At 74.2% G+C, this 56,216-nt stretch carries 51 protein-coding genes (2 of these 51 running past the window's edge); 36 read left to right on the top strand and 15 right to left on the bottom strand.

Features of this window, described 5'->3' with window-relative positions; all coding sequences use genetic code 11:
* The 4 genes from rpsK to truA form a co-directional block, all read left to right on the top strand.
* Positions 1-42, top strand: the final stretch of a protein-coding gene (rpsK, locus tag NPS70_RS18760; RefSeq protein WP_017949643.1) for a 30S ribosomal protein S11. The gene continues 363 nt to the left of window position 1, outside the view; the window shows 42 of its 405 coding nt (coding positions 364-405); the start codon falls outside the window, past its left edge; the stop codon is at positions 40-42.
* 139 nt (positions 43-181) lie between these two features.
* Complete coding sequence (locus NPS70_RS18765; protein WP_003956430.1) at positions 182-1,204, top strand: DNA-directed RNA polymerase subunit alpha; 1,023 nt, start codon at positions 182-184, stop codon at positions 1,202-1,204.
* A gap of 113 nt (positions 1,205-1,317) precedes the next feature.
* Complete coding sequence (rplQ, locus tag NPS70_RS18770; RefSeq protein WP_256525455.1) at positions 1,318-1,812, top strand: 50S ribosomal protein L17; 495 nt, start codon at positions 1,318-1,320, stop codon at positions 1,810-1,812.
* Between the two features lie 82 nt (positions 1,813-1,894).
* Positions 1,895-2,752 carry a tRNA pseudouridine(38-40) synthase TruA gene (gene truA, locus NPS70_RS18775; RefSeq protein ID WP_256525456.1) on the top strand — a complete coding sequence of 286 codons (858 nt, stop codon included), beginning with the start codon at positions 1,895-1,897 and terminating at the stop codon, positions 2,750-2,752.
* Positions 2,753-2,807: 55 nt separating this feature from the next.
* Here the strand turns inward: truA and NPS70_RS18780 are convergent, their stop codons facing one another.
* Positions 2,808-3,782, bottom strand: a complete 975-nt coding sequence (locus NPS70_RS18780; protein WP_256525457.1) for a hypothetical protein — start codon at positions 3,780-3,782, stop codon at positions 2,808-2,810.
* A gap of 56 nt (positions 3,783-3,838) precedes the next feature.
* On the opposite strand from NPS70_RS18780, the gene NPS70_RS18785 reads away from it, so the two are divergent.
* The 4 genes from NPS70_RS18785 to glmM all read left to right on the top strand — a co-directional run bounded on the left by NPS70_RS18785 (position 3,839) and on the right by glmM (position 8,249).
* The gene (locus tag NPS70_RS18785) at positions 3,839-5,458 is read left to right on the top strand and encodes an ABC-F family ATP-binding cassette domain-containing protein (RefSeq protein WP_256525458.1); all 1,620 of its coding nucleotides are present in this window, start codon (positions 3,839-3,841) and stop codon (positions 5,456-5,458) included.
* Between the two features lie 312 nt (positions 5,459-5,770).
* Complete coding sequence (gene rplM / locus NPS70_RS18790) at positions 5,771-6,214, top strand: 50S ribosomal protein L13 (RefSeq protein ID WP_256525459.1); 444 nt, start codon at positions 5,771-5,773, stop codon at positions 6,212-6,214.
* A 41-nt stretch (positions 6,215-6,255) separates the two neighbouring features.
* Positions 6,256-6,768: a 30S ribosomal protein S9 gene (rpsI, locus tag NPS70_RS18795; protein ID WP_256525460.1), complete on the top strand. Its 513-nt coding sequence runs from the start codon at positions 6,256-6,258 to the stop codon at positions 6,766-6,768.
* A 122-nt stretch (positions 6,769-6,890) separates the two neighbouring features.
* Positions 6,891-8,249, top strand: a complete 1,359-nt coding sequence (gene glmM, locus NPS70_RS18800) for a phosphoglucosamine mutase (protein WP_256525461.1) — start codon at positions 6,891-6,893, stop codon at positions 8,247-8,249.
* Positions 8,250-8,357: 108 nt separating this feature from the next.
* On the opposite strand, the gene NPS70_RS18805 is transcribed toward glmM, so the two are convergent.
* From NPS70_RS18805 to NPS70_RS18815, 3 genes are all read right to left on the bottom strand, one after another.
* On the bottom strand, positions 8,358-9,290 hold the full coding sequence (locus tag NPS70_RS18805) for a DUF389 domain-containing protein (protein WP_256525462.1): 933 nt from the start codon (positions 9,288-9,290) through the stop codon (positions 8,358-8,360).
* Between the two features lie 94 nt (positions 9,291-9,384).
* Entirely contained in the window at positions 9,385-10,380 is a 996-nt protein-coding gene (gene coaA / locus NPS70_RS18810) for a type I pantothenate kinase (protein ID WP_256525463.1), read from the bottom strand.
* Positions 10,381-10,470: 90 nt separating this feature from the next.
* Entirely contained in the window at positions 10,471-11,874 is a 1,404-nt protein-coding gene (locus NPS70_RS18815; protein ID WP_256525565.1) for a DUF2252 domain-containing protein, read from the bottom strand.
* 399 nt (positions 11,875-12,273) lie between these two features.
* Here NPS70_RS18815 and glmS point away from each other — a divergent pair, with 399 nt between their 5' ends.
* The 7 genes from glmS to NPS70_RS18850 all read left to right on the top strand — a co-directional run bounded on the left by glmS (position 12,274) and on the right by NPS70_RS18850 (position 19,716).
* The gene (glmS, locus tag NPS70_RS18820; RefSeq protein ID WP_256525464.1) at positions 12,274-14,121 is read left to right on the top strand and encodes a glutamine--fructose-6-phosphate transaminase (isomerizing); all 1,848 of its coding nucleotides are present in this window, start codon (positions 12,274-12,276) and stop codon (positions 14,119-14,121) included.
* A gap of 37 nt (positions 14,122-14,158) precedes the next feature.
* Positions 14,159-14,527, top strand: coding sequence for a holo-ACP synthase (locus NPS70_RS18825; RefSeq protein WP_256525465.1), 369 nt, complete (start codon positions 14,159-14,161; stop codon positions 14,525-14,527).
* Positions 14,528-14,654: 127 nt separating this feature from the next.
* Positions 14,655-16,130: an NAD(P)H-hydrate dehydratase gene (locus tag NPS70_RS18830; protein WP_256525466.1), complete on the top strand. Its 1,476-nt coding sequence runs from the start codon at positions 14,655-14,657 to the stop codon at positions 16,128-16,130.
* A 130-nt stretch (positions 16,131-16,260) separates the two neighbouring features.
* Positions 16,261-17,532, top strand: a complete 1,272-nt coding sequence (alr, locus tag NPS70_RS18835; RefSeq protein ID WP_256525467.1) for an alanine racemase — start codon at positions 16,261-16,263, stop codon at positions 17,530-17,532.
* Positions 17,533-17,542: 10 nt separating this feature from the next.
* Positions 17,543-18,757 (top strand): alpha/beta hydrolase, encoded by a 1,215-nt coding sequence (locus tag NPS70_RS18840; RefSeq protein WP_256525468.1) that lies wholly within the window; start codon positions 17,543-17,545, stop codon positions 18,755-18,757.
* The gene (gene tsaE / locus NPS70_RS18845; protein WP_256525469.1) at positions 18,729-19,292 is read left to right on the top strand and encodes a tRNA (adenosine(37)-N6)-threonylcarbamoyltransferase complex ATPase subunit type 1 TsaE; all 564 of its coding nucleotides are present in this window, start codon (positions 18,729-18,731) and stop codon (positions 19,290-19,292) included. Before NPS70_RS18840 ends, tsaE begins: the two co-directional genes overlap by 29 nt.
* Before the next feature lie 205 nt (positions 19,293-19,497).
* A complete protein-coding gene (locus tag NPS70_RS18850; protein ID WP_256525470.1) occupies positions 19,498-19,716 on the top strand; it encodes a hypothetical protein in 219 nt (72 codons plus the stop codon).
* A gap of 55 nt (positions 19,717-19,771) precedes the next feature.
* On the opposite strand, the gene NPS70_RS18855 is transcribed toward NPS70_RS18850, so the two are convergent.
* Positions 19,772-20,329 carry a hypothetical protein gene (locus tag NPS70_RS18855; RefSeq protein ID WP_256525471.1) on the bottom strand — a complete coding sequence of 186 codons (558 nt, stop codon included), beginning with the start codon at positions 20,327-20,329 and terminating at the stop codon, positions 19,772-19,774.
* A gap of 106 nt (positions 20,330-20,435) precedes the next feature.
* Here NPS70_RS18855 and tsaB point away from each other — a divergent pair, with 106 nt between their 5' ends.
* The 6 genes from tsaB (at position 20,436) to NPS70_RS18885 (ending at position 24,786) form a co-directional block, all read left to right on the top strand.
* On the top strand, positions 20,436-21,089 hold the full coding sequence (gene tsaB / locus NPS70_RS18860) for a tRNA (adenosine(37)-N6)-threonylcarbamoyltransferase complex dimerization subunit type 1 TsaB (protein WP_256525472.1): 654 nt from the start codon (positions 20,436-20,438) through the stop codon (positions 21,087-21,089).
* Positions 21,086-21,574 carry a ribosomal protein S18-alanine N-acetyltransferase gene (gene rimI / locus NPS70_RS18865; protein ID WP_256525473.1) on the top strand — a complete coding sequence of 163 codons (489 nt, stop codon included), beginning with the start codon at positions 21,086-21,088 and terminating at the stop codon, positions 21,572-21,574. The genes tsaB and rimI overlap by 4 nt, the downstream gene beginning before the upstream one ends.
* On the top strand, positions 21,567-22,661 hold the full coding sequence (gene tsaD / locus NPS70_RS18870) for a tRNA (adenosine(37)-N6)-threonylcarbamoyltransferase complex transferase subunit TsaD (protein ID WP_256525474.1): 1,095 nt from the start codon (positions 21,567-21,569) through the stop codon (positions 22,659-22,661). Before rimI ends, tsaD begins: the two co-directional genes overlap by 8 nt.
* Positions 22,658-22,927 (top strand): hypothetical protein, encoded by a 270-nt coding sequence (locus NPS70_RS18875; protein ID WP_256525475.1) that lies wholly within the window; start codon positions 22,658-22,660, stop codon positions 22,925-22,927. The genes tsaD and NPS70_RS18875 overlap by 4 nt, the downstream gene beginning before the upstream one ends.
* Positions 22,928-23,079: 152 nt before the next feature.
* Positions 23,080-23,436: a YciI family protein gene (locus NPS70_RS18880; protein ID WP_256525476.1), complete on the top strand. Its 357-nt coding sequence runs from the start codon at positions 23,080-23,082 to the stop codon at positions 23,434-23,436.
* A gap of 54 nt (positions 23,437-23,490) precedes the next feature.
* Positions 23,491-24,786, top strand: coding sequence for a sigma-70 family RNA polymerase sigma factor (locus NPS70_RS18885; RefSeq protein WP_256525477.1), 1,296 nt, complete (start codon positions 23,491-23,493; stop codon positions 24,784-24,786).
* Positions 24,787-24,805: 19 nt separating this feature from the next.
* Here the strand turns inward: NPS70_RS18885 and NPS70_RS18890 are convergent, their stop codons facing one another.
* Entirely contained in the window at positions 24,806-26,077 is a 1,272-nt protein-coding gene (locus NPS70_RS18890; RefSeq protein WP_374212024.1) for an SAM-dependent methyltransferase, read from the bottom strand.
* 25 nt (positions 26,078-26,102) lie between these two features.
* On the opposite strand from NPS70_RS18890, the gene NPS70_RS18895 reads away from it, so the two are divergent.
* The 3 genes from NPS70_RS18895 (at position 26,103) to groL (ending at position 29,350) form a co-directional block, all read left to right on the top strand.
* Positions 26,103-27,017, top strand: coding sequence for a polysaccharide deacetylase family protein (locus tag NPS70_RS18895; protein ID WP_256525478.1), 915 nt, complete (start codon positions 26,103-26,105; stop codon positions 27,015-27,017).
* A gap of 307 nt (positions 27,018-27,324) precedes the next feature.
* Positions 27,325-27,633 carry a co-chaperone GroES gene (gene groES / locus NPS70_RS18900; RefSeq protein ID WP_256525479.1) on the top strand — a complete coding sequence of 103 codons (309 nt, stop codon included), beginning with the start codon at positions 27,325-27,327 and terminating at the stop codon, positions 27,631-27,633.
* A 94-nt stretch (positions 27,634-27,727) separates the two neighbouring features.
* Positions 27,728-29,350, top strand: coding sequence for a chaperonin GroEL (gene groL, locus NPS70_RS18905; protein WP_256525480.1), 1,623 nt, complete (start codon positions 27,728-27,730; stop codon positions 29,348-29,350).
* A 130-nt stretch (positions 29,351-29,480) separates the two neighbouring features.
* On the opposite strand, the gene NPS70_RS18910 is transcribed toward groL, so the two are convergent.
* From NPS70_RS18910 to NPS70_RS18920, 3 genes are all read right to left on the bottom strand, one after another.
* The gene (locus tag NPS70_RS18910; RefSeq protein WP_256525481.1) at positions 29,481-30,173 is read right to left on the bottom strand and encodes an ester cyclase; all 693 of its coding nucleotides are present in this window, start codon (positions 30,171-30,173) and stop codon (positions 29,481-29,483) included.
* An 80-nt stretch (positions 30,174-30,253) separates the two neighbouring features.
* Positions 30,254-31,027, bottom strand: a complete 774-nt coding sequence (locus NPS70_RS18915) for an SDR family oxidoreductase (RefSeq protein ID WP_256525482.1) — start codon at positions 31,025-31,027, stop codon at positions 30,254-30,256.
* Positions 31,028-31,096: 69 nt separating this feature from the next.
* Entirely contained in the window at positions 31,097-31,822 is a 726-nt protein-coding gene (locus tag NPS70_RS18920; protein ID WP_256525483.1) for an MOSC domain-containing protein, read from the bottom strand.
* 79 nt (positions 31,823-31,901) lie between these two features.
* Here NPS70_RS18920 and NPS70_RS18925 point away from each other — a divergent pair, with 79 nt between their 5' ends.
* Positions 31,902-32,792 (top strand): LysR family transcriptional regulator, encoded by an 891-nt coding sequence (locus NPS70_RS18925; protein WP_256525484.1) that lies wholly within the window; start codon positions 31,902-31,904, stop codon positions 32,790-32,792.
* A 109-nt stretch (positions 32,793-32,901) separates the two neighbouring features.
* Here NPS70_RS18925 and NPS70_RS18930 read toward each other — a convergent pair whose 3' ends face one another.
* The gene (locus NPS70_RS18930; RefSeq protein WP_256525485.1) at positions 32,902-33,225 is read right to left on the bottom strand and encodes a WhiB family transcriptional regulator; all 324 of its coding nucleotides are present in this window, start codon (positions 33,223-33,225) and stop codon (positions 32,902-32,904) included.
* A 463-nt stretch (positions 33,226-33,688) separates the two neighbouring features.
* Here NPS70_RS18930 and NPS70_RS18935 point away from each other — a divergent pair, with 463 nt between their 5' ends.
* The 4 genes from NPS70_RS18935 to NPS70_RS18950 all read left to right on the top strand — a co-directional run bounded on the left by NPS70_RS18935 (position 33,689) and on the right by NPS70_RS18950 (position 38,001).
* A complete protein-coding gene (locus NPS70_RS18935) occupies positions 33,689-34,300 on the top strand; it encodes a response regulator transcription factor (RefSeq protein WP_003948568.1) in 612 nt (203 codons plus the stop codon).
* A 210-nt stretch (positions 34,301-34,510) separates the two neighbouring features.
* Complete coding sequence (locus NPS70_RS18940) at positions 34,511-35,098, top strand: sigma-70 family RNA polymerase sigma factor (RefSeq protein WP_305886060.1); 588 nt, start codon at positions 34,511-34,513, stop codon at positions 35,096-35,098.
* Between the two features lie 126 nt (positions 35,099-35,224).
* The gene (gene guaB / locus NPS70_RS18945) at positions 35,225-36,724 is read left to right on the top strand and encodes an IMP dehydrogenase (RefSeq protein WP_256525487.1); all 1,500 of its coding nucleotides are present in this window, start codon (positions 35,225-35,227) and stop codon (positions 36,722-36,724) included.
* 152 nt (positions 36,725-36,876) lie between these two features.
* The gene (locus NPS70_RS18950) at positions 36,877-38,001 is read left to right on the top strand and encodes a GuaB3 family IMP dehydrogenase-related protein (protein WP_256525488.1); all 1,125 of its coding nucleotides are present in this window, start codon (positions 36,877-36,879) and stop codon (positions 37,999-38,001) included.
* A gap of 93 nt (positions 38,002-38,094) precedes the next feature.
* On the opposite strand, the gene NPS70_RS18955 is transcribed toward NPS70_RS18950, so the two are convergent.
* Both NPS70_RS18955 and NPS70_RS18960 read right to left on the bottom strand, forming a co-directional pair.
* The gene (locus NPS70_RS18955) at positions 38,095-38,604 is read right to left on the bottom strand and encodes a hypothetical protein (protein ID WP_256525489.1); all 510 of its coding nucleotides are present in this window, start codon (positions 38,602-38,604) and stop codon (positions 38,095-38,097) included.
* Positions 38,605-38,729: 125 nt separating this feature from the next.
* Positions 38,730-39,965, bottom strand: coding sequence for a nucleotide sugar dehydrogenase (locus NPS70_RS18960; RefSeq protein WP_256525490.1), 1,236 nt, complete (start codon positions 39,963-39,965; stop codon positions 38,730-38,732).
* A gap of 228 nt (positions 39,966-40,193) precedes the next feature.
* Here NPS70_RS18960 and NPS70_RS18965 point away from each other — a divergent pair, with 228 nt between their 5' ends.
* The 5 genes from NPS70_RS18965 to NPS70_RS18985 all read left to right on the top strand — a co-directional run bounded on the left by NPS70_RS18965 (position 40,194) and on the right by NPS70_RS18985 (position 51,727).
* A complete protein-coding gene (locus NPS70_RS18965) occupies positions 40,194-41,900 on the top strand; it encodes a glycerol-3-phosphate dehydrogenase/oxidase (RefSeq protein ID WP_256525491.1) in 1,707 nt (568 codons plus the stop codon).
* 331 nt (positions 41,901-42,231) lie between these two features.
* Complete coding sequence (locus NPS70_RS18970) at positions 42,232-45,054, top strand: serine/threonine protein kinase (protein WP_256525492.1); 2,823 nt, start codon at positions 42,232-42,234, stop codon at positions 45,052-45,054.
* A gap of 128 nt (positions 45,055-45,182) precedes the next feature.
* Positions 45,183-47,963 (top strand): protein kinase, encoded by a 2,781-nt coding sequence (locus NPS70_RS18975; protein ID WP_256525567.1) that lies wholly within the window; start codon positions 45,183-45,185, stop codon positions 47,961-47,963.
* Positions 47,964-48,161: 198 nt separating this feature from the next.
* Positions 48,162-49,799, top strand: a complete 1,638-nt coding sequence (locus tag NPS70_RS18980) for a succinic semialdehyde dehydrogenase (RefSeq protein ID WP_256525493.1) — start codon at positions 48,162-48,164, stop codon at positions 49,797-49,799.
* A gap of 86 nt (positions 49,800-49,885) precedes the next feature.
* Positions 49,886-51,727: a GMC oxidoreductase gene (locus NPS70_RS18985; protein ID WP_256525494.1), complete on the top strand. Its 1,842-nt coding sequence runs from the start codon at positions 49,886-49,888 to the stop codon at positions 51,725-51,727.
* 726 nt (positions 51,728-52,453) lie between these two features.
* Here NPS70_RS18985 and NPS70_RS18990 read toward each other — a convergent pair.
* On the bottom strand, positions 52,454-52,738 hold the full coding sequence (locus NPS70_RS18990) for a chorismate mutase (protein WP_256525495.1): 285 nt from the start codon (positions 52,736-52,738) through the stop codon (positions 52,454-52,456).
* 305 nt (positions 52,739-53,043) lie between these two features.
* Between NPS70_RS18990 and guaA the strand changes: the two genes are divergently transcribed.
* Together guaA and NPS70_RS19000 are read left to right on the top strand one after the other, a co-directional pair.
* Positions 53,044-54,642, top strand: a complete 1,599-nt coding sequence (gene guaA, locus NPS70_RS18995; protein WP_256525496.1) for a glutamine-hydrolyzing GMP synthase — start codon at positions 53,044-53,046, stop codon at positions 54,640-54,642.
* Positions 54,643-54,872: 230 nt separating this feature from the next.
* On the top strand, positions 54,873-55,385 hold the full coding sequence (locus NPS70_RS19000; protein WP_374212025.1) for a DoxX family protein: 513 nt from the start codon (positions 54,873-54,875) through the stop codon (positions 55,383-55,385).
* On the opposite strand, the gene NPS70_RS19005 is transcribed toward NPS70_RS19000, so the two are convergent.
* A complete protein-coding gene (locus NPS70_RS19005; RefSeq protein ID WP_256525498.1) occupies positions 55,334-55,567 on the bottom strand; it encodes a hypothetical protein in 234 nt (77 codons plus the stop codon). The two genes, NPS70_RS19000 and NPS70_RS19005, sit on opposite strands and share 52 nt — an antisense overlap.
* A protein-coding gene (locus NPS70_RS19010) for a PspC domain-containing protein (RefSeq protein WP_256525499.1) crosses the window boundary here: on the bottom strand, positions 55,554-56,216 show its 3' portion. It continues 630 nt past the right edge of the window; 663 of the gene's 1,293 nt are visible here — the last part of the coding sequence; the start codon falls outside the window, past its right edge; it ends in the stop codon at positions 55,554-55,556. Before NPS70_RS19010 ends, NPS70_RS19005 begins: the two co-directional genes overlap by 14 nt.

The raw sequence follows: 56,216 nt of genomic DNA on the forward strand, positions 1-56,216 counted from the left end.
CCGCACAACGGCTGCCGTCCGCCCAAGCGCCGCCGCGTCTGACGCACGGCACCGGCGGGCAGCCCCCGCGGCTGCTCCACCAGGGTGTTGCGGGCGGTACGCCCCCTTCGGGGCGTACCGCCCGTACCCTGTATCAGAGGACGTCAAATAGCGGGCGTCCACGACTGAAGGAATCCACACCATGCTGATCGCTCAGCGCCCCTCGCTGACCGAAGAGGTCGTCGACGAGTACCGCTCGCGGTTCGTCATCGAGCCCCTTGAGCCGGGCTTCGGCTACACGCTCGGCAACAGCCTCCGCCGCACCCTGCTCTCCTCGATCCCGGGTGCCGCCGTCACCTCCATCCGGATCGACGGCGTCCTGCACGAGTTCACCACCGTGCCGGGGGTCAAGGAGGACGTCACCGACCTCATCCTCAACATCAAGCAGCTGGTCGTCTCCTCGGAGCACGACGAGCCGGTCGTGATGTACCTGCGCAAGCAGGGCCCGGGCCTGGTCACCGCCGCGGACATCGCCCCGCCGGCCGGTGTCGAGGTCCACAACCCCGACCTGGTCCTCGCCACGCTCAACGGCAAGGGCAAGCTGGAGATGGAGCTGACCGTCGAGCGCGGTCGCGGCTACGTCTCCGCGGTGCAGAACAAGCAGGTGGGCCAGGAGATCGGCCGCATCCCGGTCGACTCCATCTACAGCCCCGTGCTCAAGGTCACCTACAAGGTCGAGGCGACCCGTGTCGAGCAGCGCACCGACTTCGACAAGCTGATCGTCGACGTCGAGACCAAGCAGGCCATGCGCCCGCGCGACGCCATGGCGTCCGCAGGCAAGACCCTGGTCGAGCTCTTCGGCCTGGCCCGCGAGCTCAACATCGACGCCGAGGGCATCGACATGGGCCCGTCCCCGACGGACGCCGCCCTCGCCGCCGACCTGGCGCTGCCGATCGAGGAGCTGGAGCTCACGGTCCGCTCCTACAACTGCCTCAAGCGCGAGGGCATCCACTCCGTGGGTGAGCTCGTGGCGCGTTCCGAGGCCGACCTGCTCGACATCCGCAACTTCGGTGCGAAGTCGATCGACGAGGTCAAGGCGAAGCTGGCCGGCATGGGCCTGGCCCTCAAGGACAGCCCGCCCGGATTCGACCCGACCGCCGCCGCCGACGCCTTCGGCGCCGACGACGACGCGGACGCGGGCTTCGTCGAGACCGAGCAGTACTGAGACTGCGCCGGGCCGCCGCCGAGCGGCCCGGCCCCCACTTCCGGCGGGCGCCCGTCCGCCGGTAACTGACACCGGTACCTGGTACGGCCGGTGCAGATCACAAGGAGAAACCCATGCCGCGTCCCACCAAGGGAGCCCGTTTCGGCGGCAGCGCCGCGCACGAGAAGCTGCTTCTCGCGAACCTGGCGAAGTCGCTGTTCGAGCACGGCCGCATCACCACGACCGAGGCCAAGGCCCGCCGCCTGCGTCCGGTCGCCGAGCGCCTGATCACCAAGGCGAAGAAGGGCGACATCCACAACCGTCGCCTGGTGCTGCAGACCATCACGGACAAGGGCGTCGTGCACACCCTGTTCACCGAGATCGCTCCGCGCTACGCCGAGCGTCCGGGCGGCTACACCCGCATCACGAAGATCGGCAACCGTCGTGGCGACAACGCCCCGATGGCCGTGATCGAGCTGGTCGAGGGTGAGATCGCGAAGAAGGCGACCGTCGCCGAGGCCGAGGCCGCCACCAAGCGTGCGGTCAAGGAGTCGGAGGCCGCCAAGGCCGAGGACACCACCGCGGACGAGGCCGCCGAGGCCCCGGCCGAGGAGTCCAAGGACGCCTGAACCCGGCACCGGGTTCACCGAGCGGGTCCGTCCCCCTTTCGAGGGGGCGGGCCCGTTCCGCATGAGTTGAGAGGATGGTCGCGTGAGCGACGAGGTGGAGCCCGGCTTCGTCCGGGTGCGGCTGGACCTTTCCTACGACGGCACGGCCTTCTCGGGCTGGGCGAAGCAGGCCCGCGGGCAGCGCACGGTGCAGGGCGAGATCGAGGACGCCCTGCGCACGGTGACCCGCTCGGGGACCACCCACGAGCTGACGGTCGCCGGGCGCACCGACGCGGGCGTGCACGCCCGCGGCCAGGTGGCGCACGTGGACCTGCCCGCCGCGGTGTGGGCCGAGCACCGGGAGAAGCTGCTGAAGCGCCTCGCGGGAAGGCTCCCGCGCGATGTGCGGATCTGGCGCGCCGCCGAGGCGCCCGCTGGCTTCAACGCCCGCTTCTCCGCCGTCTGGCGCCGGTACGCCTACCGGGTCACCGACCACCCCGGCGGGGTGGACCCGCTGCTGCGGGGCCATGTCCTGTGGCACGACTGGCCGTTGGACGTGGACGCGATGAACGAGGCGGCGGCCGGGCTGCTCGGTGAGCACGACTTCGCCGCCTACTGCAAGCGGCGCGAGGGTGCCACGACCATCCGCACCCTCCAGCGGCTGTCCTGGGAGCGGGACGCCTCCGGTGTGCTGACGGCGACCGTGAAGGCCGACGCCTTCTGCCACAACATGGTCCGCTCCCTGGTGGGCGCGCTGCTGTTCGTCGGCGACGGGCACCGCCCGGCCGACTGGCCCGCGAAGGTGCTGGCGGCCGGGGTGCGCGACTCGGCCGTCCACGTGGTGCGCCCGCACGGCCTGACGCTGGAGGAGGTCGGCTACCCGGCCGACGACCTGCTGGCGGCGCGCAACCGGGAGGCCCGCAACCGGCGCACCCTGCCGGGGGCCTCGGGCTGCTGCTGAGGCGCCCGTCCACCGGGTCCGCCGCCGGGCGGACGCGCCGCCCTGCCGGGTGCGGCTACTGCGCCGGAAGGGTGGCCGCCGCCGCGGCCTGGGCCTCGCCGCGCCGGACGATCTGGCGGAAGGCGAACTCCCCGATGTCGTCGCCCGCCTGGTAGGCCGCCGTGTCCTGGGTGGTGACCGAGGTCGCGGAGGTGTGCCCGGTGATGGTGAAGTAGGCGTAGCGGCCGTAGGAGTTGTAGGTGTTGCGGCACACCGGGCCGCCCTTGCAGAAGACCGGGACGCCCCCTCCGGGCATCGGGGCGATGCTGCCCTTGGCCTCCTGGACGACCTTCTTCGCGGTCTTCTCGTCCGCGAAGGTCGCCACGCCCACGGTCACCGCGAGGTCGCCCGTGCGGTAGGTGGCGCGGAAGACCTGCTCGCAGCCGTTGCGTTCGAGCACCGCGCCGAGGGCCCCGGTGGCGGCGGTGGCGCAGCTGCCGGTGCGGGCCGTGGAGCCCTTGGTGTACGCCCGCTCGCCGTTGCCCATGGTGAGCTTGCGCCCGGGGAAGAGCGACTCGGCGGTCAGCGGCGCGGTGTCCTTGGCGCGGTCGGAGACGAACTCCTTGGGGTCGGGCGGAGGCAGCGGGGCCACCGAGGAGAACGAGGGCTCCGGTGCGGTGGTGTCGGCGGGCAGCGTCGGCGCACTGGGCAGGGATCCGCCCGAGGCCACGGCCCCGCCGTCCCCGGTGGAGGAGACGATCGCCAGGGCGACGGCACCCGCGATCAGCACCGTGGCCAGGGCACCGCCGCCGATCATCGTCCAGCGCCGGCGGCGCATCCGCGCGGCCGAGGCGTCGGCCAGGGCCGCCCAGTCGGGGGTGTCCGGGTCGCTGCCGCCGGAGCGGTACCGCCCGTCCCCGTACCCGCCCGGCGCACCGGCGTCCGGGCCCTGCCCGTAGCCGCCGGTGCCGGTGCCGTACCCGCCCTGGCCGTACGGGTCCTGGTGCTGTCCTCCGGACCCCCACGGGGGTCCCCCCTGCCCGAAGCTCATGCCGCGCATCCTAAACCTGTTGGGCGTACCCGTCCCCGGCGGTCACAATCGCACCCATGGGACATGTGGAGGCGGCGCACGTCGAGTACTACCTTTCGGACGGGCGCCCGCTGCTGGGCGACGCCTCGTTCCGGGTGGGCGAGGGGGCCGTCGCGGCGCTCGTCGGCGCCAACGGAGCGGGCAAGACGACGCTGCTGAGGATCGTCGCGGGGGAACTCCAGCCGCACGGCGGCTCGGTGACGGTCAGCGGCGGACTGGGGGTGATGCCCCAGTTCGTGGGGTCGGTGCGCGACGAGCGCACCGTCCGGGACCTGCTGGTGTCGGTCGCCCAGCCGCGGATCCGGGAGGCGGCCGCCGCGGTGGACGCCGCCGAGCTGCGGATCATGGAGGAGGACGACGAGGCGGCGCAGATGGCGTACGCCCAGGCGCTCAGCGACTGGGCGGAGGCGCGCGGCTACGAGGCCGAGACGCTGTGGGACATGTGCACCACGGCCGCCCTGGGCGTCCCCTACGAGAAGGCGCAGTGGCGCCTGGTGCGCACGCTCTCCGGCGGCGAGCAGAAGAGGCTGGTGCTGGAGGCGCTGCTGCGCGGTCCGGACGAGGTCCTGCTGCTGGACGAGCCGGACAACTACCTGGACGTCCCGGGCAAGCGCTGGCTGGAGGAGCGGCTGGCGGAGACCCGAAAGACGGTGCTGTTCGTCTCCCACGACCGGGAGCTGCTCTCCCGCGCCGCGGAGCGGATCGTGGCGGTGGAGCCGGGCCCGGCGGGCTCGGACGTGTGGGTGCACGGCGGCGGCTTCGCGTCCTTCCCCGAGGCGCGCCGGGAGCGCTTCGCCCGCTTCGAGGAGCTCAGGAGGCGGTGGGACGAGGAGCACGCGCGGCTGAAGGCCCTGGTGCTGCGGCTGCGCCAGCAGGCCGCAAACAGCCCCGACATGGCCTCCCGCTACCGGGCGATGCAGACCCGGCTGCGGAAGTTCGAGGAGGCGGGCCCGCCGCCGGAGCCGCCGCGGGAGCAGGACATCCGGATGCGGCTGCGCGGTGGACGCACCGGAGTGCGGGCGCTGACCTGCGAGAACCTGGAGCTGACGGGGCTGATGAAGCCCTTCTCGCTGGAGGTCTTCTACGGGGAGCGCGTGGCGGTCCTCGGCTCCAACGGCTCGGGGAAGTCGCACTTCCTGCGGCTGCTGGCGGGCGAGCCGGTGGCGCACTCGGGGGAGTGGCGGCTCGGCGCGCGGGTCGTCCCGGGCCACTTCGCCCAGACCCACGCCCATCCGGAGCTGCTCGGCCGCACCCTGGTCGACATCCTGTGGACGGAGCACTCCAAGGACCGGGGCGGGGCGATGTCCGTGCTGCGCCGCTACGAGCTGGAGCGGCAGGGGGACACCCCCTTCGAGAAGCTGTCCGGCGGCCAGCAGGCGCGTCTGCAGATCCTGCTGCTGGAGCTCGCGGGCACCACCGCGCTGCTGCTGGACGAGCCGACCGACAACCTCGACCTGGAGTCGGCCGAGGCGCTCCAGACCGGGCTGGAGGCGTACGAGGGCACGGTGCTCGCCGTCACGCACGACCGCTGGTTCGCGCGCTCCTTCGACCGCTATCTGGTCTTCGGGTCGGACGGCCGGGTCCGGGAGGCGTCCGGCCCGGTGTGGGACGAGCGCCGGGTCGAGCGGACGCGCTGAGGGCGGTGGCGCGGGGGAGGGCCCGGCCCCCTGCGGCCGGGTCCGGGAGGCGTGGCGCCCGCGCGTTTTGACCCGTGCGGGGGGCCGACGGTATTCTTCTGGTTCGTTATGCGTATTGGCTTGCTCTATCTCACGTGAGGGGCCCTTACGCCGGTCCACCGGGCCGACCACCAGCGACCTGCGCGCGGTTTGCGTCACCGATGCGCGGTCACGGCTGTCGTGGTTGTCCGGGTGGCCTTGTCAGGACCCCGTCCTTCGTGCCTTCACGGGCCACGGAGGATCCCCATCACTGAAGAAGCGAAGGCTACGACCGTGCGTACGTACAGCCCCAAGCCCGGCGATGTGACGCGCCAGTGGCACATCATCGACGCGCAGGACATCGTCCTGGGCCGTCTGGCCACCACCGCCGCGACCCTTCTCCGGGGCAAGCACAAGCCGATCTACGCGCCGCACGTTGACGCTGGTGACTTCGTCATCATCATCAACGCCGACAAGGTGCACCTGTCCGGCAACAAGCGGACCCAGAAGATGGCGTACCGCCACTCCGGCTACCCGGGTGGTCTGCGCTCCGTCCGCTACGACGAGCTGCTGGAGAAGAGCCCCGAGAAGGCCGTCGAGAAGGCCGTCAAGGGCATGCTCCCCAAGAACTCCCTGGGCCGTCAGATGCTCTCGAAGCTGAAGGTCTACGCGGGCGAGAACCACCCGCACGCTGCGCAGCAGCCTGTCCCGTTCGAGATCACCCAGGTCGCGCAGTAAGTCCGGCCACCCCCTAAGACGAAGAGAATCTGAGGAGCATCGTGGCTGAGACCACCGCCGAGACCCCGCTCGAAGAGGTTGACGTCGAGCAGTACACCACCGAGACCGAGGTTCCGGTCGAGGGCGAGTACACCACCGAGTCCATGGCCTCCCGCTTCGGCGACCCGCAGCCGGCCGCCGGCCTGGGCCGTCGCAAGAACGCCATCGCCCGCGTCCGGATCGTCCCGGGCAGCGGCAAGTGGAAGATCAACGGGCGCACCCTCGAGGACTACTTCCCGAACAAGGTGCACCAGCAGGAGGTCAACGAGCCCTTCAAGGTGCTGGAGCTCGACGACCGCTACGACGTCATCGCCCGCATCGCCGGCGGCGGCGTCTCCGGCCAGGCCGGCGCCCTGCGCCTCGGTGTGGCCCGCGCCCTGAACGAGGCGGACGTGGACAACAACCGCGGCCCGCTGAAGAAGGCCGGCTTCCTGTCCCGCGACGACCGTGCGGTCGAGCGGAAGAAGGCCGGTCTGAAGAAGGCCCGCAAGGCCCCGCAGTACAGCAAGCGCTAAATCCCGCGCAGGCTCTTCGTACGCCCCGGCGGCACTCCGTGCTGCCGGGGCGTTCGTCTATCGGCACGACGATCTCGGGCGTGTAACAGCGGTTCGAGTCATCAGCTTTTCGGAGGACAACAGTGGGACGACTCTTCGGGACCGACGGTGTACGCGGCGTGGCGAACGCCGATCTGACGGCCGAGCTGGCGATGGGCCTCTCGGTGGCGGCGGCGCATGTGCTCGCCGAGGCGGGATCCTTCGCCGGCCACCGTCCCACCGCCGTGGTGGGCCGGGACCCCCGCGCGTCCGGAGAGTTCCTGGAGGCCGCCGTCGTGGCCGGCCTGGCGAGCGCGGGGGTGGACGTGCTGCGCGTCGGCGTGCTGCCCACGCCCGCGGTGGCCTACCTCACCGGCGCGCTGGGGGCCGACCTCGGCGTGATGCTCTCGGCCAGCCACAACGCCATGCCCGACAACGGGATCAAGTTCTTCGCCCGCGGGGGCCACAAGCTCGCCGACGAGCTGGAGGACGGCATCGAGCAGGTCTACCGCCAGCACAGCACGGGCGAGCCGTGGGACCGCCCGACCGGTGCGGGCGTCGGCCGCGTCCGGGACTACGACGAGGGCTTCGACAAGTACGTCGCCCACCTGATCGGCGTGCTGCCGAACCGCCTCGACGGGCTCCGGATCGTCCTGGACGAGGCCCACGGAGCGGCGTCCCGGGTGTCGCCGGAGGCCTTCGCCCGCGCCGGTGCGGAGGTCGTCACCATCGGTGCCGAGCCCGACGGCCTGAACATCAACGACGGCTGCGGCTCGACCCACCTGGAGATGCTCAAGGCCGCCGTCGTCGAGCACGGCGCCGACCTGGGCATCGCCCACGACGGGGACGCCGACCGCTGCCTGGCGGTGGACGGGGCCGGCAACGAGGTCGACGGCGACCAGATCCTCGCCGTGCTCGCGCTCGCGATGAAGGAGGCGGGCACCCTGCGCGGCAACACGGTCGTCGCGACCGTGATGTCGAACCTCGGCTTCACGCTGGCCATGGAGCGCGAGGGCGTGCAGCTGGTGCAGACCGCGGTCGGCGACCGCTATGTGCTGGAGGCCATGAAGGAGTCCGGCTACGCCCTCGGCGGCGAGCAGTCCGGGCACGTGATCGTCCTGGACCACGCCACGACCGGGGACGGCACGCTCACCGGCCTGATGCTGGCCGCGCGGATCGCGGCGACGGGCCGCTCCCTGGCGGAGCTGGCGGGTGTCATGGAGCGCCTGCCGCAGATCCTGGTCAACGTGCGGGACGTGGACAAGTCCCGGGTGGGCTCCTCCGCCGAGCTGTCCCAGGCCGTGGCCGAGGCCGAGCGCGACCTCGGGGCCACCGGCCGGGTGCTGCTGCGGCCCTCGGGCACGGAGCCGCTGGTGCGCGTGATGGTGGAGGCCGCGGACATCGAGCAGGCGCAGGCCGTCGCCGGGCGGCTGGCCGACGTGGTGAAGTCCGCGCTGGGCTGATCCGCCCCGACCCGCCGCGGGGCCGGCCGGACCGGCCCCGCGGTGCGCGGCGGCGGGCCCGTGCCTGCCCCGGTGCTCGGGCGCCGGGGCGGTGCCCGCCCGGGCGGCTCAGCCGCGGGAGCGCCGCCCCCCACGCCGAACCAGGCGCTGCACCAGCAGCGTCGCCGTCCCCGCCACCGTGATGCCGAGCAGGTTCAGCAGCAGCTGCTCGGCCGATCCCCGGGCCTGCGCGTAGTCGGCGAACGTGAAGGCCACGGCTGTGTTCGCCGCCGCCGGGACGGTCGTCACGGAGATGGCGACGCCGACCAGTGCGCCGGACTTCGCCGAGGTCAGCGACAGTATCCCGGCGACGCCCGCGAGCAGGGCGACCACGAGCGAGTACAGGTCGGGGTCGTAGATGAAGCGGGTGTTGGGACGGGGGGCCTCCACCTGCGCGGCACTGAACAGGCCGAGGGCGTCCATCAGGAAGCTGAAGGCCACGGTCAGTGCGATGGCCGCGGCGAAGCCCGAGACCAGGGTGAGCAGCGACCGCACGGCGAGCGCGGGCGCGCGGCGGACGATCGCCGTGCACAGCCCCGCCAGCGGGCCGAACTCGGGCCCGACCGCCATGGCCCCCACGATCAGCACCGCGTTGTCCAGGACCACGCCGCAGGCGGCGATCATGGTGGCGATCGCGAGGAACGCCAGGTAGGTGGTGCTGAGCGTCGACTCCTCGTGGGTGGCCTCGACCAGTTCGTCCCAGACCACGGCGTCGGCGCTGTCGCCCGGTGCCTCGCGCTCGGCCTCCTCGGCCCGGAGGGACAGGGTCAGCGCGGTGTCCTGCAGACTGATCGCCCCGCACCGGTCGATCCCCTGGGCACGCAGCTCGGTGACGATGCCGTCGGCCGCCTCCCGGGCGACGTCGCACAGCACCAGGTCCCCCTCGGGGTCCCGGGCGGCGCCCGCGAGCACCACCAGGTGGGCCGTGCCGACGGTCCGCTCCAGCAGGGCCACCACCTCGTCGGTGCGGTCGGCCGGGGTGATGAGGCGCAGGTGCAGCACGCGGGGATCGTAGGCCGCCCCGGGGGTGCGGCGCGCGCACGTTCGCCGTCCGCGTGGCGCCCGGGGCCCGGCGGACCGCCGGGTTGACGGGGTGTCAGAGCTTGCGCAGGGAGAGCCGCTGCACCTTGTGGTCGGGGCCCTTGCGCAGCACCAGCGTCGCCCGGCCGCGGGTGGGCGCCACGTTCTCCAGCAGGTTGGGCCGGTTGACGGTGCGCCACATGGAGCGGGCGTAGTCCAGCGCCTCCTCCTCCGAGACCTGGGTGTACTTGCGGAAATAGGACGAGGGGTCCTGGAAGGCGGTCTCCCGCAGCTTGCGGAAACGATTCAGGTACCAGGTCTCGATGTCCTCGGCGCGTGCGTCGACGTACACGCTGAAGTCGAAGTAGTCGGCGAGGCCGACCCGGGTGCGCCCGTCCTTGCCCGGCAGCGCCGGCTGGAGCACGTTCAGCCCCTCCACGATCAGGATGTCCGGCCGGCGCACGGTCAGGCGCTCGTCGGGCACGATGTCGTAGATCAGATGGGAGTAGACGGGGGCGGTGACCTCGTCCTTCCCGGCCTTGATGTCCGCCACGAAGCGGGTGAGGGCGCGCCGGTCGTAGGACTCGGGGAAGCCCTTGCGGGACATCAGCCCGCGGGCCCTGAGCTCCCGCATCGGCAGCAGGAAGCCGTCCGTGGTCACCAGCTCCACCCGCGGGTGCTCGGGCCAGCGGGCCAGCAGGGCCTGGAGCAGCCGGGCCACGGTGGACTTGCCGACGGCCACCGAGCCCGCCACCCCGATGACGAAGGGCGTCCCCCGCTGCGCCCCGTGGCCGTTGCCCGCGTCGCCGAGGAAGGTGTTGAGCGCCCCGCGCAGCCCGGCGGTCGCCTGCACGTACAGGTTCAGCAGCCGGGAGAGCGGCAGGTACACGTCGCGGACCTCGTCCAGGTCGATGACGTCGCCGAGGCCGCGCAGCCGCTCGACCTCCTCCGCGCTCAGCGGCAGCGGCGTCTTCTCCCGCAGCGCGCTCCACTCGGCGCGGCTGAGGTCGACGTAGGGGGTCGCCGGAGGCTCGGCCCGGCGGTGGGCGCTTCGTGGCGGCGAAGGGATCACACGCCCCATTGTCGTGTCTGGGGACCGGGTGTGGGGCGTGGGGTGGGTCACGCGGGATGCGGGCCCGAGGACCCGGCCGCCGCGGGGGCCTCAGTCCCTCCGGGCCGTGACGCGGCCGCGGCGGACGGCGTCGAGCAGGGCCTGGTGGTCCCGTTCGTTCTGGTCGGCGTAGCGCTCCGCGAAGGTTGCCACCGCGCGGTCGAAGGAGTCGCTGCCGCCGAGGTACGAGGCGATGGCGATCCGGTCGCCCGACCGGGCGTGGGCGCGGGCCAGCGTCCCGCCGCACAGCGCGCCGAAGAGCCGCATCGCCTTGGGCGTCATCCGGGTGGCGTCCGGGACGAGCTTCCAGTCCCGCAGCTGCCTCAGGTAGAAGTCGCGCTGCGCCCCGTCGATGCCCTCGACGCGCTCCCAGCCCAGCAGGATGTCGCCCGCGGACTGCATCAGCCGCTGTCCCGCCACCACCCGCTCGCCCTGCGTGGCGAACTCGGTGTCCCCCAGGTGCGGGGCCAGCACCGAGGTGTCCGCCTCCTTGGCCTGGAGGAACAGCGGGTCGGTGTCGTCCCGGCCGAGGAGCAGCACGATCCAGCAGCGCGTCCCCACGCTGCCGACGCCGACCACCTTGCGCGCCATGTCCACCGGGGTGAACTGCGACAGCAGGTGCCGGCGGTCGCTGCGCAGGCTCGCGCGGTAGCGCAGCAGCAGGCTGGTGATCTTCTCCTCCAGCACGGCGCGCTCCACCTCGGGCAGCAGGTCCGCGAGGGGGACGAGGAGCGGCGGATCGGCCGCGATCCGCCGCTCCCCGCCGACCACGGTGCTCAGCCGCCCGTAGGCCTGGAGGCTGTCGCGGCCGCGGGCCTTGGCGAGCGAGCGGTCCAGCCGGCGGCGGCCCCGGGCGTGCAGGTGCTCGGCCGCGACGGCCTTGATCTGCGCGGCGTCCGACCTGGCGTACCAGACGTCCATCAGCCGCATCCGCGCGAAGCGGTGCATGTGCTCGCGGTAGGAGCGCACGCAGTCCCGGGCGATCCTGCTCCGCTGGGCGTCGGAGAAGCCGTTCTCCCTGCCCGCGATCACCAGGCTGGTGGCGAGCCGCTTGAGGTCCCACTCCCAGGGGCCGGGGAGGGTCTCGTCGAAGTCGTTGATGTCGAAGATCAGGTTCCGTTCGGCGGAGGCCAGCAGCCGGAAGTTGAGCATGTGGGCGTCGCCGCAGAGCTGTGTGCGCAGGCCGGTGTCGGCTGTGGTGGCGAGGTCGCCCGCCATCACGGCCGCGGCGCCCCGGTAGAAGCGGAACGGGGACTCGGACATCCGCCCGTAGCGGAGCGGCACCAGCTCCCGCACGCGCCGCGCCGACTGCTTCTCGATCACGTCCACGGGGTCGGCCCGGTGGCGGGAGGGGGCGAACTCGCTGTGGGCCGAGCGGGGGGCGCGGGTACGCGCCGCGCGGCCGCGGGCGGCCCGCTCCCCGGCGGAGAGCCGGACCTGCCGGGTCGGCGTCATGGGCTGGGGCTTCACCGCGCCTCCTGGGGGTGCGTGCCATGGGACCGTGCGCCCCCGGACGGGGCGGGGCGTGCCGTGGTCGGCGGTGCCGTGCCGGCCCCGGTCTCCAGCACACCCCGGATCCGGCCGGCCCGCACCCCCGCCGGTCCGCCGCCGGAGCGCGGCCCGGCGCACGGGAGTCCCGCGCCGGCCCGGCACACGCCGTGCCCGGCGGTGCGAGCGGCTGCGGGGCCGCGCAGGTGCACCGGCGGGCGTGCGACGACGGCTGCGGTGCCCTCCGCGCTGCCGCACCACCCGCGTGCGCAGCGCACGGCGCCGTCCCTCCGCCGTGCGGTGCACCGCATCCGACGCCGCCCGCTGATCCACCGGGTACCGCGGGACAGCCCTTAGGCTGCCGACATGTGCGGAATCGTGGGTTACGTCGGCGGGCAGTCGGCGCTGGAAGTGGTCATCGCCGGGCTGAAGCGGCTGGAGTACCGCGGCTACGACTCGGCCGGGGTCGCGGTGCTCGCCGACGGAGGGCTCGCCGCGGCCAGGAAGGCGGGCAAGCTCGTCAACCTGGAGAAGGAGCTGGGCGAGCGGCCCCTGCCCAGCGGCTCCACCGGCATCGGCCACACCCGCTGGGCCACGCACGGCGGCCCCACCGATGCCAACGCCCACCCCCATCTGGACAACGCGGGCCGGGTGGCCGTGGTCCACAACGGCATCATCGAGAACTTCGCCGCGCTCCGCGCCGAGCTGGCCGAGCGGGGCCACGACCTCTCCTCGGAGACGGACACCGAGGTGGTGGCGCATCTGCTCGCCGAGGAGTTCTCCTCCTCGGCGGACCTGGCCGAGTCCATGCGGCTGGTGTGCCGGCGGCTCCGGGGCGCCTTCACCCTGGTCGCCGTGCACGCCGACGAACCCGGCGTGGTGGTCGGCGCACGGCGCAACTCCCCGCTGGTCGTGGGCGTCGGCGAGGACGAGTACTTCCTGGCCTCGGACGTGGCCGCGTTCATCGCCCACACCCGCTCCGCGATCGAGCTCGGGCAGGACCAGGTGGTCGAACTGCGGCGCGAGGGGGTGACGGTCACCGGCTTCGACGGGCTGCCGGCGGACGTCCGCTCCTACCACGTGGACTGGGACGCCTCCGCCGCCGAGAAGGGCGGCTACGACTACTTCATGCTCAAGGAGATCGCCGAGCAGCCGAAGGCCGTCGCCGACACCCTCCTCGGCCGCATCGGCGCGTCGGGCGAACTGACCCTCGACGAGATCCGCATCCCCGCCGCCGAACTGCGCGAGGCGACCAAGGTCGTCATCGTGGCGTGCGGGACGGCCTTCCACGCCGGGCTGATCGCCAAGTACGCCATCGAGCACTGGACCCGGGTGCCCTGCGAGGTCGAGCTGGCCAGCGAGTTCCGCTACCGGGACCCGATCCTCGACCAGCGCACGCTGGTGGTCGCCGTCTCCCAGTCCGGCGAGACCATGGACACCCTGATGGCGCTGCGCCACGCCCGTGAGCAGGGGGCCAGGGTGCTCGCCATCTGCAACACCAACGGGTCGACCATCCCGCGGGAGTCCGACGCGGTGCTCTACACCCACGCCGGACCGGAGGTCGCCGTCGCCTCCACCAAGGCCTTCCTCACGCAGGTGGCGGCCTGCTACCTGCTCGCCCTCTACCTCGGCCAGGTGCGCGGCACCCAGTGGGGGGACGAGATCCGGGCCGTTGTGCGGGACCTCGCGCAGATCGCCGGTCAGGTGGAGCGGGTCCTCGCGACCATGGAGCCGGTGCGCGAGCTGGCCCGTTCGCTGGCCGGCAAGGACACCGTCCTGTTCCTGGGCCGCCATGTGGGCTACCCGGTCGCCCTGGAGGGCGCGCTGAAGCTCAAGGAACTCGCCTACATGCACGCCGAGGGCTTCGCCGCGGGGGAGCTCAAGCACGGGCCGATCGCCCTGATCGAGGAGGACCTGCCGGTGGTGGTGGTCGTGCCCTCGCCGCGGGGGCGCTCCGTGCTGCACGGCAAGATCGTCTCCAACATCCAGGAGATCCGGGCCCGGGGGGCCCGCACCATCGTGATCGCGGAGGAGGGCGACGAGGCGGTCGTGCCCTATGCGGACCACCTGGTGCGGATCCCGGCCACGCCGACGCTGCTGCAGCCGATGGTGGCCGCCGTGCCGCTCCAGGTCTTCGCCTGCGAACTCGCCACGGCCCGCGGCAACGAGGTGGACCAGCCGAGGAACCTGGCCAAGTCGGTGACGGTGGAATGAGCGCCGAGCGCGCGGGAGGGGCGGGAGGGTCCGGAAGATGATCATCGGGGTGGGGATCGACGTGGCGGAGATCGACCGCTTCGCCGCGTCGATGGAGCGGACGCCCGGCATGGCCGGGCGCCTGTTCGTGGAGCACGAGTTGCTGCTGCCGAGCGGGGAGCGCCGGGGCTACGCGTCCCTGGCGGCCCGGTTCGCCGCGAAGGAGGCCCTGGCCAAGGCCCTCGGCGCGCCCGCGGGACTGCTCTGGACCGACGCGGAGGTCTACGTGGAGGACTCGGGGCGCCCCCGGCTGCGGGTACGCGGCACGGTGGCCGCGCGCGCGGCCGAGCTGGGTGTGCGCAGCTGGCACCTGTCGCTGAGCCACGACGCGGGCGTGGCCTCCGCGGTGGTCGTGGCCGAGGGCTGACCGCGCCGCTCCCGGGCCGCCCGGAGCGGCCCGGGCGGCGGGCCCGGCCCCAACCCGGCCCTTCCCCGGCCGACTTGCCGCCCCGCCCGGCACGCGGCGGCCACCCCGGTGCGGCAGACTCGGGGGCATGCGTAGCGCGTACACCGTCGAAGCCGTCCGCCACGCCGAGGCGCAGCTCATGGCCCGGCTGCCCGAGGGCGCGCTGATGCAGCGCGCCGCGGCCGGGCTGGCCGCCGCCTGTGCCAGGGTGCTGGGCCGGGTCTACGGGGCACGCGTCGTGCTCCTCGTGGGCAGCGGCGCGAACGGCGGCGACGCCCTGTTCGCCGGAGCCCGGCTGGCCCGCCGCGGCGCCGGTGTGACCGCGGTACCGCTCGCCCCCGGCCGCACCCACCCGGCCGGGCTCGCGGCCCTGCTGAAGGCCGGGGGAGCGGTCGCCGAGGACCCCTTCGACGCCCTCGCCGGGGCCGACCTGGTGGTGGACGGCATCACCGGCATCGGCGGGCACGGCGGCCTGCGCCCGGACGCCGTGCCCCTCGCCCGCGCCGCCCGGGGCTCCGGCGCGGTGGTCGTGGCCGTCGACCTGCCGAGCGGCGTCGAGGCCGACACGGGCGAGGTGCCGGGCGAGGCGCTCCGGGCCGACCTGACGGTCACCTTCGGCACCCACAAGCCCGCACTCCTGGTCGACCCGGCCCGGGAGTACGCGGGCGCCGTGCACCTGGTGGACATCGGCCTGGGGGACGAGCTGCCGTCCGTGCCCGTGCTGGAGGCACTCCAGCACGCCGACGTCGCCCGGATGCTGCCGCTGCCCGCCGCCGAGAGCGACAAGTACCGCCGCGGCGTGGTCGGCGTGGTGGCCGGCTCGGCCCGGTACCCGGGCGCGGCCGTGCTCGCCGTGGCGGGCGCCCTGCGCGGCGGGGCCGGAGCGGTCCGCTACGTGGGCCCCGGTGCCGCGGCCGTGATCGCCCGCTTCCCCGAATGCCTGGTCAGCACGGGGCGGCCGAGCGAGGCGGGCCGGGTCCAGTCCTGGGTCGTCGGCCCCGGCATCGGCGAGATGCGCGAGGCCGTGTACGAGGTGCTGGCCTCCGACGTCCCCGTGCTGGTCGACGCGGACGGCCTGCGGCTGCTGGAGGTCTCCGAGGTCCGCGAGCGCACCGCCCCCACGCTGCTCACCCCGCACGCCGGCGAGGCCGCCGCGCTGCTCGGCTGCGCCCGCGAGGAGGTCGAGGCCGGCCGCCTCGCGGCCGCCCGGGAGCTGGCCGCCCGCTACGGCGCGACGGTGCTGCTCAAGGGATCCACCACCCTGGTGGCCGCTCCCGACGGCGGACGCTCCCCGGTCCGCGTCAACCCCATGGGCACGCCCTGGCTGGCGACCGCGGGCAGCGGCGACGTGCTCTCCGGGCTCGCGGGCTCCCTGCTCGCCGCCGGTCTCGGCGCCCGGGACGCCGGCTCCGCGGCCGCCTACCTGCACGGTCTCGCCGCCCGGCTGGCCTCCGCCCGGGGGGTGCCGCTGACCGCCGAGGAGGTGGCCGCGGCGCTCCCGGCCGCGTGGCACGGGGTGCGCGATCCGCGCGGCGCGCGGCCGCCGGAGCCGGGCCGCCCCTGAACCCGGCTCTTCCGGGGCTCCGTTGGCACGGCCCCGTCCCGGAGCGAGGCCGGCACGGGCCACGGGCACGTGACGCGGTAGACCACCGGGGGTACGGACCGCCGCGGACGCCTCTGAGAGACTGGGCGGGATGAGCCAGACACCGCACAGCCCCGCACAGCCGCGAGCCCGGGCGGAGATCGATCTCGCCGCCCTGCGCGCCAACGTCCGCGCGCTGCGCGCCCGCGCCCCGCGCGCCGCGCTGATGGCCGTGGTCAAATCGGACGCGTACGGCCACGGCGCGGTGCCCTGTGCCCTGGCCGCGCAGTCCGCCGGTGCCACCTGGATCGGCACCGCCACCCCGCACGAGGCGCTGGCCCTGCGCGCCGCGGGCGTCGGCGGACGGATCCTGTGCTGGCTGTGGACCCCGGGCGACCCGTGGCGCGAGGGCATCGAGGCCGACCTGGACATGTCCGTGAGCGGGCTGTGGGCCCTGCGCGAGGTGGTGGACGCCGCCCGCGCGGTCGGCCGCCCCGCGCGCGTCCAGCTCAAGGCCGACACGGGCCTCGGCCGCAACGGCTGCCCGCCCGCCGACTGGCCCGCCCTGGTGGCCGCGGCGCGCGGCGCCGAGGAGGAGGGCCTGGTACGGGTCACCGGCCTGTGGTCCCACCTCGCCTGCGCCGACGAGCCGGGCCACCCCTCGACCGCTGCCCAGCTGCACGTCTTCCGGGACCTGCTGGACCACGCGGAGAAGGCCGGCATCGACCCCGAGGTGCGGCACCTCGCCAACTCGCCCGCCACGCTGACCCTCCCCGAGACGCACTTCGACCTGGTGCGCACGGGCATCGCCCTGTACGGCATCTCACCCGCGCCCGAACTCGGGACCTCCGAGGAGTTCGGACTGCGCCCGGTGATGACCCTGTCCGCCTCGGTGGCCCTGCTGAAGCACGTCCCGGCGGGCCACGGCGTGAGCTACGGGCACCACTACGTCACCCCGGGCGAGACGACCCTGGCCCTGGTGCCGCTCGGGTACGCGGACGGCATCCCGCGGCACGCCTCGGGGACCGGGCCGGTCCTGATCGGCGGAGAGCGCCACCGGGTCGCCGGGCGGGTGGCCATGGACCAGTTCGTCGTCGACCTGGGCGGCCGGACGGTTCCGGAGGGCAGCGAGGTGCTGCTCTTCGGCCCCGGCGACCGCGGTGAGCCGACGGCCGAGGACTGGGCCCGTGCCGCGGGGACGATCGCCTACGAGATCGTCACGCGCATCGGGACGCGGGTTCCGCGCGTCCATCTGAACGAGGGCGCGGACGGGGCCCCGGCCCCCGGCCCGTCCGGTGGGCCGCACCCGGGGCGGCGGCGCACGGACCACGGGGCCCCCGGCCCCCGGCGGCAGGAGCACGAGCACGGGCACGTCGACGAGTAGGAGGGGCACGGTGGGCGAGACCGGTACGGGGGAGGCCGTCGCGGCGGCGGCCGCGGGCCACTGGCGCAGAGCGGGCGTCGCCGGCGCGGCGATAGGGGTGATCGCGGCGGGAGCCGCCGCGGGCGTCGCCGTGGAGCGGCTCACCGTCGGGCGGGGCATGCGCCGGAAGGCGCGGCTGGCGCTGGACGCCGCCGGCCCCTACGGATCCCTGCGCGGGACCCCCGGCCGCGCCGTCGCCGACGACGGCACGGTGCTCTACTACGAGGTCGACGAGGTCGACCCGCAGGCCGCGGCCCCGCGACGGCGGCGCCTCTTCGGCCGCAAGGCCCCCGCCCCCGTCACCGTCGTCTTCAGCCACGGCTACTGCCTCGGCCAGGACTCCTGGCACTTCCAGCGGGCCGCCCTGCGCGGGCTGGTGCGCACCGTCTACTGGGACCAGCGCAGCCACGGCCGCTCGGCCCGCGGCGCCTCCCAGACCGGCCCCGGCGCGGTACCGGTCACCATCGACCAGCTGGGCAGGGACCTGAAGGCGGTCGTCGAGGCGGCCGCACCCGAGGGGCCCCTGGTACTCGTCGGGCACTCCATGGGCGGCATGACGATGATGGCGCTCGCCGCGCACTGCCCGGAGCTGGTCCGGGAACGGGTGGCCGCGGCCGCCTTCGTGGGCACCTCCGCGGGCCGCCTGGGCGAGGTGAACTACGGCCTGCCGGTGGCGGGCGTCAACGCGGTGCGGCGGGTGCTGCCCGGGGTGCTCAGGGCGCTCGGCTCGCAGGCGGAGCTGGTGGAGCGGGGCCGCCGGGCCACCGCCGACCTGTTCGCCGGGCTGGTCAAGCGGTACTCCTTCTCGTCCGGGGAGGTGGACCCGGCCGTCGCCCGCTTCGCCGAGCGGCTGATCGAGTCGACGCCGATCGACGTGGTGGCGGAGTTCTATCCGGCCTTCGCCGAGCACGACAAGAGCGAGGCCCTCGGAGTGTTCTCCGGGACGCCGGTCCTGGTGCTCTCGGGAGACGAGGACCTGGTGACGCCGAGCACGCACAGCGAGGCCATCGCCGACCGGCTGCCGCACGCGGAACTGGTGATCGTGCCCGACGGGGGGCATCTGGTGATGCTGGAGCACCCCGAGGCGGTCACCGACCGGATCGCGGACCTGCTGGTCCGGGCGGGTGCCGTGCCGGATGCGGCTAACGTTGGCACGTATGGAAGCACAGCACAGCCCGGAGGCTAGCCCGCAGGCGGGCGCCCAGGCCGAGACGGCCGCCGCCCGGTCCCGCCCCACGGCCGGGTCCCGGCTCACGGTCGAGTCCCCGGAGGGGATGCGGGACCTGGGGCGCCGCCTCGCCAAGCTGCTGCGCCCCGGCGACCTGGTGATGCTGACCGGGGAGCTGGGAGCCGGCAAGACCACGCTGACCCGCGGCCTGGGCGAGGGCCTGGGCGTGCGGGGAGCGGTGACCTCCCCCACCTTCGTGATCGCCCGGGTCCATCCGCCGCTCGGGGACGGCCCGGCCCTGGTCCACGTCGACGCCTACCGCCTTGGTGGCGGGCTGGACGAGATGGAGGACCTCGACCTGGACGTGTCGCTGCCGGAGTCCGTGGTGGTCGTCGAATGGGGGGACGGCAAGGTCGAGGACCTCTCCGAGGACCGCCTGCACGTGCTCATCCACCGCATGGCGGGCGAGACCGACGACGACCGGCGCGAGATCGCCCTGAACGGCTACGGCGAGCGCTGGCGCGCGGCGGGCCTGGAGTCCGCCGCGGTCTGACCCCGCCGCGCTCCGCGGGCGGGGCGGTCCGGGGGCCGCGGGAGTGGGCCGCCCTCCCCGCCGCCGGGGGCGCTCGGGGGCTTCCGTGTGTTCCGACAAGGTGTCGGAAAGATGTTGCGCGGTCCGCCCCGCGCATGGTGACATGGCCTCCAGAGCTGGTTAGGTATACCTCACCACGACCGCCCCGGAGTTCCAGGAGGCGTCCATGCCGGCATCGGAGCGCGCAGCGCAGTCCCGTCGCCCGTCGGCCCCGGCCGACGGCTCCCGCCCGGCCACCGTGCCGTCCATGCACGAGCTGCTGGCGTCCTGCGCCGCCGCCACGGCGGTCTCGACCCCGCCGGGGGCAGCCACCGGCCTCTCGACCCCGCCGCGGGGTGCCTCACCGGCCCGGGGCGAGCCCGGCACACGGCGCGACGCGGCCTGAGCGCCGAGCCGGCATCCCCGGTCCCGGCTCCGTGCCCGGCGCCGGAGAGCACGTCCTAGGGGACGACGACGACCGCCGAGTCGATCGCGGCGAACTTCCACATCGCGTCCCCGTCGGCACGGCTCATCCGCACCCCGCCGGTCCGCTTCTCCGGGTCGGGGCTGTCCATGGAGCCGTCCACCGCCGCGCTGAACCCGATGGTGACGCCCTCCACCGAGGTGAAGCGCACCACGTGCTCGATCGGCACGCCGTCGGAGCCCGCCACCCTGCCCGACCGCGAGGTCACCGCGTAGGTCCCCGGCTCCGGGCTCACCGTCGAGGGCATCACGCGGAAGGTCCGGGGCTCGCCGCTCTCGCCGACCAGCCACACCCTGCGGTCCGCCAGCGCGTACACCACCCGCTCGCCGGTGCCCGAGTCGTCGGGGACGGCCAGCGGGTCCTTCGCGGGAGGCTTCGGGGCACCGGACGCCTGCGCCGAGGGGGAGGCTCCGGGCGCCTGGGGGGCCGCGAGGACGTCGGGGGCGCTGGCGCGCGCCTGGAAGGCCAGGAACCCGACCGCGGCCAGCGCGGCCGCCGTGAGCCCGGCCACGAGTCCCGAGCTGCTCCGTGCCACCGTGCCCCACCTTTCGCAAGCGTTCCCCGTCGAACGTGACGGTAGCAGCCGCCGTCACGTTCGACGGGGCACCGTGCCCGCCCCGTGGGAGCCGTAGGCTGTTCGCGTGCTCTTGCTCGCCATGGATACCGCAACCCCCGCCGTCACCGCCGCCCTCCACGACGGCACCGGCATCGTCGCCGAGTCCACCCGAGTGGACGCCCGCCGCCACGGCGAGCTGCTGCTCCCGGCCGTCGACCGGGTGCTCGCCGAGGCCGGCACGGACCTCGGCTCCGTGACCGGGATCGTGGTCGGGGTCGGCCCGGGCCCCTACACCGGACTGCGCGTCGGGCTGGTGACCGCCGCGACCTTCGCCTCCGCGCTGGGCGTCCCCGTGCACGGTGTGTGCACCCTCGACGGGCTGGCCTACGCGGCCGGGCTCGACGAGCCCTTCACCGTGGCCACCGACGCCCGCCGCAAGGAGGTCTACTGGGCCCGCTACGCCGACTCCCGCACCCGGGTGACCGAGGCCGCCGTCGACCGGCCCGCCGAGATCGCGGAGCAGGTCGCCGGGGTACCCGCGGTGGGCGCGGGGGCCCTGCTCTACCCCGGGACCTTCCCCGACGCCCGCGCCCCCGAGCACGCGAGCGCGGCGGCACTCGCCTCGCTCGCCGCCGAGCGGCTCGCCTCCGGCGCCGGGTTCCTGGACCCGCACCCCCTCTACCTGCGCCGCCCCGACGCCCAGGTGCCCAGGAACTACAAGGTGGTCACACCGCAGTGAGCACCCCCGTCCTGCGCGAGATGCGCTGGTGGGACATCCCCCCGGTGCTGGAGCTGGAACGCGCGCTGTTCCCCGAGGACGCCTGGTCCGCGGGGATGTTCTGGTCCGAACTCGCCCACGCCCGGGGCCCGCGGGCCACCCGCCGCTACGTGGTGGCCGAGCTGGACGGCGCCCTCGTCGGCTACGCGGGCCTCGCCGCCGCCGGCGGCCTCGGCGACGTACAGACCATCGCCGTCGATCCCGGCAGCCAGGGCACCGGACTCGGCGCCCGGCTGCTCGGCGACCTGCTGCGCCACGCCACGGCCTTCGAGTGCGACGAGGTCTTCCTCGAGGTCCGCGTGGACAACACCCGTGCGCAGAAGCTCTACGAGCGCTTCGGCTTCGTGCCCGTGGGGTTCCGCCGCGGCTACTACCAGCCCGGCAACGTCGACGCCCTCGTCATGCGCCTCACCGTCCAAGGAACAGAGACTCACACCCATGGCTGACGAACCGCTCGTACTCGGCATCGAGACCTCCTGCGACGAGACGGGGGTCGGCATCGTCCGCGGCACCACCCTGCTCGCCGACGCCGTCGCCTCCAGCGTCGACACCCACGCCCGCTTCGGCGGCGTGGTCCCCGAGATCGCCTCCCGCGCGCACCTGGAGGCCATGGTGCCGACCATCGAGCGCGCGCTCGCGGAGGCCGGAGTCTCCGCCCGCGACCTCGACGGCATCGCGGTCACCGCCGGTCCCGGCCTCGCGGGCGCGCTGCTGGTCGGCGTCTCCGCGGCCAAGGCGTACGCCTACGCCCTGGGCAAGCCGCTCTACGGGGTCAACCACCTCGCCTCCCACATCTGCGTGGACCAGCTGGAGCACGGCCCGCTGCCGGAGCCCACGATGGCCCTGCTGGTGTCCGGCGGGCACTCCTCGCTGCTCCTCGCCCCGGACATCACCGCAGACGTCCGCCCCCTGGGCGCGACCATCGACGACGCCGCGGGGGAGGCCTTCGACAAGATCGCCCGCGTGCTGGACCTCGGCTTCCCCGGCGGCCCGGTGATCGACCGGCTGGCCAGGGAGGGCGACCCGGAGGCCATCGCCTTCCCGCGCGGGCTGAGCGGGGCCAGGGACCCGGCCTACGACTTCTCCTTCTCCGGCCTCAAGACCGCGGTCGCCCGCTGGATCGAGGCCAAGCGGGCCGCGGGGGAGGAGGTCCCGGTGCGCGACGTGGCGGCCTCCTTCCAGGAGGCCGTCGTGGACGTGCTCACCCGCAAGGCGGTGCGGGCCTGCCGCGACGAGGGCGTGGACCACCTGATGGTCGGCGGCGGCGTGGCCGCCAACTCGCGCCTGCGGGCGCTGGCCGAGGAGCGCTGCGAGCGGGCCGGAATCCGGCTGCGCGTGCCGCGCCCGAAGCTCTGCACCGACAACGGGGCGATGGTCGCGGCGCTGGGGGCCGAGATGGTCGCCCGCAACCGCCCCGCCTCCGGCTGGGAGCTGTCCGCGGACTCCTCGCTGCCGGTGACGGACCCCCACGTCCCCGGCGCCCACGACCACGACCATGTGCACGAGATCAGCAAGGAGAACCTGTACTCGTGACCGTCGTCGCCCTGATGTGGGAGGCCCGCGCCGCCGCGGGCCGCGGTGCCGAGCTGCTGGAGTGGGCCCGGGCGCAGGTGCTCGACCGCCGTCCGCTGCGCCGGGAGACCTTCCGCGCCGCCGGGGACCGGGTGCTGGTGGTCACCTGGTGGGAGGCGCCCGACGTGCACGCCGAGCTGCCCGAGCTGCCCGAACCCGCCGCGGACGCGGTCACCCGGCCGGTGCACCGCTGGCGCTTCGAGTCGGCCGGGCTCGACGCGGTCTGAGCGCGGCGGCCGGTCCCGGCCGCCGCCCCCCGGACCGTCCGGACCCTTCCCGGGAAAGTTTTCCGCGCCGGGCCGTCGATCCGGGCGACCGCCGTTCGACGCAGGGGTGAGAGGCGGGGAACGGCCCCGCCACCGCATCCGAGGAGTTCACCGTGCCGCGCTTTCTGACCATGGTCCGCATCGACGAGGCGTCGATGGAGGACGCCGAGTTCCCCGAGGACTTCGGCGACCGGATGGGCCGGCTGCTGGAGGAGATCACCAAGGCGGGGGTCATGCTCGACACCGCGGGGCTCCGGCCGAGTTCCGAGGCCACCCGGATCACCCGGTCGGGCGGCCGCCTGTCGTACACCGACGGGCCGTTCACCGAGACCCGGGAGGTCGTCGGCGGCTACTCGATCTGCCAGTGCAAGGACAAGGCCGAGGCCCTCGAATGGACCCGCCGGTTCATGGAGATTCACCCCGTCGAGTGGGAGTTCACCTGCGAGGTCCGGCAGATCGCCGAGGACTGATCGCCGGAGGACGACCGCCGTGCTTGCCCGCCCCTGCCCCGGCTGCTGTGATGGGTGGCCGTGACGGCACATCCCCAGGGGCGGGCGGCAGAGGCGGTCGAGGCCGCCTTCCGCATCGAGTACGCGCGGATCATCGCCGCGGTGGCACGTGTGGTGCGCGACGTCGGCATCGCCGAGGAACTCGCCCAGGACGCGCTCCTCGCCGCGCTGGAGCAGTGGCCCGGGTCGGGCGTCCCGGACCGCCCGGGCGCCTGGCTCACGGCCGTCGCCCGGAACCGGGCCGTCGACCTGGTCCGCCGCCGGGAGACCTACGCCCGCAAGCTGGCCGAGGTCGGCAGGGACCTGCGGGACGTGCCGCCGCCGGAGCCCGCCGAGCCCGACGCGATCGACGACGACCTGCTGCGGCTGATCTTCACCGCCTGCCACCCGGTGCTCTCCGCCGACGCCCGGATCGCGCTCACCCTGCGGCTGCTCGGCGGGCTGACGACCGGGGAGATCGCCCGGGCCTTCCTCACGGCCGAGTCCACGGTGGCGCAGCGCATCGTGCGGGCCAAGCGGGCGCTGGCCTCGGCGGACGTCCCCTTCGAGGTCCCGTCCGGAGAGGAGCGGATCGCGCGCCTCGGCTCCGTCCTGGAGGTCGTGTACCTGGTCTTCAACGAGGGGTACGCGGCGACCGCCGGTGACGACCTGCTGCGGCCCGCCCTGTGCGAGGAGGCCCTGCGCCTCGCCCGGGTGCTCCAGGGGCTGATGCCCGGTGAGCCCGAGGTCCACGGGCTCGCCGCGCTGCTGGAGTTCCAGGCGTCCCGCGTCCCGGCCCGGACCGGCCCCTCGGGCGAGCCCGTGCTGCTCGCGGACCAGGACCGGTCGCGGTGGAACCGGCTGCTGATGCACCGGGGCGCGGCCGCCCTGGAGCGCGCGGGCCCGGGGCCGCACGGCCGCTACGCGCTCCAGGCGGCCGTCGCCGCCTGCCATGCCAGGGCCGTCCGCTACGAGGAGACCGACTGGGCCACGATCGCCCTGCTCTACGGGTACCTGGCGAGCCTCGACCCGTCCCCCGTGGTGGAGCTCAACCGGGCCGTGGCCGTCTCCTACGCCGAGGGGCCGCAGGCGGCGCTGCACCTCGTGGACGCGCTGTCCGGCGAGCCCGCCCTGGGCGGCTACCACCTGCTCCCGAGCGTCCGGGGCGACCTGCTGGAGCGGATGGGGCGCACGGGCGAAGCACACGGGGAGTTCGCCCGCGCCGCCCGCCTCGCGCGCAACGCCCGCGAGCGGGCGCTGCTCGACACCCGCGCGGCACGCACGGCCCCCGGCGCGGCGGAGCCCGGGACCCGGGGGCCGGGGACGGGCTGAGACGGTCCGGGAGGACCGGCTACACCGGCCGTCCCACCAGCATGGACGGGGCGCCGGCCACCCGGGTCAGGAAGACGGTGGCCTCGCCCGTGCCCTGGGGGCGCACCTTCCGGCGCAGCTCCTCCGGTTCCACCGCGGAGCCGCGCTTCTTCACCGTCAGGCGGCCCACACCGCGCTCCCGCAGCAGCGCCCTGAGCCGCTTCACGTTGAACGGGAGCACATCGGTGATCTCGTAGGCGGTCGCGTAGGGCGTGCGGCGCAGTTCGTCGGAGGTGACGTAGGCGATCGTGGCGTCGATCAGCCCGCCGTCGAGCTCCTGCGCGGCCTCGGCGACGAGATGGGCGCGGATGACGGCGCCGTCCGGCTCGTAGAGGTAGCGGCCCGGCGGGCGGACCTCCGGGTCGGGCAGCCCGCGGCCGTGCAGCACGTGCCCCCCGGGCAGCAGGGTGGCCCGCACCGCCGACGGCCGGGTGCCGAACCAGAGCACCGCCTCCTTGACCTCCCCGCCGTCCGAGATCCACTCTGCCTCCGCTCCCTCGGGCACCGCCTCGTGGGGGATGCCGGGGGCGACCTTGAGCGCGGCGTGCGGGCGGCCGCGCGCCGCGCCGACCGCCCAGGACAGCGGCGGGGAGTAGGCCTCGGGGTCGAAGATCCGGCCGCGTCCGCCGCGCCGGGCCGGGTCCGCGAACACCGCGTCGAAGGGGGTGGTGTCGACGTCGGCGACGTCGGCGCAGCGCACCTCGATCAGCCCGGAGAGGCCCAGGACCTCGGCGTTGGCACGGGCGGTGGCGGCGGTCAGCGGGTCGCGGTCGACGGCCAGCACGGTGATGCCCGCCCGGGCGAGGGCGATCGCGTCGCCCCCGATCCCGCTGCACAGGTCGGCGACGCTGCGGACCCCGAGGTCGGCGAAGCGGCGCGCCCGGTGCTCGGCGACGCTGCGGCGGGTGGACTGCTCCACGCCGTTCGGGGTGAAGAACATCCGGCCCGCGTCGGCGGAGCCGAACTTGGCCGCCGCCCGCTGCCGCAGCCGCGCCTGACCCAGCGCCGCGGAGACGAGGGCGGCCGGGTGGTCGCGGCGCAGCCGGGTGGCGAGGGCCAGTTCCTCCGCGGGGTCGTGGTCGGCGAGCCGGGCCAGCAGGGCGCTGCCCTCGCCGGTGCGCAGGGCGGTGAGGGCGGCGAGCGGGTCGAGGTCGTTCACCGGGCCATTGTCGGCCAGGCGGGGGACGGTTCCGCCACCGCGGGCGGTGTCGCGGTGGTGCGGGGGGCCACCGCTGACAGGATGCGACGCCATGCAACTAGTACGACAAAAGGAAAAAATGAGGGGGTATCGGGCGCGTGCCGTGCTCGCCGCCCTCGTCGTCACCGCACTCGCCGCGTGCGCCGCGGAGGAGCCCTCCGGTCCCCGCGAAGGGGGTCCGCCCGCAGCGGCGGGGGCGGAGCGGAAGGCCGGGGAGGGCGCTTCCGGGGGTGCCTCGGGCGCGCTCGCGGCCTACGCGGAGAAGGTGCGCCGCACCCAGGCCGTCCGCGCGGCGGCGGCCAGGAAGTGGGGGCTGGAGCGCACTCCGCTGGCCGCCCCGCCCCCTCCCGCCGAGAAGCCCGAGATCACCACCCGCGAGGGCTTCGAGGTGGCCGGGGGCGACGGGCTGCCACCGGTCTTCACGACCGTCCCCACCAAGGAGAAGGTCGTCTTCCTGACGATCGACGACGGGGCCGAGAAGGACCCGGAACTGCTCCGGATGATGTCCGAGCTCAAGATCCCGTACAGCGCCTTCCTCAGCGACTACGTGATCAGCGACGACTACGGCTACTTCGAGAAGATGCGCGACTCCGGGGCCGCGCTGCACAACCACACCCTCAACCACCGCTACCTGCCGGGGCTCTCCCGAGCCCGGCAGGAGCGCGAGATCTGCGGCCAGCAGGACCGCATGGAGAAGCGCTTCGGCACCCGCCCGAGGCTCTTCCGCCCGCCCTACGGGAACTACAACGGCGACACCCTCAGGGTCGCGAAGTCCTGCGGGATCGAGGCCGTCCCGCTGTGGGCGGCCGAGGCGTTCCCGGACCGCATGGAGTGGCGCGAGTGGGACCGGGACCTCCATCCGGGTGACATCATCCTCACCCACTTCCGGGGCGAGGACGAGTGGAAGGGCTCCATGGCGGACATGATCCGCCGGGTCATGCGCACGGTCACGGAGAAGGGCTACGCCGTGGCCAGGCTGGAGGACTACGTCTGACCCCGCCGGTCCCCGGCCGGACCGGGGCCTGCGGCGGTACGCCGCGCGCCGGGAGAACGTGCCCCCGACCGGGTTCCGGTCGGGGGCACACGCGTCCCCGGCCGCCGGAAAGCGCGCGACGCCACCGCGTGGATTGGCACTCCGCTTGACCGAGTGCTAATCGCAGTCATAGTCTCGCTCCTGGCACTCACCACTGGAGAGTGCCAACACAGCGACGGGCAGGTCCGGCACCCGCGACGACGGATCCACCTGGTCGCCACCTCAGATCAGTTGACCCCGTGAGATCTCCGAAGGGGGAGGTCGGATCGTGACGACCACCAGCTCCAAGGTTGCCATCAAGCCGCTCGAGGACCGCATCGTGGTCCAGCCGCTCGACGCCGAGCAGACCACGGCCTCTGGCCTGGTCATTCCGGACACCGCCAAGGAGAAGCCCCAGGAGGGCGTCGTCCTGGCCGTCGGCCCGGGCCGCTTCGAGAACGGCGAGCGCCTTCCGCTCGACGTGACCGTCGGCGATGTCGTGCTCTACAGCAAGTACGGCGGCACCGAAGTGAAGTACAGCGGCGAGGAGTACCTCGTCCTCTCGGCCCGCGACGTGCTCGCGATCGTCGAGAAGTAATTCACCGATTTGCTTCGAGCCGCGCCCCTGGTCACCCCGCTGAAGCCGGGCGGCGAGGGGCGCGGTTCGTTTTCGAGAGGACTTGAGAAGCTCCATGGCGAAGATCCTGAAGTTCGACGAGGACGCCCGTCGCGCCCTTGAGCGCGGCGTCAACAAGCTCGCCGACACCGTCAAGGTGACCATCGGCCCCCGCGGCCGCAACGTCGTCATCGACAAGAAGTTCGGCGCGCCCACCATCACCAACGACGGTGTGACCATCGCCCGCGAGGTCGAGGTCGAGGACCCGTACGAGAACCTCGGCGCCCAGCTGGTGAAGGAGGTGGCGACCAAGACCAACGACATCGCGGGTGACGGTACGACCACCGCCACCGTGCTGGCCCAGGCGCTGGTGCGCGAGGGCCTGCGCAACGTCGCCGCCGGCGCCTCCCCGGCCGCCCTGAAGAAGGGCATCGACGCCGCCGTCAAGGCCGTCTCCGAGGACCTGCTGGCCACCGCCCGCCCGATCGACGACAAGGCCGACATCGCCGCCGTGGCCGCGCTCTCCGCGCAGGACCAGCAGGTCGGCGAGCTGATCGCCGAGGCGATGGACAAGGTCGGCAAGGACGGTGTCATCACCGTCGAGGAGTCCAACACCTTCGGTCTGGAGCTGGACTTCACCGAGGGCATGGCCTTCGACAAGGGCTACCTGTCGCCGTACATGGTCTCCGACCAGGAGCGTATGGAGGCCGTCCTCGACGACCCGTACATCCTGATCCACCAGGGCAAGATCTCCTCCATCCAGGACCTGCTGCCGCTGCTGGAGAAGGTCATCCAGGCCGGTGCCTCCAAGCCGCTGCTGATCATCGCCGAGGACGTCGAGGGCGAGGCCCTGTCGACCCTGGTCGTCAACAAGATCCGCGGCACCTTCAACGCCGTGGCCGTCAAGGCCCCCGGCTTCGGCGACCGCCGCAAGGCGATGCTCGGCGACATGGCCACCCTCACCGGTGCGACCGTCATCGCCGAGGAGGTCGGCCTCAAGCTCGACCAGGCCGGTCTGGACGTGCTCGGCACCGCCCGCCGCGTCACCGTCACCAAGGACGACACCACGATCGTCGACGGCGGCGGCAACTCGGCCGACGTGGCCGGCCGCGTCAACCAGATCAAGGCCGAGATCGAGGCCACGGACTCCGACTGGGACCGCGAGAAGCTCCAGGAGCGCCTCGCGAAGCTGGCCGGCGGCGTGTGCGTGATCAAGGTCGGCGCCGCCACCGAGGTGGAGCTGAAGGAGAAGAAGCACCGCCTGGAGGACGCCATCTCCGCGACCCGCGCCGCGGTCGAGGAGGGCATCGTCTCCGGTGGTGGCTCCGCGCTGGTCCACGCCGTCAAGGTGCTGGACGGCAACCTGGGCAAGGAGGGCGACGAGGCCACCGGTGTCGCCGTCGTCCGCCGTGCCGCCGTCGAGCCGCTGCGCTGGATCGCCGAGAACGCCGGCCTGGAGGGCTACGTCATCACCTCCAAGGTGGCCGAGCTGGAGGCCGGCAACGGCTTCAACGCCGCCACCGGCGAGTACGGCGACCTGGTCAAGGCCGGTGTCATCGACCCGGTCAAGGTGACCCGCTCCGCCCTGGAGAACGCCGCCTCCATCGCCTCCCTGCTGCTCACGACCGAGACCCTGGTCGTCGAGAAGCCGGCCGAGGAGGAGCCCGAGGCGGGCCACGGCCACGGCCACAGCCACTGACGCACACCGCGTGCGGCGCACCGCGCCGCCGCCGGACGGCGCCCGCCTGCCCGCACCCGCGGGCAGACGGGCGCCGTCCGTTCCCGGGGGCGCGGCGCCCCTGCGCGGGACCGTGGCCCGGCGGGGCCGGTCAGGCCGCGCCGAGCTGCTGCATCAGGCTCAGCCGGTCGAAGTGGAACCAGCCCTCCTTGATCTTTCCGCCATCGAAGCGGAAGAACGTCGTCCCGGTCATCGAGCACTGCTCGCCCGTCGCCGGGATCCCCTGGAAGTCGCCCTTGTGGCGGCCGGTCCACCGCCACATCACGGCCACCTCGTCGCCCTCGGCCACCTGCCGCTCGATGTCGAAGGTGAACTCGAAGGCCTCCCGCCACATGGTCAGGTCGCGGCGGACGACCTCCGCGCCGGTCTCGCTCTCCGGCTCGTTGGCGACGTCGTGGTCGACGTAGTCCGGTGCGAACACCTCGTCGATCGCCGACAGGTTCCCGCCCGCGGCGATCTCGTGGAAGAAGCGCCGGACCGTCGCGGCGTTGGACTGCTCCTCACGGACCACGTCGAGGTCGGTGAAGGACGGCATCCCCTCGCAGAGGGCCACCATCTCCCGGAACATCGCGTCGGTCTCGGGCAGCTGGGAGTTCTCCATCGCCTCCTGGTAGGAGTCGAACTCCACGATGTCCAGGTAGTGGTCCGCTTCCGAGCGGTCCCTGCCGATGACCGCGTGCGAGGCGGTCCGCTTGCCCTTCGTCTGCTCGACCCACCGGTCCATGAGGGCGTTCATGGAGTCGAAGTCGGCGGTCCGGTAGTCGATGATCTGCACGAACTTCATGGCGCCTCCCTGACGTCGGGATACCCGCCATTCTAGTGATGCAGGTCACATATCGGTGCTCCGGTCCCCGGTGCGGGCGCTCACTGCGGCCCGTACTTGCGGCCCGTCCGCGACGTCAGTCCGCCCAGCAGGCTCCGCGGGGTCAGCTTCACCACGCCCATCAGCGCCTTGTACCGCGGGTCGGGCACGGACAGCGACTTGCCCCGCGCGAGGTCCGCCAGCGCCTCGGCCACCAGCTTGTCGGCGTCCAGCCACATCCAGCCGGGGATGTTGTCCGTGCCCATCCCGGCGCGCTGGTGGAACTCGGTCCGCACGAACCCCGGGCACAGCGCCATCAGCCGCACCCCCGACCCGGCCATGTCCCGCGCCGCGCCCTGGGTGAACTGCACGACCCACGCCTTGGAGGCCCCGTAGGTGCCGCGCGGCACGAAGGCGGCCACCGAGGCGACGTTCACCACCCCGCCGCGGCCCCGCTCCCGCATGGCTCCCGCAGCCGCCGTCGTCAGCCGCAGCACGGCCTCGCAGTGCACCCTGAGCATGGTCAGCTCGTCGGCGACGGACACGTCGAGGAAGCGGCCCTTGTTCCCGAAGCCCGCGTTGTTGACCAGCAGGTCCACCGGATTCCGGCGGTCGCGCAGCCGCTCCTCCACGGCCGCGATCCCCGCCTCCGTGGCGAGGTCGGCGGTCAGCACCCGGGCCTCGATGCCGTGCCCGTCGTGCAGTTCCGTGGCGTGCTCCCGCAGGCGCGCGGTGTCACGGGCGACCAGCACCAGGTCGTGCCCGTCGGCCGCGAGCCGCCGTGCGAAGGCGGCGCCGATGCCCGCGGTCGCTCCCGTGATCAGTGCAGTCGTCATAGGCGGCACGTTAGTGCCCCCGGCGGCCGCGCAGGGCACCGGCCTCGGCGGCCGCCGGCCGCGCACCGCCTAGCCCTGTGCGCCCTCTCCGCCCCCGTCGCCGCCGGACGTGCCGTCCCCCGCCCCGCCGGCGCCGGTCCGGGCGGCGTACTCCCGGGCCGTGCGGAGCAGCCCGGGGTGGAGGGCGTCGCCCGCGGCGAGGAGCGCCGGCAGCAGGCGGCGCTCGGCGGTCTCGGCCCGGAAGGCCGTCGCCACGGTGATGCCGTGGGTCGGCCGGTGCACCACCTCCACCGGGTCCCCGACGCGGATCTCCCCCGGCTCGACCACCCGCAGATAGGCCCCGGGCTCGCCCTGCCGGGTGAAGCGCTTGACCCAGCCCCGCTCGCCCAGCCGGTCGGCGAAGACGCGGCAGGGGATCCGGCCGCAGGTCACCTCCAGGACGAGTTCGGCACCCACCCGCCACCGCTCGCCGACCAGCGCTCCGTTGACGTCCACGCCGAGGGTGGTCAGGTTCTCCCCGAAGATCCCGTTGCGCAGCGGGCGGCCCAGACGCTGCTCCCAGGCGTCGAGGTCCTCGCGGGCGAAGGCGTAGACCGCCTGGTGGGTTCCGCCGTGGTGGCGCAGGTCGCCGATCGCGTCCCCGGCCAGCCCGCTGCCGCCGGTGCCGCGTGGCCCGGGGTCCGCCACCGCGACCGGACCGTCGGTGGGCCGCTTGTCGATGCCGGTGGTCCCCGTGGCCGCGGTGGTGTACGGGACGGCCTCGGCCCGCCCGATGTTCACACTGAGGAGCTTCATGGCGGAGACGTTAGCCGAGCGTCTCAAAGCGAAGACCGCTCAACCTGGCGTCGCCCCAAGCACCACTTATGATGGTCGGATGATCGAAGCCCGCCATCTCCGCGTTCTGCGCGCCGTGGCCGCCACCGGCTCCTTCTCCGCCGCGGCCCGCGAACTCGGGTGCACCCAGCCCGCGGTGAGTCAGCAGATGAAGGCCCTGGAGTCGTCCGCCGGCACGCCGCTGCTGGTCCGCACCGGGCGCGAGATGCGCCTGACGCAGGCGGGCGAGGTGCTGGTGCGCCACGCGGCCGGGATCCTCGCCGGACTCACCGCCGCGGAGGAGGAGGTCGCCGCCATCGCCGGACTGCGCGCGGGCCGGGTGCGGCTGGTGTCCTTCCCCAGCGGCAGCTCCACCCTGGTGCCCACCGCGCTGGCGGCCCTGCGCGCCGCCCACCCCGGCACCCGGGTCTCCCTCGTGGACGCCGAACCGCCCCGGTCCGTCGAGATGCTGCGGGAGGGTGACTGCGACGTGGCCCTGGCCTTCCGGTACGGGGGCGCGGGGGCGGAGTGGGACGACCTCGCCGTCCGGCCGCTGCTGACCGACCGGCTGGTGGGGCTGGTGCCCGAGGGCCACCGGCTGGCCGGCGCGGGCACGGTGGCCATCGGGGACCTGGCCGAGGAGCCGTGGATCGCGGGGTGCCCGCGCTGCCGCAGGCAGCTCGTCGACGTCTGCGAGGACGCGGGCTTCGCCCCCCGGATCGACTTCGCTACGGACGACTACCCGGCCGTGATCGGCCTGGTCCGCGCCGGGCTCGGCGTGGCGGTGCTGCCGGAACTGGCCCTGGAGTCGGTGCGTCCGCAGGGGGTGCGGACGGTCGCCGTGGATCCGCCGGTCCGCCGGGAGATCGTGGCGCTCACCCTCCCGGACCTCTCCCAGGTGCCCGCCGTCGCCGCCACCCTGGACCACCTCGCCCTCGCCGCCGTGCGCTGAGCCCGGCCGGGTGCGCGCCAGCGTGGCGGGAGGCACCGAGCGCGCGCTGCGCCCGCCCGCACGGCGGGTGTGCAGGAACGTTTCTTCGATCGTGGGCGGCCTTCCGCCGTCAGCCGTGGCCCGAGCCGCCCGCGCTGGCCGCCGGTACCAGGCGGTGCCGTGCGCGGCCCATCAGCTCCTCGCGCTCGTCCTCGGTCAGCCCGCCCCACACTCCGTACGGTTCGCGGACCGCGAGGGCGTGCGCGGCGCACTGGGCCCGCACCGGGCAGCGCATGCAGACCTCCTTCGCCGAGTTCTCGCGCGCGCTCCGGGCTGCTCCGCGCTCGCCCTCGGGGTGGAAGAAGAGAGAGCTGTCGACTCCGCGGCACGCCGCGAGGAGCTGCCAGTCCCACAGATCGGCGTTGGGTCCGGGAAGGCGAGAGAAATCTGCCATAGCGCATGTCCCCTTGAAACCGTGCTGGGTGGAGGTCCTGGGTGGAACAGGACCGCTGGGAGCGGGCGGGGCCACGGGCCGGTGATTGCCCGGATCAGCGTCCCGCGCTGTGCCAACGACCGTACATCTCCTGTGTAAGTAGATGTAAATATGACTCATTGCGAATCTAGCCAAAGACACCAGCCAATGGGAAGAAAACCGTCTGAATGGGGCACTATCTCTCGCGGGACCCGAGGTGACCTGCGGAGCTTCCCTCCGTGGAGGCGTGATCACGCAGGGTGCCGAAGAGTCGGGTCCCGGCCGTAACTCTTTCGAGTGACCATCGTTGAGAGTGCAGAGGCGGTTGAAAGAAGAAGCTCTCGGGCACATGTCCGACAGCGTTCAACCGCACAGGTGAAGATACGTACCCAGCCTGGAGGCTCAAGGTGACGCGCATCAGCTGCGAGAGCCACGGAGGTCAGTCATGACGTCCGTCCTCGTCTGCGACGACTCCCCGCTTGCCCGAGAGGCGCTCCGCCGCGCGGTCGCGACCGTGCCCGGCGTCGAGCGCGTGACGACCGCGGCCAACGGCGAGGAAGTCCTCCGCCGCTGGGGTGCGGATCGCTCCGACCTCATCCTGATGGACGTGCGCATGCCCGGCCTGGGGGGTGTCGAAACCGTGCGCCGCCTGCTTTCGGCGGACCCCGGTGCCCGGATCATCATGCTCACCGTCGCCGAGGACCTCGACGGCGTGGCGCTCGCGGTCGCCGCGGGGGCGCGCGGCTATCTCCACAAGGACGCCTCGCGCGCCGAACTCCGCGCCACGGTCACCCAGGCGCTGGCCGACCCGACCTGGCGGCTCGCCCCCCGCCGCCTGCGCTCGGCCGAGATGGGAGCTGCCCCGACGCTGACCGCGCGCGAGATCCAGGTGCTGGAGGGGATGAGCCACGGCCGGTCCAACGCCGAGATCGGACGCGAGCTCTTCCTCTCCGAGGACACGGTCAAGACGCACGCCCGGCGGCTGTTCAAGAAGCTCGGCGCGTCGGACCGGGCGCACGCCGTCGCACTCGGATTCCGCTGGGGTCTGGTCCGCTGAGAGGGTCCCGCGGGGGGTGACGGATGCCCGAGGGCATCCGTTTCCCGCGCGATGCCGCATCCTTGAGGTGTGGAGTTCCTCGGGGACGATTCGGTCGAGCGGAAGGGGAGGGCGCAGGAGATGAGTTCCGGCGCGCCTGCTCATAACGCTTCGGTGCACAACATGGGACGTGCCGCCGCGGACGCGCCGCCGCCAAGGCACCATGGACCGATGCGTGACGACGAGGCGGCGGGCGCCCGGGGGGTCATCGGAGCGCTCGTCCAGAGTGCCGTCGACGGCGACGAGCAGGCCACGCACGACCTGCTCGCGCACGTCCACCCGCTGGCGCTGCGCTTCTGCCGGTCCCGGCTGAGCCGGCTCCCCGGTGACGCCCGTCACTTCGCCGACGACCTCGCGCAGGAGGTCTGCGTGGCGGTGCTGATGGCCCTGCCGCGCTACAAGGACACCGGTCGCCCCTTCGAGGCGTTCGTCTTCGCGATCGCCTCGCACAAGGTGGCCGACCTCCAGCGGGCGGCGATGCGCCACCCGGGGTCCACCGCCGTCCCCTCCGACGAGATGCCGGAGCGCCCCGACACCTCACTCGGCCCCGAGGAGCGTGCCCTGCTCAGCGACGATGCGGAGTGGGCGCGGCGGCTCCTGGCCAACCTCCCCGAGAACCAGCGCGAGCTGCTGGTGCTGCGCGTCGCCGTCGGTCTGACGGCCGAGGAGACCGGCCAGATGCTCGGGATGTCGCCCGGCGCCGTCCGGGTCGCCCAGCACCGTGCGCTCAGCCGTCTGAGGGCGCTCGCCGGGCAGTGAACCGTCCGCGGCGTCACCACGTACGAAGCTACGAAGCGGGTGATCGACGCTGATCGTGGAATGAGACCGCCGCGGAGCCCGTTAGCATGGACATCCGCACCGATCAAGGCCATTGGGGAAGGTGTCATGACCAACGTCGACGGAGTGCCCGAGAAATTCGCGACACTCGGGCTGACCTACGACGATGTGCTGCTGCTGCCGGGGGCCTCCGACATGGCCCCCGACCAGATCGACACCTCCTCGTATCTCTCGAAGAACGTGCGGGTGAACATCCCGCTGCTGTCCGCCGCCATGGACAAGGTGACCGAGGCCCGGATGGCCATCGCCATGGCACGCCAGGGCGGCGCCGGCGTGCTGCACCGCAACCTCTCCATCGCGGACCAGGCCAACCAGGTCGACCTGGTCAAGCGCTCCGAGTCCGGCATGGTCTCCGACCCGATCACCGTGCACCCGGACGCCACGCTCGCCGACGCCGACCGGCTCTGCGCCAAGTTCCGCATCAGCGGCGTGCCGGTCACCGACGCGGCGGGCAAGCTGCTCGGCATCGTCACCAACCGCGACATGGCCTTCGAGTCGGACCGCTCCCGCCAGGTGCGCGAGGTCATGACGCCGATGCCGCTCGTCACCGGCAGGGTGGGCATCTCCGGCGTGGACGCCATGGAGCTGCTGCGCCGCCACAAGATCGAGAAGCTTCCGCTGGTCGACGACGCGGGCGTGCTCAAGGGCCTGATCACGGTCAAGGACTTCGTCAAGGCGGAGAAGTACCCGAACGCCGCCAAGGACAAGGACGGGCGGCTGCTCGTCGGCGCCGCGGTCGGTGTCGCGGGCGACGCCTTCGAGCGCGCCCAGGCGCTGGTCGAGGCGGGTGTCGACTTCATCGTCGTGGACACCGCGCACGGCCACTCCAAGCTCGTCGGGGACATGATCGCCAAGATCAAGTCCAACGCCTCCGTGGACGTCGTCGGCGGCAACGTCGCCACCCGCGACGGCGCCCAGTCGCTCATCGACGCGGGTGCGGACGGCATCAAGGTCGGCGTCGGCCCCGGCTCCATCTGCACGACCCGCGTGGTCGCCGGCATCGGTGTCCCGCAGGTCACCGCGATCTACGAGGCGGCGCTGGCCGCCAAGGCGGCCGGGGTGCCGGTCATCGGCGACGGCGGCCTGCAGTACTCGGGCGACATCGCCAAGGCGCTGGTCGCGGGCGCGGACACGGTGATGCTCGGCTCGCTGCTCGCCGGCTGCGAGGAGTCCCCGGGCGAACTGCTGTTCATCAACGGCAAGCAGTTCAAGTCCTACCGGGGCATGGGCTCCCTCGGCGCCATGCAGACCCGCGGCGACCAGCGCTCCTTCTCCAAGGACCGCTACTTCCAGGAGGGCGTCGCCTCGGACGAGAAGCTGGTCCCTGAGGGCATCGAGGGCCAGGTGCCCTACCGCGGGCCGCTCTCCGCGGTGGTGCACCAGCTGGTCGGTGGCCTGCGCCAGTCGATGTTCTACGTGGGCGGCCGGACGGTCCCCGAGCTCCAGGACAACGGCCGCTTCGTCCGGATCACCTCGGCGGGCCTGAAGGAGAGCCACCCGCACGACATCCAGATGACGGTCGAGGCGCCGAACTACAGCAGGAAGTAGGCGCGGCGCGGGGCACCGGTCCCGCGTCCACCGCACGGCACCGCAGGGGCGGTCCCGGGAGCACGGACACCACGGGTGGCCGGGCGCCGGGGCCGCCCCGCGGCATGTCGGGGATACTGGTAGCGCCAGACGTAGAGGGAAAGGCCACACACGTGACTGAGATCGAGATCGGGCGCGGCAAGCGCGGCCGCCGGGCGTACGCGTTCGATGACATCGCCGTCGTGCCCAGTCGCCGCACGCGGGACCCGAAGGAGGTCTCGATCGCCTGGCAGATCGACGCCTACCGCTTCGACCTGCCGTTCCTGGCCGCCCCGATGGACTCGGTCGTCTCCCCCCGGACCGCGATCCGCATCGGCGAGATGGGCGGCCTGGGCGTGCTGAACCTCGAGGGCCTGTGGACCCGCTACGAGGACCCGCAGCCGCTGCTCGACGAGATCGCGGAGCTGGCCCCGGAGCAGGCCACCCGCCGCCTCCAGGAGATCTACGCCGCTCCGATCAAGGAGGAGCTGATCGGGCAGCGGATCAAGGAGGTGCGCGACGCCGGTGTCGTCACCGCCGCCGCGCTCTCGCCGCAGCGCACCGCGCAGTTCTCCAAGGCCGTGGTCGACGCCGGGGTGGACATCTTCGTCATCCGCGGCACCACGGTCTCCGCCGAGCACGTGTCGGGGGCGGCCGAGCCGCTCAACCTCAAGCAGTTCATCTACGAGCTGGACGTGCCGGTCATCGTCGGCGGCTGCGCCACCTACACGGCCGCGCTCCACCTGATGCGCACCGGCGCCGCGGGAGTCCTGGTCGGCTTCGGCGGCGGTGCCGCGCACACCACCCGCAACGTGCTGGGCATCCAGGTCCCGATGGCGACCGCCGTGGCGGACGTCGCGGCCGCCCGCCGCGACTACATGGACGAGTCCGGCGGCCGGTACGTCCACGTCATCGCCGACGGCGGTGTGGGCTGGTCGGGCGACCTGCCCAAGGCCGTGGCCTGCGGTGCGGACGCGGTGATGATCGGCTCCCCGCTGGCCCGCGCCACGGACGCCCCGGGCAGGGGCCGCCACTGGGGCATGGAGGCCGTCCATGAGGACGTGCCGCGCGGCAAGCTGGTCGACCTGGGCATCGTCGGCACCACGGAGGAGGTCCTGGCGGGCCCCTCGCACAGCCCCGACGGCTCCATGAACTTCTTCGGGGCGCTGCGCCGGGCGATGGCCACCACGGGGTACAGCGAACTCAAGGAGTTCCAGCGGGTCGAGGTGACCGTGGCGGACTCGCAGCACCGTCGCTGACGGAACGCCGAGGGCCGAACGCCGAGGGCCGGGCACCCCGCACGGGGTGCCCGGCCCTCGCGTCCGCGCCGCGTGCGCGGGCGCCGTGGTGCGTCAGGCGTGGGCCTTCCGGGCGCCGGCGAACGCGGTGAGGGCGCCGATCCCGAGGAAGACGTAGGTCATGGCCTCCGCGCTCTCGCTCCATACCGTCGTCAGCAGGTCGAACTCCAGGAAGAGATCCAGGAAGGGGACGTTCAGCTCCTTGCTGCCCACGACGGCGAGGCCGACCAGCTGCCCGAGGTAGACCGCACCGACGGCGAGCACCGCGGAGGCGATCGGGAGGACCGGGTTCCGGCCGCCCACCTTGGCCGAGGCGAAGCCGATCAGGAAGCCCACCGCGACGGCCGCGTAGCCGACCTCCCGCTCGATGGAGCCGGCGAGCGCGCCGTAGGCACCCGCCAGGACCAGCGCGGCGGCGAGGGCGACGAGCAGGCCGAGACCCAGGTTCTCCCGGGCCGGGGCCGGCGGCGGGGGCGGAGCGTACGGAGCGCCCTGCACACCCTGTGCGCCCTGCGCGTCCTGGGCGAACGGGTTCCCCGACGGCGGCGGTACGGGCTGGGTCATGTGGAAGTTCCCCCTGGAGGTATGACGTTCGTCGCACGGACGTGCGAGCGGCTCCGGACACTAGCAGCCCGCGCGGACGCCACGCCTCCCGGTTACCCGACCGTTGCGCGACCGCGCCCCCGCCCTCACAGCCGGTGCGCCGCGCCGACGGGCGTCGCACCCCGCGTGTCCAGCAGGAGCTGGGCCTTCACGGCCAGCCCTTGGAGGTCGTAGGTGCGGTGGTTCTGCAGCAGCACCGTCAGATCCGCGCGGGCCGCGGCCTCGTAGAGCGAGTCCGCCCGCGGGACGGGGACCTCCTGCACCCGCCAGTCGGGCACGTGCGGGTCGTGGTAGCTGACCTGGGCGCCCATGTCCCTCAGCCGGCAGGCGACCTCGGCTGCGGGGGAGCCCTGGAGGTCGGCCAGGTCGGGCTTGTACGTCACCCCCAGCAGCAGTACCCGCGCACCCCGGGCCGACTTGCCGTGCTCGTTGAGGAGGGTGGCGCAGCGCTGGATGACGTAGCGCGGCATCCGGCTGTTGATGTCGGCCGCCAGGCCCACCATCCGCAGTCCCCGCCCGGGCGCCGGGCCGGGGTCGAGGGGGGTGCCGTGGCCGCCGACGCCGGGTCCGGGGCGGAACGCCTGGAAGCCGAAGGGCTTGGTCTCGGCGCAGCGGATCACGTCCCAGACATCGATGCCGAGGTCGTGGCAGAGCACCGCCATCTCGTTGACCAGGGCGATGTTGACGTGCCGGAAGTTGGTCTCCAGCACCTTCACGGTCTCCGCCTCGCGCAGCCCGCGGGCGCGGACCACCTTGTCGGTGAGGCGCCCGTAGAACGCGGCCGCGGACTCCGTGCAGGCCGGTGTGAGTCCGCCGATCACCTTGGGGGCGGCGGCGTAGCCGCGGTCCCGGGTGCCCGGGTCGGTGCGGCTGGGGGAGTGCGCGAGGTGGAAGTCCCGTCCGGCGCGCAGCCCGGAGCCGTCCTCCAGGAGCGGTCGCAGTACTCCGTCCGTGGTGCCGGGAGGCACCGCGGACTCCAGGATGACGGTGGTGTGCGGGCGCAGCCGGGAGGCCAGGACCCGGGCGGCCTCGGTGAGGGCGGTGAGGTCGGGGGTGCCGTCCGGGCCCGGCGGGGTGGGGGAGCAGACGACGGCGGTGCGGACCCGGCCCAGCTCCGCCGGATCGTCCACGGTGCGGAAGCCCGCCGAGAGCATCCGGCGCACGTCGGCGGCGGTGACCCCGGCGGCGGGTTCGGGGTGGCCGCCCCCGGGGCGGTGCGGCCGGGGGTCGTAGCCGACGGTCCCCACCCCGGCGGCGACGGCGGCCTGGGCGAGGGGGAGACCGAGGTGGCCGAGACCGATGACGGCGAGATCTGCGGGCATGGCGTGGTCCGTCCTTCCCATAGCCGGAGGGGACTCCTTGCGCAATCCCTGTGGGCGAAACAGGGGGATGCAATGTCAGACTAGGCGTAAATATGACCGTTCTGTCGTATTGGGGGCGCGTGGCTAACGGGGTGTTATCCACAGGCGGTGGCTGAACCCGGCGAGCGGGGACAGAATCGACTGTGGGATGCCGAGCGCGGCAACCGACGGGGGCGACGGGAGGCAGCAGTGAGGACAGCGACACTGGGACCCGGCCAGCGTGCCGAGGCACTCGCCGCGATGGCCGAGCACGAACTGGACGTCCTGGTCGTGGGTGCGGGCGTGGTCGGCGCGGGCACGGCACTGGACGCGGCGACACGCGGTCTGTCGACCGCCCTCGTGGAGGCGCGCGACTGGGCCTCGGGCACGTCCAGCCGTTCGAGCAAGCTGATCCACGGGGGGCTGCGCTATCTGGAGATGCTGGACTTCGCCCTCGTCCGGGAGGCGCTGAAGGAGCGCGGGCTGCTGCTGGACCGCCTCGCCCCGCATCTCGTCAGGCCGGTGCCCTTCCTCTACCCGCTGCGCCACCGCGGCTGGGAACGCTGGTACGCGGGCTCGGGCGTGGCCCTCTACGACGCGATGTCGGTCTCCTCGGGCCGTGGCCGGGGCCTGCCCCTCCACCGCCACCTCTCGCGCCGCCGCGCGCTGCGGGCCGCGCCTGCGCTGCGCCGCGACGCCCTGGTCGGCGCCCTCCAGTACTACGACGCCCAGACGGACGACGCCCGTTTCGTCACCGCCCTCGTGCGCACCGCGGCCTCCTACGGCGCGCACGTCGCCAGCCGGGCGCGCGTGGTGGGCTTCCTGCGCGAGGGCGAGCGGGTCGTCGGCGCCCGGGTGGAGGACGTCGAGGGCGGCGGCACCTACGAGGTCCGCGCCCGCCAGGTCGTCAACGCGACGGGCGTGTGGACGGACGACACCCAGGCGCTCATCGGCGAGCGCGGGCAGTTCCATGTGCGGGCCTCCAAGGGCATCCACCTGGTCGTCCCCAAGGACCGCATCCACTCCACCTCCGGTCTGATCCTGCGCACCGAGACCTCCGTGCTCTTCGTCATCCCCTGGGGCCGTCACTGGATCGTGGGCACCACCGACACCGACTGGGATCTGGACAAGGCCCATCCGGCGGCGTCCAGCGCCGACATCGACTACCTGCTGGAGCAGGTCAACTCGGTGCTGGCGGTGCCCCTCACCCGCGACGACGTCCAGGGCGTCTACGCCGGGCTGCGCCCCCTGCTGGCCGGTGAGTCGGACGCCACGAGCAAGCTCTCGCGCGAGCACACCGTGGCCCATCCCGTCCCGGGCCTGGTCGTCGTGGCGGGGGGCAAGTACACGACCTACCGGGTGATGGCGAAGGACGCGGTGGACGCCGCCGTCCACGGCCTGGACCAGCGTGTCGCGGCCTGCGTCACCGAGGACACCCCGCTCATCGGGGCCGAGGGCTACCACGCCCTGTGGAACGCCCGGGCCCGGATCGCCGCCCGCACCGGCCTCCACGTCGTGCGGGTGGAGCATCTCCTGCACCGCTACGGCTCCCTGACGGAGGAACTGCTCGCCCTGGTCGCCGAGGACCCCTCCCTCGGGGAGCCGCTCACCGGGGCGGACGACTACCTCCGGGCGGAGGTCGTCTACGCCGCCTCGCACGAGGGCGCCCGCCATCTGGACGACGTGCTGACCCGGCGCACCCGCATCTCCATCGAGACCTTCGACCGCGGCACGCGCTGCGCGCGGGAGTGCGCGCTGCTGATGGCCCCGGTGCTCGGGTGGGGGCCGGAGCAGATCGACAAGGAGGTGGAGCACTACGAGAAGCGGGTCGAGGCCGAGCGGGAGTCGCAGCGCCAGCCCGACGACCTGACCGCCGACGCCGCACGGTTGGGGGCGCCGGACATCGTGCCGCTGTGAGTGCCTGCCGCGAGGTCCCGGGCGGCTTCCGCCCCGCGCCGGACGCCCGTGCCGGCCTCCGTACGGCCGCCGTCTCCCCCCGGCCGCCCAACCCGCCCCGGGGTGAGGAGGGTTGGGCGGGTGTGCGCCCCGCCCCTCGCCGCCCCGACCAGCGCCAGGGCCGCCGACACGCCGAGTAGCGGCATGGCGGGGGCGCGGGAGGCCGGGACCGGGCGGCCCCGGGAGCACGTGCGGTCCCCGAGTGAGGGACAATGGTCGCTCTGCCAGGGCGGGTTACCCGCCTCGCGCGCGTGGGCGGCGCGGGCGAAGATCAGGATCGCAGAGGGGACGCATGTCGGAGGCTGAGCAGTCACGGGAGTCCCGGCGGAACGAGGCCGTGGCGGCCGAAACCGCAGGCAGGGGTGAGGAATCCGCCGGCGGCGAGGGTGCGTCCGGCGCGCCCGGCAGCGGCTTCGGCCCGGCCGGTGCGATCCCGGGACAGCGCTCGTCCCCGGTGTCCACGGAGCGTGACGAGGAAAGCGGGGCCGTGGTCTCCGGTGCGCCGGGCACCGGGGGGGCGACGGCTCCTGAGGGTGAGTCGGGGGTGGGTACCGTGACGGCGACACGGAGCGACCGTGCGGTGGACGAGGCGCGGCAGGCCGGGGATCCGGCGGAGTCCGCGCGGACCGAGGGTCCGGGAGCCCGTCCGGCACCGGGCACGGGGCGCACGGCCGACGGCGGCACCCGGTCCGAGGCCGGGGAGGGCGACCCGGCGGAGACCACCGGTACGGGCGCGGCCGAGCGGAACGGCACCGCGCGCGAGCGTGCACAGGACGAGGCCGGGAGCGCTCCGGGCCCCGGGGCCGCGGATGCGGAGGAGGCGCCCGCCGGCGAACGGGCGCACGGGACGGCCCCGGGCGAGGCCCCTTCCGCCGAGGACCCGGCCGCGGAGGCCGCTTCCGGCGCGGAACCGGCCGCGGAGGGTGCTTCCGCCGAAGACCCGGCCGAGCGGGCCGGAGCGGGCCGCCCGGCGGAGTCCGGTGCCGCCTCGGCCGGACCCGGGCCGGGTGACGCGCCGGGCGGCCGCGCGCCCGCCGAGGCCGTACGCGGCGACGGCGCGCCGGCCGGGGACGGCTCCGCCGGGGACGCGCCGGGCGCGGGTGCGCACGGCAAGGGGGCCGCCGCGGAGGCGCCGTCCGGGGCCGCAGCGGCGGCACGCGGCGCCACGGGCTCCCTCCCCCCCGGCGGCACGGGCACGCCCGCCACCGCCGAAGGCCGCCTTCTCGCACGGCGCTACCGACTCGGCGGGGTCCTGGGCCGCGGCGGCATGGGCACCGTCTGGCGTGCCGTCGACGAGACGCTCGGCCGGACCGTCGCCGTCAAGGAACTGCGCTTCCCCAACGCCATCGACGAGGAGGAGAAGCGCCGCCTCATCACCCGGACCCTGCGCGAGGCCAAGGCCATCGCCAGGATCCGCAACAACAGCGCCGTCACCGTCTTCGACGTGGTCGACGAGGACGACCGCCCGTGGATCGTGATGGAGCTGGTCGAGGGCAAGTCCCTCGCCGAGGTCATCCGCGAGGACGGCGTACTGACCCCCCGTCGCGCGGCCGAGGTCGGACTCGCCGTCCTCGACGTGCTGCGCTCCGCCCACCGCGAGGGCATCCTGCACCGGGACGTCAAGCCCTCCAACGTGCTCATCGGCAAGGACGACCGCGTCGTCCTCACCGACTTCGGCATCGCGCAGGTCGAGGGCGACCCGTCCCTCACCTCGACCGGCATGCTCGTCGGCGCCCCCTCCTACATCTCGCCCGAGCGGGCGCGGGGGCACAAGCCCGGCCCCGCCGCCGACCTCTGGTCCCTCGGCGGCCTGCTCTACGCCGCCGTCGAGGGCAGCCCGCCCTACGACAAGGGGTCGGCCATCGCCACGCTCACCGCGGTGATGACCGAACCGCTCGACCCCCCGAAGAACGCGGGCCCCCTCACGGACGTCGTCTACGGCCTGCTCGCCAAGGACCCCGCCCAGCGGCTCGACGACGCCGGTGCCCGCGCCCTGCTGACCCAGGTGGTGAACGCCCCGGAGGAGGCCGACGCCCTCGCCGCCGCCCCGCCGGAGCAGACCCGGGTCATACCGCTGCCCGCTTCCCCGCCGCCGCCGCCCGACACGGCCCCGCGGCCCCCCGCTCAGCCCAAGGACCCCGCTGCGGCGGCCCGGGTGCGCGGTGCCCTGCGCTCCGTGCGCAACGCGGCGGCCGCCGCCAAGGCGGAGAAGCGCACCCCGGAGCAGGACCCCTCCCGGGAGCGGACGGCCGTGCCCGCCGCCCCGGGCGGACGGCGCCCCGCGCCGGTGCGCGCCCCCCTCACGGACGTGGTGCCCCGCCGCACGCTGGTGGTCATCGCCGTGGTGGCCGTACTCGCCGTGCTGTCCACCGTCCTCGTGCTCGCCCTCAACGGCGGGGACGGCAACGGTGCCGAGGGCTCCACCCCGGGCGCGGGCACCGGGACCGCCTCGGCCGGTGCCGCGTCCGCGGGCGCCGAGGGCTCCGCCGGCGGAGAGCCGGACGGCGCCGCCGATCCCGGCAGCGGCCGGCAGCCCGACCAGGACGGCGGCACGGGCGGCACCGCACCCGGCGGCACCGAGGACGAGGCGGACGGCGACGACGACGCCTCCGACGACGACGGCGCCGCGAGCGGCGGCACCGGCGGAGCCGGGGCGCTGCCCGAGGGGTACGCGGCCGTCTCCAACGACCAGTTCCGCTTCACCGTGGCCATGCCCCGGGACTTCCGCTTCACCGGCATCGCGGGCCGTAACTCGGGCGCCAAGTTCAGCGTGGACGGGGGAGTGCCCCGGGTCCAGATCGACTTCACCGACAGCCCCAGGGACGACGCGCACGCCGCCTGGGCCGCCGCCGTCGCCGGCGTCAGCGCCACCAGCAACGGCTACCGGCACATCGGCATCACCCGCGTCGAGTACAACGGCTACCCGACCGTCGCCGACTGGGAGTTCGAGCGCAACGAGAACGGCCAGCGGGTACGGATACTCAACAGGGGCTTCAAGGTGGACGCCCGCCGCGGCTACGCCATCATGATCACCTGCAAGGCGAGCGAGTGGGACGGCGAGGCGTGCACGACCCTGCGCCGCACGGCGTTCGCCACGTTCAGCCCCAAGGAGTGAGTCGGGGCACGTATCGTGAGACCTCGCGGACGGTATACCGCCACAAGGAGCCGCCCGCCGACCGGATATGACGGTTTGGTGCGGTGATCGCGGACCGGCCGGGGGACAGCGCGCTGCGGGGAGGCGTCGTGGAGGAGTACGCGGGACGGGTGCTCGCCGACCGCTACCGTCTGCCCTCGGAGTCCTCGGAGGACGGCGAACTCGCCGAGACCCGCGCCTTCGACACCTACAGCGGCCACGAGGTGCTCGTGCGGCAGGTGCCGCTGCCCGAGGTCGTCGAGGCCGAGGTGATGGACGGCGACGGCCTGGCCGGCGCCGCCGTGCCGCGCAGGGCGCAGGGCCGGGCCACCCTGCGGCCCACCGACCCGGCGGTGCTCCGCGCCGTCGAGGCCGCGCAGGCGGCTGCGCGGATCCCCGACCACCCCCGGCTGGACCAGGTCTTCGACGTGTTCGCCGAGGACGGGTCGCTGTGGGTCGTGAGCGAGGTCGTGGCGGCCCGGCCGCTGGCGGCGCTGCTGGCGGAGCGGCCCCTCACCCCCTACCGCGCCGCCGAGGTGGCCTCCGACGTCCTGACCGCGCTCCGGGTGCTGCACGCCCACGGCTGGACCCACCGGAACATCACCGTGCGCACGGTGCTGGTCTGCGAGGACGGCCGGGTGGTGCTGACCGGGCTGGCCTCCGGTGCCGCGGAGGAGGCCCTGTGCGGGTACGAGCCGGTGCCCGACCGGCGACCGGACGAGGACGGACCCGTGCACCCCGCCGCCGGCGGCGGCCGCTCGGCCGGGCACCGCGGCCCGGACGCCGGCACCGCCTACGGCACCGCCCCGTACACCGAGGGCTCCCCGGGCGGCCCCGCGGCGCTCGCCCCGGCGGCCCGCCACGGCCTGGCGGTGCCCGCCCCGGTCCGTCCGGCCCAGGACCTGCCCGCGCTCCCGCGGGAGTCCGGCTTCGAGCAGGCCGCCCCGCCCGACGGGCCGACCACCGGGGCCGGTGCCATCGCCGCCTACCGGGCCGGTGCCCGCGCCGCGGCCCGGCCGCGGGACGGCGAGCGGCCCGCGGAGCCCGGTCAGGGGGACGGCCGCCCGGGACCGGAGGCCGCCGAGCGCCCCGTCCGCGGCGGGTTCGAGGCCCACGGCCCCGACCCCGCCCGCCCCGCCGCGAGCGGACCGGACGCCGGGGACGGCCGCCCCGCCGGGGAGCCTGGCGGCGGCGACGGCGCGGGGGAGGCCGACGGCCCCGGCCGGGCCCGTCTGGCCGGCACCTGGCACGACGCGCCCCCGCCCGGCCGCGAGGGCCCCGGCCCGCTCCCGGCCGGGGGCGGCGGGCTGCCCGCCACGCGTCCCTCCGCCCCCTCCGACGCTTACCGGGACGATCCCTACGGAGTGCGCCGCCGCGCGGCGGAGCGCTCGTCGCCGCAGCCGCGCCCGGCCCTGCCCGCCCACCGCGGCGCCGCCGGCTGGAACGGCGGCGCCGACGCCCTGCGGGCCGACGCCCAGCGGCGCCCCGCCGCCGGGGCACCCGCCCCGGCCGCCGGCGCCCCCCGGTGGGGCGAGGAGGCGGCGGGCGGCCGCGCCGAGTCCTACCGCGGCCCGACCACGCCCCTGGCCGCCGAGCGTGCGCGGCAGGCCCGGATCACGGTCGTCGGCGCCGTCACCGAGCGCTGGGCACCCGAGCAGGCCGGTCCCGTGCACGAGAACTGGCAGCTTGCGGCGCCCGTCGGCCCGGCCACCGACCTCTGGGCGCTCGGCGCGCTGCTCTACCGCGCGGTGCAGGGCCACGCCCCCTACCCCGAGGACAACGCCGCCGAGCTGGTGCAGATGGTGTGCGCCGAGCCGCCCGCCTTCGCCGAGGAGTGCGGGCCGCTGCGGCCCGTCGTGGAGTCCCTGCTGCGCCAGGACCCCACGGAGCGGCCCGAGTGCGAGGAGCTGAACGGCTGGCTGCGCTCCCTGGTCCGGTCGGCGCCCGAACCGGAGGTCGGCCACGGCCTGGTGTCGGTGCCCTCCGGGCCGGTCGACCCGACGCTGCTCCCCATCGTGCGCCGCCGCGGCGAGCTGGTGCGCCGACGGCGCTTCGGCGGGCGGGAGGCGGGCCGCCACCGCCACCGGAAGTCCCGGGGTCCGGCCTCCCGGCCGCCCGTGTCCCGTGAGCGCTTCGACGCGGCCGATCGCTTCGACGACCCCCGGCCCGGGCCCGGAAGCCGCGGTGGCCGGAAGCCGCGGGCCCTGGGCCGCACCCTGCTCCTGGCGGTGCTCCTGGCGCTGGCGGCCGCGGTCGCCTACGCCTACTACGTCATGCCCGCGTCCGGCGACCGGTCGGGGGCCCCGAAGGCGGGCGGCACGGGGCAGCGCCCCTCCGCGGGGGCCGAGCCGAGCCCGGACCGCACCGACCCGGACCGCTCCCCCGAGGCCGGCCCCGGCTCGCAGCAGCCGCAGACCTCCGCCCCGGCCGCCACCCTCCCGGACGGCTACGTGCTCCGCGAGGACGCCGAGGGCTTCAGCCTGGCCGTCGTGGAGGAGTGGCAGCGCCGCCCCGTCAACGACGCGGGCCAGGTGCGCTACCTCGGCGGCGACTTCACCCTGATCGTCGTCCCCGGCCGGGACCCGGTGGCCGGGAACGGCGACGATCCGCTCGTCTACCAGCGGGACAGGGAGCGCGAGCTCCAGCCCTTCAGGGACTCCTCCTGGGCGACCGCGAGCGGGCTGCGGCGCATCGACGTGGGCCGCCAGGCCATGGCGGAGGGCCAGTTCACCTGGCAGGACAGCACCGGCCGTGAGGTCTACGTGCGCAACCTGGCGCTGATCGTGGGGGACCGCTACCACGTCATCCAGGTGATCGGCCCGGCGGACCAGCGGGAGAAGGTGACCGAGATCCACCGGCAGGCCACCGCCACCTACCGGGTCACCGGCTGAGTCCCCGGGCGCCGGGAGCGCGCCCGGGCGGGTGTCTTCCCCCACAGCGTCCCGCAGGGGACCTCGTGGGTCTTCCGGGGGCGACAACCCGCTGATCAGGGCTTATGTGCCAGTGATCACTGGCGTGGTGCCGAGGGCCGGTGAAAACGTGTTACCGACGGGTATCCAAAGTGGGGATTGCGTCCTAGTCTCGCCACCATGACGGACTCGCACTCCACCACCGCCTCGACCGCCACAGCGCCGGCCCGCCCCGGAACCAACCCGGTCGCACCGGCCCCGGCCGGTGCGCGCACCGCCGCCGACGTGGTGACCCCCGAGGTCGTCGCCCGGCTGGCCAAGGACGTCGTGGGCTCCGGCAGCACCGTCAACCACGCGCCGTTCACCGGCGAGAGGCTTGCCGAGCTGCCCGAGTCCACCCCCGAGGACGTCGCCGCGGCCTTCGTACGGGCCCGCGCCGCCCAGGGGCCGTGGCAGGCCGTGCCGGCGCGCGCCCGTGCCGCCGTGCTGCTGCGCTTCCACGATCTGCTCCTCGAACGCCAGGCCGAGGTGCTCGACCTCATCCAGCTGGAGACCGGCAAGGCCCGGCTGCACGCCCACGAGGAGGTGCTGGCGGTCGCGGTGGCCGCCCGCCACTACGGCCGCAAGGGCCCCGCCTACCTCCGCCCCCGCCGGCACACGGGTGTGGTGCCCGTGCTCACCAAGACCACCGAGCTGCGCCAGCCCCGGGGCGTGGTCGGCCAGATCGCCCCCTGGAACTACCCGCTGGAGCTGTCCGTCGGCGACGCCCTGCCCGCCTTCGTCGCCGGCAACGCCCTGGTCATGAAGCCGGACACGGAGACCGCCCTGACCGCCCTGTGGGCCCGGGACCTGCTCGTCGAGGCGGGGCTTCCCCCGGAGGTCTTCCAGGTGGTCCTCGGCGAGGGCCCCGTCGTCGGCCCCGCCCTGGTGCGGCACGCCGACTACGTCTCCTTCACCGGCTCGACCCGCACCGGCCGCGAGGTCGCCCGGGGTGCCGCCGACCGGCTCGTCGGCGTCTCGCTCGAACTCGGCGGCAAGAACGCCATGCTGGTCCTCCACGACGCCGACGTGGAGAAGGCGGCCGCCGGGGCGGTCCGCGCGTGCTTCTCCTCGGCCGGGCAGCTGTGCATCTCCATCGAGCGGCTGTACGTCCACGCGTCGGTGGCGGACGCCTTCGCCGAGCGCTTCGCCGCCCGCACCAGGGCCATGCGGCTCGGCAGCGCCCTGGCCTACGGGGCGGACATGGGTTCCCTGGTCGGGCCGCGCCAGCTCGAGACCGTCACCCGGCACGTCGAGGACGCCGTGGCGGCGGGCGCCACCCTGGTCGCGGGCGGCACCGCCCGGCCCGACATCGGCCCCTACTTCTACGAGCCCACCATCCTCGACGGCGTGACCGGGCCGATGGCCGTGTGCGAGGAGGAGACCTTCGGCCCGGTGGTCTCCCTCTACCGCTTCACCGACGAGGACGAGGTCGTCGACCGGGCCAACGCCACGCCCTACGGCCTCAACGCGAGCGTGTGGACCCGCGACGGACGGCGCGGCCACGCCGTCGCCGCCCGGCTGCGCACCGGCACCGTGAACATCAACGAGGGCTATGCCCCCGCCTACGGCAGCGTCCGGGCGCCGATGGGCGGAATGAAGGACTCCGGCCTGGGGCGCCGCCACGGCTCCGAGGGCATCCTCAAGTACACGGAGGCCCAGACCGTCGCCCAGCAGCGGGTGCTCCCCCTGGCGCCGTCCTTCGGGATGGACGACGAGAGGTACGCCGCGCTGATGAGCACCAGCCTCCGGGCGATGAAGGCGCTGCGCCTGCGCTGACGGCCGCCCCGACCGCCCCGGCCGGCGCCGGCCCCCGGCCGGCCGGAACCGCCCCGCACGACCGAAGAGAGCCGACGAGGAGAGCGATGTCCGAGGTACCCCCCGCCCGAGAACAGGACGCGGGCGACGGCCCCTACGACTACGACGTGCTGGTGGTCGGCTCCGGGTTCGGCGGTTCGGTCTCCGCGCTCCGCCTCACGGAGAAGGGCTACCGGGTCGGCGTGCTGGAGGCGGGCCGCCGCTTCACCCGCGAGACCCTGCCCCGCAGCTCCTGGGACCTGCGCAACTACCTGTGGGCCCCCGCGCTGGGCCTCTTCGGCATCCAGCGCATCCATCTGCTCGGCAAGGTGATGGTGCTGGCCGGCGCGGGGGTGGGCGGCGGCTCCCTGAACTACGCCAACACGCTCTACGTGCCGCCCGCCGCGTTCTTCCAGGACCCCCAGTGGGGAGCCATCACCGACTGGCAGGACGAACTCGGCCCCTACTACGAGCAGGCCAAGCGGATGCTGGGCGTCCGCCTCAACCCGACGATGACCCCCTCCGACGTCCATCTGAAGGCGACCGCACAGGCCATGGGCGTGGGCGACACCTTCCACATGGCGCCGGTCGGCGTGTTCTTTGGCGACGGCCGGGACGCCGACGGCGCCTGCACGGCCCGGCCCGGGCGCGAGGTGCCCGACCCCTACTTCGGCGGCGCGGGCCCCTCGCGCAGGCCCTGCACCCAGTGCGGCGAGTGCATGACCGGCTGCCGCCACGGCGCGAAGAACACCCTCAACGAGAACTACCTCTACCTGGCGGAGCGGGCGGGTGCCACGGTCCACCCCATGACCACGGTCGTCGCGGTCACCGAGGACTCCCGCGGCGGCTTCGCCGTCCGGACGGTGCCCAGCGACAAGCGGCGCAAGGGCGCGGGGCGCACCTTCACCGCCCGGCGGGTCGTGATCGCCGCCGGCACCTACGGCACGCAGACCCTGCTGCACCGCATGAGGGACAGCGGTCTGCTGCCCCGGCTCTCCCACCGCCTGGGGGAGCTGACCCGCACCAACTCCGAGGCGCTGGTGGGTGCGCAGACCACCGACCGCCGCTACCGCAGCCGCCACGGCGCCGCGAAGGCGGACTTCACCCGGGGTGTCGCGATCACCTCCTCGATCCACCCCGATGCCGACACCCACATCGAGCCGGTGCGCTACGGGCGGGGTTCCAACGCCATGGGCGGGCTGACGATCCTCCAGGTGCCCTTCCGCGCGAAGGGCCGGGTCGCGGGCTGGCTCGGCAACGTGGCCCGCCACCCCTGGCTGGCCATGCGCTCGCTGTCCAACCGCCGCTGGTCGGAGCGGTCCATCATCGGCCTGGTCATGCAGTCCGTGGACAACTCGCTGACCACGTACCGCAAGCCGGGCGGCCTCGGCAAGGGGCTCCTCACGGCACGGCAGGGGCACGGAGCGCCGAACCCCACCCAGATCCCGGAGGCCACCCGGGCCGCTTCGCTGCTGGCGGAGGAGATCAACGGCTTCGCCGGTTCCAACATCGGCGAGCTGATGGGCACCCCGCTGACCGCGCACTTCCTCGGCGGCTGCCCCATCGGTGCCTCCGCCGAGGACGGGGTGATCGACCCCTACCACCGGCTGTACGGGCACCCCGGCATCTCGGTCGTCGACGGGGCCGCGGTCTCCGCCAACCTCGGGGTCAACCCCTCGCTGACCATCACGGCCCAGGCCGAGCGGGCGATGTCCTTCTGGCCCAACAAGGGCGAGGCGGACCCCCGTCCGGAGCAGGGTGCGGCCTATGTGCGGCCGGCTCCGGTGCGACCGGAGCACCCCGCGGTCCCGGCGGAGGCGTTCGGCGCCCTGCGCCTGCCCTTCCTCGCGATGCCCTCCGTGCCTCCCCGCCCGGCGGAGGCCGAGGAGAAGAAGCCGCAGGACGTGTGAGCCGCCGTCCGCGGGCCGGGAGGGAACCCGGCCCGCGGACGGCACGGCAGGACGAAGGCCGCTGCACCCCCCTCCGAGTGCAGCGGCCTCCTGGTTCCTGCGCGGCCCGGCGCGCCGGGCGCGCACGTGGCCGTTGTTACGCATGCATGACCTGTGTCCCTCGGGAATGGTTGTCCCCGGACAACCGGTCCGAGGTGTGAGGTGGACCACTTTGCGCGGTCGGGGGGCGCCGGCGTGCTTCCCCCGGCTCCACGGGGGCACCCGGGCAGACGAAGGGCCCCGCGGGCAGTGGCCGCGGGGCCCTTCGGGCAGCACCGACGTCAGGGCAGCGTCGGCGCCGGTGTGCGGCGCCGGGGGGTAGCGCCGCGTCGGGAGGACGGAGGGTGCGGGCGTCCGTGGCGGACGGACCGGATGCGGTCGGCGCCGGGCGTCCCCGGAGCCGACCGCTTTTGGGGTGACCGGGCTGCTGTCCCCTGCCGACCGGTCACACGCGCTGGGGCGAGGTCCCACGACGCACCTCGGGTGCGTCACACGCTCCAGCGGAGCCACGCGTGGTTTCTCCTTGGTGGCCCGCCCCTGGCTGGCGCGGACAAGAGGAACAACGAGATGCGGCCGCGGGCGTCACGCGCCGTACGGGTGAGGGCGCACCCGAACGCAGGTGCACGCCGTACTCCCGCCCCGGCGCCCCGGACCGGGCCCGGGCCGTTCCCCGGCCCCGGCAGCCGCTCAGACCCGGCCGCGGCACAGCTCCAGCACCGTCATCGCCAGCGCGGTGCCCGGCCTGCCGAGCGCGTCCCGGTAGTGGGACAGCACGTCCATCTCCCGCGCCAGGCTCACCCGGCGCCCGCCGGAGGCGATCCGGGAGTCCTGGATCACGGCCGAGACGGCCATGCGCTCCTGGATCAGCCCGATGATCCGGTCGTCCAGCGCGTCGATGCGCTCGCGCGCACCGGTGATCACCTGCGCGGCGTCCTCGGTGCGGGCGCCGGTGCGGTCGAGTACCTCGGTCATGGGGGCTCCTCTGCGGTGTCGGGCAGGGCCCCGGAGCGGCAAGGACCGGAAAGCCGAGGCGCCCCGGGCCTTGTCGGCCCGGGGCGCCTGGGAAGTCGCTCGTCAGTTGCTCAAGCAGCGCGACCATGGCAGCCGGACGGGCCGGTGCCATAGGTAAAGACGAAGGTCAGCTGCTGCATGGCGACAGTATGGACGGCAGCCGGGCCCGCGCCAAAGCGGGTTCGGATGGTGAGACGAAAAGCGCCGTCGGGCGCCCCGGTAGAATCGACAGATACCGACTCCCTCCCACCGCCGGAAGGCCGCCAGTGTCATCAGCGTCCCCCGCTGCCGCGCCCGCAACGCAACCGGACACCGTCCTCGTTGTCGACTTCGGCGCCCAGTACGCACAGCTCATCGCCCGCCGGGTCCGCGAGGCCCGCGTCTACAGCGAGATCGTCCCCTCCACGATGCCGGTGGCGGAGATGCTGGCGAAGAACCCCAAGGCGATCATCCTCTCCGGCGGCCCGTCCTCCGTGTACGCCGAGGGCGCGCCCCGCCTGGACCGCTCGCTGTTCGAGGCGGGCGTCCCCGTCTTCGGCATGTGCTACGGCTTCCAGCTGATGGCCACCGCCCTGGGCGGCACGGTCGACAACACCGGCTCCCGCGAGTACGGACGCACGCCGCTCCACGTCTCCAAGCCCGGCTCCACCCTCTTCGAGGGCACCCCGGCCGAGCAGTCCGTGTGGATGTCCCACGGCGACGCCTGCTCCGAGGCGCCCGAGGGATTCACCGTCACCGCGTCCACCGACGTCGTGCCGGTCGCCGCCTTCGAGAACGACGAGAAGAAGCTCTACGGCGTGCAGTACCACCCCGAGGTGATGCACTCCACCCACGGCCAGCAGGTCCTGGAGCACTTCCTCTACCGCGGTGCGGGCATCAGCCCCTCCTGGACCACGGGCAACGTCATCGAGGAGCAGGTCGCGGCCATCCGCGAGCAGGTCGGCACCAAGCGGGCCATCTGCGGCCTCTCCGGCGGCGTGGACTCGGCCGTGGCCGCGGCCCTGGTCCAGAAGGCCATCGGCTCCCAGCTCACCTGCGTCTACGTCGACCACGGCCTGATGCGCCAGGGCGAGACCGAGCAGGTCGAGAAGGACTTCGTGGCCGCGACCGGCGTCCAGCTGAAGGTCGTGGACGCGGAGGAGCGCTTCCTGGCCGCGCTCGCGGGCGTCTCCGACCCGGAGGAGAAGCGGAAGATCATCGGGCGCGAGTTCATCCGCGTCTTCGAGCAGGCCCAGGCCGAGATCGTCGCCGAGTCCGCGGGCGAGGGCGAGGACGTCGCCTTCCTCGTGCAGGGCACCCTCTACCCGGACGTCGTGGAGTCCGGCGGCGGCACCGGCACCGCCAACATCAAGTCCCACCACAACGTGGGCGGACTTCCCGAGGACCTGGAGTTCGCGCTCGTCGAGCCGCTGCGCCAGCTGTTCAAGGACGAGGTCCGCATGGTCGGCCAGGAGCTCGGCCTGCCCGAGGAGATCGTCCAGCGCCAGCCCTTCCCCGGGCCGGGCCTCGGCATCCGCATCGTCGGCGAGGTCACCAAGCCCCGCCTGGACCTGCTGCGCCAGGCGGACGCCATCGCCCGCGAGGAGCTCACCGCCGCCGGCCTGGACCGGGAGATCTGGCAGTGCCCGGTCGTCCTGCTGGCCGAGGTGCGCAGCGTCGGCGTGCAGGGCGACGGCCGCACCTACGGCCACCCGATCGTGCTGCGGCCGGTGTCCTCCGAGGACGCGATGACCGCCGACTGGACCCGCATGCCCTACGACGTGCTGGCCCGCATCTCCACCCGGATCACCAACGAGGTCGCCGACGTCAACCGCGTCGTCCTCGACGTGACGAGCAAGCCGCCGGGCACCATCGAGTGGGAGTGACCTCCCCCTGAGGCCGGCCGAAGCCGCCGCCCGCCCCGCGCGGTCGGCGGCGTCGCCGTCCCCCGGTGCGGCCGGGCACCGGCGCTTCCCGCCTCCGGGGGCTTCCGCCGCCCGCCCCGCCCGCCGTACGGTCCTGTCACGATCCGTGCCGCTCACCGCTGAGCGGGGCGGTCTCCCCGTACGTATGGTCGACAGACGGACACTTCGAGGCGGGACGGGCAATGAGAGACATGGACCGGACGACGGCCACCTACGGCACTGCCGACGACACCCCGCCGACCCGGCGGGACCTGGCGGCCCGGTACGCCCTGCTGCCCCTGCGGCTCTTCCTCGGGATCACCTTCGTCTACGCGGGCATCGACAAGCTCACCGACAGCACCTTCCTGGCCGCCACCGGCCCCGGCTCCCTCGGCGAGCTCATGAACGCCGTCCGCGGCACCGCCGCGGTGCCGGGCCTGGTCGACCTCGCGCTGAACGACCCCGTGGCCTTCGGGTACGCCATCGCCCTCGGCGAGCTCGCCGTGGGACTCGGCACCCTGGCCGGCCTGCTGGCCCGCGTGGCGGCCCTCGGAGGCGCGCTCATCTCGCTGAGCCTGTGGCTCACGGTCAGCTGGCAGACCGAGCCGTACTACTACGGGAACGACCTGGTCTACCTGATGGCCTGGCTGCCCCTGGTACTCGCCGGGGCGTCCTACTGGTCCCTGGACGCCCTGCTCCGCGCGCGGCGGCGCCGCACCGCGTAGTGGGCCGAGCCCGCGACGCCCGCCAGCGCCAGCCCGGCGGCCGTCAGCGGCAGGGCCGTGAACCACGGGACCGTCCACTCGCCGGCGGCGTCCCCCGCGTACAACGCGGCGACGCCCAGGGCGCAGAGCCCGGCGATCAGCCGCCCCGGCCGGAAGCCGTGGGCGCTCTCATGGCTGCGCACGGTCCACCTCCACCTGTCCGATGCCCACTTCCAGTTCCAGCCTGACGGTCCCGGCGGCGGCCGCACCCTCCGGGGGCCGCAGGGTCTCCCGCACGGTGCGTCCCGGGTCGACGCGCACCATGTCGGGCGGGTCGTCGGGCAGGCGGACTCCGCCGACCCCGGCCGTGGCCTCCAGCACCACCACCGCGTCCGCGGGCACCACGACCCTGAGCACGCCCAGGCCCACCTCCGCCCGGGTCGACGCCGTGTCCCCCTCGGGCACGTCCACCCCGGACAGGTCCAGGGTCGCCGAGCCCGAGCCCAGCTCGTAGGAGGGGCGGACGTCGGCGACCGTCGAGGGCCGCCAGGTGTCCTCGCGGAAGTCCGTGCCGATGCTCGGCGGCAGCGCCGCGGCGCCCGCCAGGAGCGCGGCGGTGACGGCGGTCATCAGGACCGTCCCCGCGCCGGTGCGCCCCAGCACACTGCTGACCACCAGCCCCGCGCCGAGCACCGCGAGTGCGGCGACCAGCCCGGTCTGGAGGCTGGAGCCCAGGGGCCCGCCCCAGGTGGCCGCGGTGCCGATCGCCCCGGCCAGCAGGGCCAGCAGCACCACCGGCCCGCCGATGCCCCGCCGGGGCCCCTGCCGCACGGGCGTCGCCCCGCGGAGCCC

Origin of the sequence: Streptomyces sp. C10-9-1 (assembly GCF_024497955.1) — a bacterium.
Classification (GTDB): Bacteria; Actinomycetota; Actinomycetes; order Streptomycetales; family Streptomycetaceae; genus Streptomyces; species Streptomyces sanyensis.

What these genes read in the sequence shown, in the direction of transcription:
- guaB (WP_256525487.1), top strand. Translation starts at nt 35,225, where the DNA reads ATGACCAACGTCGACGGAGTGCCCGAGAAATTCGCGACACTCGGGCTG.
- NPS70_RS18955 (WP_256525489.1), bottom strand. Translation starts at nt 38,604, where the DNA reads ATGACCCAGCCCGTACCGCCGCCGTCGGGGAACCCGTTCGCCCAGGAC.
- tsaE (WP_256525469.1), top strand. Translation starts at nt 18,729, where the DNA reads ATGGAAGCACAGCACAGCCCGGAGGCTAGCCCGCAGGCGGGCGCCCAG.
- NPS70_RS18780 (WP_256525457.1), bottom strand. Translation starts at nt 3,782, where the DNA reads ATGAGCTTCGGGCAGGGGGGACCCCCGTGGGGGTCCGGAGGACAGCAC.
- NPS70_RS18895 (WP_256525478.1), top strand. Translation starts at nt 26,103, where the DNA reads ATGAGGGGGTATCGGGCGCGTGCCGTGCTCGCCGCCCTCGTCGTCACC.
- NPS70_RS18925 (WP_256525484.1), top strand. Translation starts at nt 31,902, where the DNA reads ATGATCGAAGCCCGCCATCTCCGCGTTCTGCGCGCCGTGGCCGCCACC.
- NPS70_RS18980 (WP_256525493.1), top strand. Translation starts at nt 48,162, where the DNA reads ATGACGGACTCGCACTCCACCACCGCCTCGACCGCCACAGCGCCGGCC.
- NPS70_RS18765 (WP_003956430.1), top strand. Translation starts at nt 182, where the DNA reads ATGCTGATCGCTCAGCGCCCCTCGCTGACCGAAGAGGTCGTCGACGAG.
- NPS70_RS18830 (WP_256525466.1), top strand. Translation starts at nt 14,655, where the DNA reads ATGCGTAGCGCGTACACCGTCGAAGCCGTCCGCCACGCCGAGGCGCAG.
- NPS70_RS18915 (WP_256525482.1), bottom strand. Translation starts at nt 31,027, where the DNA reads ATGACGACTGCACTGATCACGGGAGCGACCGCGGGCATCGGCGCCGCC.
- NPS70_RS18825 (WP_256525465.1), top strand. Translation starts at nt 14,159, where the DNA reads ATGATCATCGGGGTGGGGATCGACGTGGCGGAGATCGACCGCTTCGCC.
- rplQ (WP_256525455.1), top strand. Translation starts at nt 1,318, where the DNA reads ATGCCGCGTCCCACCAAGGGAGCCCGTTTCGGCGGCAGCGCCGCGCAC.
- NPS70_RS18940 (WP_305886060.1), top strand. Translation starts at nt 34,511, where the DNA reads ATGCGTGACGACGAGGCGGCGGGCGCCCGGGGGGTCATCGGAGCGCTC.
- alr (WP_256525467.1), top strand. Translation starts at nt 16,261, where the DNA reads ATGAGCCAGACACCGCACAGCCCCGCACAGCCGCGAGCCCGGGCGGAG.
- NPS70_RS18815 (WP_256525565.1), bottom strand. Translation starts at nt 11,874, where the DNA reads ATGACGCCGACCCGGCAGGTCCGGCTCTCCGCCGGGGAGCGGGCCGCC.
- NPS70_RS19000 (WP_374212025.1), top strand. Translation starts at nt 54,873, where the DNA reads ATGGACCGGACGACGGCCACCTACGGCACTGCCGACGACACCCCGCCG.
- NPS70_RS18970 (WP_256525492.1), top strand. Translation starts at nt 42,232, where the DNA reads ATGTCGGAGGCTGAGCAGTCACGGGAGTCCCGGCGGAACGAGGCCGTG.
- NPS70_RS18930 (WP_256525485.1), bottom strand. Translation starts at nt 33,225, where the DNA reads ATGGCAGATTTCTCTCGCCTTCCCGGACCCAACGCCGATCTGTGGGAC.
- glmS (WP_256525464.1), top strand. Translation starts at nt 12,274, where the DNA reads ATGTGCGGAATCGTGGGTTACGTCGGCGGGCAGTCGGCGCTGGAAGTG.
- NPS70_RS18960 (WP_256525490.1), bottom strand. Translation starts at nt 39,965, where the DNA reads ATGCCCGCAGATCTCGCCGTCATCGGTCTCGGCCACCTCGGTCTCCCC.
- NPS70_RS18910 (WP_256525481.1), bottom strand. Translation starts at nt 30,173, where the DNA reads ATGAAGTTCGTGCAGATCATCGACTACCGGACCGCCGACTTCGACTCC.
- NPS70_RS18990 (WP_256525495.1), bottom strand. Translation starts at nt 52,738, where the DNA reads ATGACCGAGGTACTCGACCGCACCGGCGCCCGCACCGAGGACGCCGCG.
- NPS70_RS18785 (WP_256525458.1), top strand. Translation starts at nt 3,839, where the DNA reads ATGGGACATGTGGAGGCGGCGCACGTCGAGTACTACCTTTCGGACGGG.
- groL (WP_256525480.1), top strand. Translation starts at nt 27,728, where the DNA reads ATGGCGAAGATCCTGAAGTTCGACGAGGACGCCCGTCGCGCCCTTGAG.
- tsaD (WP_256525474.1), top strand. Translation starts at nt 21,567, where the DNA reads ATGGCTGACGAACCGCTCGTACTCGGCATCGAGACCTCCTGCGACGAG.
- NPS70_RS18890 (WP_374212024.1), bottom strand. Translation starts at nt 26,077, where the DNA reads ATGGCGTCGCATCCTGTCAGCGGTGGCCCCCCGCACCACCGCGACACC.
- NPS70_RS18850 (WP_256525470.1), top strand. Translation starts at nt 19,498, where the DNA reads ATGCCGGCATCGGAGCGCGCAGCGCAGTCCCGTCGCCCGTCGGCCCCG.
- NPS70_RS18935 (WP_003948568.1), top strand. Translation starts at nt 33,689, where the DNA reads ATGACGTCCGTCCTCGTCTGCGACGACTCCCCGCTTGCCCGAGAGGCG.
- NPS70_RS18985 (WP_256525494.1), top strand. Translation starts at nt 49,886, where the DNA reads ATGTCCGAGGTACCCCCCGCCCGAGAACAGGACGCGGGCGACGGCCCC.
- NPS70_RS18920 (WP_256525483.1), bottom strand. Translation starts at nt 31,822, where the DNA reads ATGAAGCTCCTCAGTGTGAACATCGGGCGGGCCGAGGCCGTCCCGTAC.